This window comes from Pseudomonas sp. UBA7530 (assembly GCF_002479365.1).
Classification (GTDB): domain Bacteria; phylum Pseudomonadota; class Gammaproteobacteria; order Pseudomonadales; family Pseudomonadaceae; genus Aquipseudomonas.
This window is the reverse complement of the sequence record NZ_DLMS01000013.1, coordinates 432429-488679: the sequence shown is the minus strand read 5'-3', so window position 1 is coordinate 488679 and position 56251 is coordinate 432429. Positions and strand designations below refer to the sequence as shown.

Here is a 56251-nt window from a genome sequence, read left to right as displayed (position 1 = left end):
GCCTACCGCGTAGCCCAGCAGCATACGCCGCAGGCCGAAGCGCCAGGTGTTCTGCTCCAGGTTCTCGCCGAGCCCAAGCGATTGCCGCTGGGTCGCATTCAGCCCCCAGCGCACACCGGCGCCCTCGAGCCAGCGGCGCAACGTGGGCAACTGGTCCTCGGCGATGGCGAAACGTTGACGTAGCGCGGCGACATCCAGCAGATCGAGAATCTCGCTGACGCTGAAGCGGCTCTCCGGCAGGCGCAGCAGGTGCTCCAGTGCGATGATCATCGGCTCCTTGCCGCGCAGGCCCTGGTCGGCCAGGGTGAAGGGGATAAAACGCGGATCGTCGCTGGCAAACTGGCCGAACACGGCCTGGATATGCGGTGCATAGGCGTTGACGTCCGGCACCATGACGATCACGTCGCGCGGGCGCAGCGTGGCGTCCCCGCTGAAGCTGGCCAGCAGCTGGTCGTGCAGTACCTCCACCTCGCGCTGGGCGCTGTGGGCGATGTGAAAACGCAGCGAATGATCCCTGACAGGATCGACAGCCGGCCAGGTGCTGCGCGTTTCCGCCAGCGGGCGCAGGTCGAGAATGTCGTTCTGCAACTGGCCGAGCAGGCTGTTCTCACTGGTCGGGCTGAACAGGTCGATACGCTCGAACTGCTCGCGGTAGCGCTGCGGCTCATCGTACTGATCCAGCAGGTTAATGTAATCGCGCCCCTGCTTGCCCCAGGCGGCCAGCAGCGGCTGCCCGTGCTGGTGCATGTCCTCCTGTTCGAACAGGCCGATCTGCGCGCCTGGCCTGCCCTTGCGTTGCTGGCGACGATACTCGTGGCGCAGCAAATCCTTGTCTTCGACGATATCGCCCCAGTGGTGCTGACAGGGGTTGTGCACGTAGAGCATGACCTGACTGAAGCGCGCCATGGCCGCCAGCGCCTCCAGCACCTGGGCCGGCAACGAAGAAATTCCGAAAACGGAAATGCGTCGCGGCAGCCCGGCGGGCGGCGCGTCCAGCTCGCCCAGGCGGGCCACGAAGCGCGGATGCACGCCGGCGCGACTCTCGGCCAGATGCTGCTCGCCAACGTCTGTCAGCAAAGCGCGCCACAGCGCGGGTTGCCAGAGGGAATCGCCCTCCAGTGGCCGCTCGCCGCCACGTGAGGTGCGCAGGCGGTCATGTCCACTGGCCCAGTCCGCCAGCCAGTCGGCGCGGTAGACCTGGTACTGATCGAACAGATCCGCCAGACGCTCGGCAAGCTGGTGGCGCTTGCGCAGATCCTGATCATCAGCAAGGAAGCGGCGCAAGGGCGCAAAGGCCTCCTCGGCCAGCAAGCCCGGCAACAGCCGCATCAGACGCCAGGTCAGCGGCGCCTTGTCCAAGGGCGATTGCTGCGGGATCGCGTCCTTGCCCAGCACGTTGCGGTATGCCTGCCAGAGAAAGCGCGCCGGCAGATCGACATCCAGCGCCGCGGCGATGCCACAGCCGTCACGCTCGGCCAGCGCCAGCTTGAGCCACTGGGCGATGCCGTTGCTCTGCACAAGCAGCACTTCATTCTCCAGCGGCCGCAGCGGATAGCGCCGCATCCACTGCACCGCCAGCGCACGCAGCTCTTCGAGGTGGTTACCGTGAATGACGATGAGGCCGGGGGACAGCTCCGGGCTGGCGGGCATCGACTGACTCCTGTCGAAAATCGAAGCGCAAGTTTGCCAGCATTTGGCGACAAGGTGCGTCAGTCAGTATGTATGTCAGCAACGACCTGAAGCATTCGGCCCGAAAACGAAAAGGCCGGTCAACGACCGGCCTCGGTGGTAAAGACAGCTGCAGGCATCATTCGACCATGAGTTTGTCGCGATTCTTGTCCAGAGTCGCCTCACCGATGCCTTTGACCTCGAGTAACTCGTCAACCGAAGCGAAATTACCATGAGCCTCGCGATAGGCCACGATAGCCTGCGCCTTGGTCGCCCCGATGCCAGCCAACTCACGCTGGAGAGTTTCGGCATCAGCGGTATTCAGATTGACGGCGACCGCCTGAGCAACCTGCACGGAGGCCGTAGCGGCTGGTTCGGTCTTCGAGGTTTCTACTGCCGAAGCGGCAAGGGAGAGGGAGGTAAGAACAGCGAACAGCACAGAGGAAAGGTAGATTTTCATCATCTTAACGTTCCTTGTAAGTGAGTAAGACGAGCACGTTAGGCTCGTTCTTCAACCTAGACGCTATTTCCTCGGTGTCAAATTCTCGGTGAATTAACGGGGTGAAAGCCTCAAAAGTCAGGCACTTGTTAGCCCGCCGATCAGGCGTACATACGAAGACAAGAGGACTTTACAGCCTTAAAGAACCGCAGCGCCGCCGATGAAAAGGGAAACAGATGATGAAAAAACCAACAGGATTTCGGCCACCGACTCGCGCGGTCCGGCCCTGACAATTTTGAGGAGAATGGCAGGATGAAAAAAAGTCCCGCAAAAGTCCCTACGCTTCTACGTGTGAAGCGCCCATAAAAAAATCCAGTCACCGCTAAGTGACTGGATTTTCTAGGGATTTTTTGGTCGGGACGGAGTGATTCGAACACTCGACCCCTTGCACCCCATACAGGTAAAAAACCGTCCAAGCCGATTCCAGCACATCCAAAGCACCCGCCACAACCCCTTGATTTAACTGGCTTACAGGCAATTTCTCATCCAAAATAGCCCTATCCGATTCAAAGAAAGCCGATCTCAATTGGCAACGAATTGGCAACCAGACAATCTCAATTGGCAACCAATTGGCAACGGGGGAATTGACCAAATGGCCAAGATCACAGATCGACAGATGACTGGCAAACCAGGGGCAAGTGACAAATGGTTGAGCGAGGTAGCCATCTGGGGTCATGGCAGCCTCGTAGCCCGAATCACTCCAGCCGGAGAACGGCTGTTCTACTTTCGCTACACCAACAGCCGTAGCGAGCGCGTGACCTACCCTATCGGGACTTACAGCCGCGATAGCCACGAAGGCACCATGACGCTTGCGGAAGCAGGCCAACGAGCCAAAGAACTGGCCGGATTACATAAGTCAGGCATTAAGGACGTGAAGGAGCATCTCGAAGCAGAGGAAGCTGCTCGAATTGCTGCTCGCGACGCCGAGCTTGCAAGGGTTGCGGCTGAGAAAGCTGCTGTCGAAGAAGCAAATGCTCGACTTGCCGCTAGAAAAACAGTCCAAGACCTGTTCGATCATTGGGCAAAAGTAGACCTCATCAACCGTAAAGATCGCGGGGATGAGGTTCGTCGAATGTTCAACAAGGACGTCCTTCCCTTCTTGGGCGCACTACATCTCGACGAAGTGAAGAAAGGCCACATCACAGAAGTGACCGATGCCCTGCTTGCCCGCGGCGTTAACCGGATGGCCAAAATGATTTTTAGTCTGATGCGGCAGATGTTCAGGTTTGCTGTCGACCGCGATTTAATTGACCATGACCCAACAGCCAGCATCCGCAAAGCCAAAATTGGTGGCAAAGACATAGAGCGGGATAGGGTTCTGAGTGAGGATGAGATCCGAACATTGGCTAAGCTAGCACCAGACGCCGGCCTACTCCCTTCTACTGAAGCAGCAATCTGGATAGCTCTATCGACCTGCTGCCGAATAGGGGAGCTGATGAACGCTCGCTGGGAGAATATCGACCTAAAAGCAGGCATCTGGCTCATTCCCAGCGAAGACAGCAAGAATGGCAAAGCGCACACCGTGACCCTGTCTGCATTTGCAATCCAACAGTTCGAACGCATCAAGGCCATCAGCGGCAAAAGCAAGTGGTGCTACCCAAACACCAAAGACACTGGGCCAGTATGCTCCAAAACTGTTACAAAGCAGTTGGGAGACAGGCAACGCAAACCAGACCAAGGAACCATGAGCAACCGCAGCGCCAAAGCTCAAGCTCTCTTACTAAAGGGTGGAAAGTGGACTCCACATGACTTGAGGAGAACCGGCGCCACCATCATGACTGCACTTGGCGTTCTACCTGAGGTGGCTGAACGCTGCCTGAATCACACCGAAGAAAACAAAATCAAGCGCACCTACCAGCGCCATAGCTACAACAAGGAAATGGCAGATGCATGGCGAAAACTTGGAGATCATTTAATACACCTGCTTCGTAGTGAAAAGAGCATCCGACTCAAGAGCGCCCCGAAGAGAAGCGGCTTTATGTAAGCCCCACAGAAGTACAACCGCAACTAACGAGCCACTTAGCAATAAGCTGAACGTTCAACTGTCATCGCCAGCAATATTGAATCTCTTCTTTATCCAATCGTTAACGCTTTCTTCAAGCCAGCCTACAGCTGAAAGCCCTATCTTCACAGGTTTCGGGAAAGCTTTATCATAACGGGGAGACTTGATATTAATTCGATCATATATCGTTGATCGCGAAAGCCCTGTTCGCTCCTGCACTTGCTTCAGACGTAAAATTCTCATCATCACTCCATCCACGCCAAGCCCCAACGCACTTGGGGCCGATGGCGATAGAGTGGAGCTTTAGTTTTTTTTGACCAATCCCTATGCTTGAGCCTGACAAAGATCACAAGCAGAGATATTGCAACACTTTAGAAAATACCTTATCTTGGCAGGAGGCAGACCTTAAATTACTCTAGAGCCAGGCATGTCAAACACACAATCCGAGTCGGCTGCACAGTGCATCATAACGAAGGCGCACAGCTATATCCAACAAGCATTCGAACTGAGGGGAATTGGCCACGACAAAAGAGATGCAGAACTCGCCTCTATTAAAAATGAAATTGAATCCGAAAGATCCAATATCGACTTGACTACCGAGCCAAGCTTCAAAATAAGCCAAGACAAGAAAGCGATAGACTCACAAATCTTTGAAAGCTACAAACAATGCCTTTTGTACGCACTTCATACGGACAGAATAAACAATCTTGAAATCACCCCAATGATCGCTATTGGGCAGAGTCAAATAATTGAGAACGCCCTCACTAGAATGACAGCCGCCCTGATGAATGCCAGGGCCCACTTGACCGCTCTAGAAATTTTGATCAATGTCAAAAACAAACACTACACAGTTAGAGCGTCAAAAGCGGCAAATGTCAGACACTTAAAACCATCCCAAAATGAAGGCTTATTAATAATCAAGGCCCTCGTCAAAAGCATCCATTACAACAACCCTGTTTTATATAAATCAAAAATGGACGCAAGGACTGACTACACAACCAAAATAATCGCGAACATAAATAAAGAATACGGGATATTAGACATAACTGACACCAATGAACTTAAGTGGCAAATATACAACTTATGCCTGGAGCTGACCGACAAGATCAAGGGACCTGCGGCACGAATTTCAGACAGGCTAGCCTGGATTAGAAGCCAACAACCCAGTACAAGCACAGAGACCGAGACAAGCATGCTGCACGAAGCATCGCTTACACTTAACTTCAACGAAGGCATGAAGACCGCACTTCTTTATATGCTAATCGAAAAATTTAACGATATACCATTAGAGATATCCACCAAGATCAAATCAATCAAAACAAAGGAGCAGATTGAGAGAGGGCTAGCACTCTTATCAAGAGGCGCGAACTTAAGTGAAATATCTGCAGCCATGGACGCATAAAAGAATCGCCCGACTTACACGGGCGATTCTTTTATGCCCACCCCCTCTACGACCGCCATGTGGAATATGGTGAAAATTGTACAAGCTCATTACTGCAAGCAACAGGCGGCACAACACCACCATATCTCAAATTAATCATCTTGGTTTTCCCCCTCATATAAATAGTTACCGAGCCATTTGAAACAAGGAAATCAACCGCCTCCTTCAGGCGTAACTTATCTCGTAGGGTTGCAGGCCCACATTGACGAACAATGTTATAAGACAACCCCTCAAGACTCCCCCTTAATCGCTCAAGCAACCACGGATAAAGAACCTGAGCATCCTGCACAAATCTTGGCGCCGGCAAGAAAACCTTATTAAAACTCATGGAGTAGTAACAGCACAGCTCGACCGCCACAAGCAAACTTGATACTGCTATTTTTTTATCCTTATTTTCAAATATATGAATCAACGCAGCGACCCGCGCAATATTTTCACCCAATTTAGAAGCATGATCTTTCACATGCTCAAACCTACCGCCCGGCATAATCTCCACTTCAATTTCATTGACTATATCAATCCAGTAAGAAGCTGCTTCATGCTCAAACTCTAAGGGCTGCCTATACACCGCCCCCTTCCTTAAAGAAAGATTATTCCTCGCCAGCTGATCTAGACGCCGCTCAACGGCTGCCCACAACTTACTGTCTTGTTGTTCGCCAAGAGTTCTTATGCGAACTTCTGCCCGCTTATCAGGTGCACAAACTATGAAACGGGCCAGCATACCCGAATCTCTGGCTAGCGTTCCTTTCTTCTCAAGATAGTCAGCGACAACAGCGGGCTGAGCCATCAACATTAACATCAGTCGAACATCTTCAAGTACGATATCATCCTTGTTCGCCCGCATCACGATAGTATCCCTGCCATCCCAAAGAGTATTTAAGTGGCCTCTTGCACCACTCATTGCACTCTTGAAAAAAACCTCAGCTTCATCCGTGGCCAAAGCAGCGCTTGGGATTGATCTCTGCAAACTCGCAAATAAACCTTCTGGAGTGACATCTTTGTAGAGCAGTTGAAAGCTACGCAGAACGTTAACAGCATTCTCCTCATCAGCAAATGAAACAGATTTCTTTCTCTCCTCACGCTGCAACCTCTGGATAGGCATCATTACTTTTTCATAAACGACTGACTTACCATATCCAGACTCAACCACAATTAGCGCATTGATTGAAACCGGCCTTATCACATTGTACGGTAGCTTTACATCGAATCGTCCCTGTGCGACTGCTGAGATGCCTCCCAGCAGAGTGAGTGCAACCATTTCAGGATGAACCTTGCTGTTATACGCCAATTCCTCTGAAGCAGACCAAAGCAGCGTGTGTTCAAGCGCTTTAACATTAATAGAGCCAGGTGGCGGTAGTTTTTTACGTAACGTGTACATGAAGCCTCTCCTCAAGTGCGCGGGTCATAGGCCCCATGCCTATGACCCGCGCACCCTAACGAGTTAGCCACTCATCCTATACAGCCTTGCCTAGTCATATTCACAGCCGCAAGCAGAACCATTGACACCACTCAAAAAACACGATCTAGAAACACTATGAAAAGCTGAGATTATTATCCTTTCACTGCTATTTCAGATATTTCAGCTACGAATATCAGAAATCTCACACGTCTCTTTCCGCATCTCAGCAGAAAAACACTGAAAAGGCATTAAATTACAGATTTTCAGACCTAAATAATCTAAGGGAAGACGGGTGCGTATTGCCCTCTTCAGCCCTTCCCTTTTTAGGAGTCTGAACGATGTCGATTAACTGCCCTTCCTGTAACTCTGCTCGCGTCACAGCACGCAACCATGCCCGCAAAATCGGAGGTGCAGCCGGTGCTATAGGTGGAGCCGCGACCGGCGCGGCGAGCGCTGCAGCCGGTGCGCAGAGTGGTGCCGCCCTGGGCGCGGTTGCTGGCCCCATCGGAGCGGCCCTGGGTGGCCTGGCTGGTGCCATCCTGGGCGGCTTGGCTGGTGGCGCCGTCGGCAGCCTCGCCGGCGCACGCATGGGTGAAGAAATCGATGCCCGCGTGCTCGATAACTTCGAGTGCCATGCCTGCGGCCACGTCTTTTCCCTCGACCAATAGCCCTCCTCCAGGGCTCGCACGCGCCTTCATTCAATCCCATTCCCACCGACTCGGCATTCGAGTGTCGGGCGATAGCCAGTTACTCTGGCAAGGAGATCTTTATGGCTCACCTCATTGAGCAAATGGCCTATGTCGGAGCCACCCCGTGGCACGGCCTGGGTAATCAACTCACGCAAAAGCAGCCCCTGGAAGTCTGGCAGCGCGAAGCCGGTATGGACTGGCAGATCCTTGAAAGCCCTGTGCACTTCAAATCGGATGCCATCGGCCATCTGGGCACCATCCATTCGTTCCCCGAGCAGAAGGTATTGTTCCGTTCGGATACCAAGGCGCCGCTGTCGGTGGTCTCCAAGCGCTACCACACCGTGCAACCGCGCGAAGTGCTGGAGTTCTACAGGGATCTGACCGAGGTCTCCGGCTATGAGCTGGAAACCGCTGGCGTACTCAAAGGCGGCCGCAAGTTCTGGGCGCTGGCGCGTACCGGGCAAGGCGCTGCACTCAAGGGTAACGACCAGGTAAACGGCTACTTACTGCTGGCCACCTCCTGCGATGGCACCCTGGCTACCACCGCCACGCCAACTACCGTGCGGGTGGTATGCAACAACACGCTGACCGTCGCCCTAGACGGCACCAGTCGCGCGATCAAGGTGCCGCACAACACCCGCTTCGATCCCCAGGCGGTGAAGAAGCAACTCGGTATCGCCGTCTCGCAATGGGACGACTTCATGTACCGCATGCGCGCGCTGGCCGAGCGTAAGGTGCAATGGCACGAGGCGCTGGGCTTCTTCATGAACGTGATGTGCGAGACCAGCCCGACCGGTGCGCTGCCGGAACAACTGCCGAACGAGCGCGCTCTGCGCAAAGTGCAGGAGCTATATGAAGGTCGTGGTCGCGGCAGCCAGCTGGACTCGGCACGCGGCACTGCCTGGGGCCTGCTTAACGCCGTGACTGAGTTCGTCGACCACGAGCGCCGCGCACGCAGTAACGAGTACCGCATGGACTCGGCCTGGTTCGGCCGGGGCGCGCAGATCAAGCAGCGCGCCCTGGACGCTGCGCTGCAGCTCGCCGCCTAAGCCTCTATCAAATCAACCCTCGCGCCCGGTCAGCCCAGTGCTGGCCGGGCGTTTTTATGTCTGCAGGTGAGCAACATGAAAGCAACGTCACTGAACAGCAGCACCCGCAAGAAACGCCCTGCCCTGCGCCTGGTCAGCACCAAGGAGCTGCCGCGCGAGGACTGGCTGCAAATCCGCAAGCAAGGTATTGGCAGTTCGGATGCGGCAGCAGCGGTCGGCCTCAATCCCTACAAATCGCAGCTGGAACTGTGGCTGGAGAAAACCGGCCGCGACACCAAACTGCCGAAGACCGATCCGCATGATGAGGAAAGCCCAGCCTACTGGGGCAACGTACTCGAGCCTATCGTGGCCTGGCACTACAGCAAGCGCACAAAGAACCGCGTGCGGCGCATCAACGCCGTGCTCCAGCATCCGGATCCGGAAATGTCCTGGATGTTGGCCAACATCGACCGTGAGGTGATCGGCGCTGACGATGTGCAGATTCTCGAATGCAAGACTGCCGGCATAAACGGGGCACGCCTCTGGAAAGAGGGCGCGCCCGAGTATGTGCAACTGCAGGTCATGCACCAGCTCGCCGTCACCGGCAAGCAGGCGGCTGATGTGGCTGTACTGCTAGGCGGTCAGGCGCTGGAGATTCACCGAATCGAGCGGGACGAGCAGATGATCGCGCGGCTCATCGAGCTGGAGCGCAGGTTCTGGCAGTACGTGGAAACGGACACACCGCCACCGGCCGATGGCTCGGCATCCGCTGAAATGGCCCTGCGCTGCCTCTATCCGGAAGACAACGGCCAGGTCATCGACTTCAGCAGCCATGCCGGACTGACCGCAGCCTTCATCGAGCTGAAAGCCGTTCGCCAGTCGATTGCCGACAAGGAGAAGCGAGAAGCCGAGCTCAAGCAGATGTTGCAGCAAGCCATGGGTGACGCCAGCCGGGCTGAGTTCGCCAGCGGTTACGTCAGTTGGCGCAAGGCCAAAGACAGCATTGGCTTGGACGTCACTCAGCTACTCAAGGACAAACCTTACTTGCAGGCCAAGTACCCGCTACTGAAGCCCGGCGCTCGGCGCTTCTTGGTCGGCTGAATCCGGCTGTTTCCACCCGTTCCCTCCCCCTTGGCCAGTCCATGCAGTTCGCGCTGCATGGCTGGCCTTTTTTCGTTTCCAGGAGAACACCCATGTTGAAAGGTCTGGCTCTAACGCCCCCAGTGATTGGCCGCATCTCAATCGGCAAAGTCGTCGAGAGAAACGGCAAACGTCTGCCGGAGAAAGACGATCAATTCACCATCACCTCCCAGGTGCAAGGCAAGGATGGCTGGTTACTGCATCCACTCAACGACCAACTGCGCCAAGGCAAAGAAGACAAACTGCGCAGCATCCCGATCCGTCTGATGTTCAACGAACCCGAGCTCAACTTCCGCGCCGACTACACCCTGTTCGATCGGCAAACCGGACGCCCGGTTTGTGTGGGCAATGGGGAAACCTGCAAGCGCATTGATCAGGACGGAATCCAGACACTGCCGTGTCCCTCGCCCGATGCCTGCCCACTGGCCAAAGGGGGCGCCTGCAAGCCGTACGGCCGACTCAATGTCGTTATTGGCGACGATGATCCGCTAGGCAGCTTTGTGTTCCGCACCACTGGTTTCAACAGCATCCGCACCCTCGCAGCACGCCTGAAATACTTCCAGGCAATCTCGGGCAATCGCCTGGCCTGCTTGGCATTGGAGCTGCGCCTACGCGGCAAATCCACCCGGCAAAGCCATGGAACGCCCATTTTCTACGTGGACATCACGCTGCGTAGCGGCATGAGCGTGGAGGAGAACCTGCTGGCCGCCAAGCAATTGGATGAGGCTCGCCAAGCAGCCGGCTTCGACCAGCGCGCGCTCGATAGCGCCGCGCAGCAAGGGCTGGGCAATGGCGCCTTCGAAGATAACGAGGAGGACAGCGGCACGATTGTCGATGAGTTCTTCCCGCTCACCGAGCCAGCGCCCACCGCCAGCGAGCCTTCACCCCCACAACGCACAGCCCTGGCCGCCAAGCTGGAATCGCTCAGCAGCGAAGCGAGGCCCTAAGTCTCAGGAGGTTCTTCATGGAAACACGATGCCTGATTTGCGAGTCGATGCTCGTGGTCACCAAGGCACAGGCGCAAGCCTGCTCCCTGCTGCTGGGAACGCTAGGCGGCTTCCTGGACGGCTGTTCAAAGATGCGCGTGCAGAGCAACACGCACCGAAACCGCGATATCGGCGACACGTTTCAGATGGGACTCGAACGGCTTACACGCGCCGTAGAAAGCGCAACCTCTGGATGCGCACAGGGCTGGGAATTTGCCCAAGACCTTCAGCGTTATCACTTCGGAGAATTCGAGTGCCTTTGCCTGCGCTGTGGTGCACGTTTCGACCAGCAGCCTAGCGACACCCTTACGCCTCAGCCAGGCGATCCGCCAACTGCTCGACCAGCCCCAGGATCAACTGACGATCCGCAGGTGAGACCGTAGCCAGCATACGACTGATCCGTTGCGCCTGATCATCGGTTCGCGGGCTTGCTTCTGTCAGCAGATCCGCGGCCTCGCACTCAAAGATGGCGGCGAACTCCAGCAACCGAGAAATGTTGGGGATGACGATACCCCGCTCAATGCGGGAAATCGCCTCGCTGCCAATGCCAAGCCGCTCCGCCACATGCTCTTGCGTCATACCGGCGCGGACACGCTGCTTGGCAATCGCTCGACCTACAGCTTCGGCCAGGTGCTTCTGATCAATCTCGGACATGTCGCCTCCCATCTCGACCTGGATGGTTGGCTAACCACTTATTGACATGAAGGACTCAAAAAGTTGAACCTCAACCCTTAAAGTCCAAAGACAACCTAAACACTCAGGAATCCCCCTGCAGGATGCAGCCCGCTTCAAACCCCTCCCTTTCATTTTCAAACCATTCGAGGATCACATGAACCTGCGAACGATCATTCTCGTGCCGCTTTTGCCCCTGGCCTTGGCCGGCTGCAATGAAGCCATCGATACCGTTAAGAACGGTCGAATGAAAATCAACCAGCAATACACCGTCGACCAGGCGTTCAGCAATCGGAGCATCTGCGACAGCGTCGATTGGGACGTCATTACCGATGACAGAAACAGAGAGCTTGTTCAGTACAAGTGCCATATCACCGGCATCGAGTCGTACTACGAACAGGAAAAACAACGTATCCGGGAGAACTTGCTGAGCGGCTTCGACATGCAACGACGTGCTGCCCAAGTCCACCTTGAACCAGCGCGCATGGAGGTGGAAGCCGCCGAGAACGCGCTGAATAAACCGCGGCCTGCCAACACTGCAACCTTGGACAGCGACCGGCTCACCGACCTGATGGCCCGGGAGGATCTGCTCTCCGAAAACGCCCCCTCTCGCTCGCTTCAGAACTATTCCGGCAGCCCAGAGGTTGCAGCAGCTGCACAGCGTTACTTCTTGAGCTACACGCGAGACACAACCTCCCCTCAGTTCGCTGCGCACAAGCAAAACGAACAGGAGCTGCTTCGGGCCATGGCGGCTGAACGCGAAAAGGTTCAAGCCCAGATTGCTGAGGAGCGGGCTCGCCTGAACGAAGTCCAGAATGCTCGCGGGCAAGAATCGGTGGCTCACGCTCAGCAGCGCCTGAACCGGGCAACGGAGCTTTATGAAAACCTGCAGAACTCCGTTGCTGCCAAGCTTGAGGAGCTGGATGCCCAGCACGCCGCAAAGCTGGAGCAATTTGACAATGCCGCCACCATAGAGTCAGTTGCCGAAATCTTTGAGTGGGTCGTCAAGGATGACGAAATCGAACTCGTTTGGTCGGGGCTGGAGGGTACTTACAGCGACGGGCAGATCAAGAGGTTTGGCCACATCGATCGGCTCAGCAGCCTTCAGGACGTCTACCGCAATAACGTGAAGACCTATTCCGACCTACGCCAAAAAGCACCGCTGCTGTAGGTGCCCCATGAAGCGACTGACCGCACTTGTTCCGATATTGCTGCTGGCCTCGATGAACGTTCAGGCCAATGCCTACTGTGATTCCAGGCGATCTGCTCAAGAGGTTGAGACCTGCTATCGGCAATCCCTGACGGCGCTCAAACGAGCTGTCGACAAGGGCTTCAATAAAATCATGAACAGTCCTAACTACAGCGAAGCAACCAAGCAGCGTGTTCAGGAGGAGCATCACGTTTGGGAGCAGAGCGTCCAGACCAACTGCCAGAACTACGCTTGCGTTGAATATCAGTTCCAGGGCCGACTACTTCATCTGGGTCGAATAAAAGCAGCTCCCTCAGCGATGGATGCTGAGGCGTGCCTGGATGCCTGGATCGCTGCCTATCGCCAAGATGAAGGAGACGAAGTCACGATCATCCACGACCAAATCACCGAGTGGCAGCAATGGTGTAGCGAAGGCCGCTTGCCCTGATGCCCCACTGACAAAGCTGATCTGAAATACGGGTTCAGCTGATCCCCCTCAAACCGCCAGATCACTCGATGGTCCGGCGGTTTTTTTATGCCCCTACAAACACAGCCGAATGGAGGTCCTATGACTGCCAAATTCAAGGCCGGCGAGTCCGCTGGCACCTACATCGCCGAAGCACCGGTGACCGAAGCCGATATCGTGGAAATGGCTCAACACCTGGCCAGCAAGCGGCTGCGCAAAGGCCAGGCCTTGCACCAACCCAAGGAAGTCTTCAGCTACCTGCAACTCCTGCTGCAGGACTATGAGCATGAGGTATTTGCACTGCTACTGCTGGACAGCAAACACCGTGTCATTCGATTCGAGGAGCTGTTTCGCGGCACCCTGGATAGTGCCAGCGTCTATCCCCGCGAAGTCGTCAAAGTAGCGCTAGAACACAACGCAGCAGCCATGGTGTTGGTGCATAACCACCCTTCCGGTGATCCGGAGCCAAGCCATGCAGACCGTGTCCTGACCAGCAGACTCAAGCAAGCACTCGAGATGGTGGGCGTACGCACGCTAGACCACATCATCGTGGGAGCTGAAGGCTGCGTATCGCTTGCCGAACTCAATCAAATATAAATCCACACCTGAGCCATATAAAAAACGGGGTGCGGTCGCCTCCCGCACCTATTTATTTTTTTGTAAAAAACAACACACCCACCGCTATCTATTAGTGATATTTCTCAAGACCAAAATAGCAAACAAAAGAAAATAACAAAGCCACCAATAGCAAGACTCCCAACTAGAAAACAATCACAGCAAGTGCTCGGTAAATAGTTTTATGCTTTACATACCCATACACACTAACCACTAATACAGAATGACCAGCAGATGAAAAGACATAAGATAAACACTAACTTATCACTCCACTACAACGATACTTACCAAGGCCTACCAGTCATGGTAGGCAAAGGTCCCTTCGTAGTTAATCATCTCTTTCAACTACAACACCTCATGGTAAGTGCTCTCACCCGTCACCACAGGATTTACGCTATACGATTTGATCTACGCCTACCCAAAGATAAGTCAGCACGCCCCATCGATGCGTTGACGAATAACGTAATTCAGCGGTTCTACGCCTCTTACAAAAATAAAATACAGATTGATCGTAAACGAGCTAAGTCCGCTAACAGTAGAGCTCATGACAGCAACGTTCTATATGCCTGGGCAAGAGAAATTGCAAGCCAAGAACAGCAACACTATCACGGAATAGTTTTCCTCAACCATGATGCTTACAATAGCCTTGGAACCTTCGAACTAGGTAGAAGAAACAACTACAACCGCCTTGTGGAATCTTGGGCCAGCGCACTCAAGATACCCGTTGAAAAAGCTGCTGGTTTGGTGCACATACCTAAAAACGCAACCTATCGGATAGACATTGATGACAGGGAAAGCCAGAAGCGCTTCTTCAGGAGAGCCAGTTATATTTGCAAAGCAGCGACCAAGCAGTACGGTAATGGGCAGCATGGGTTTGGTTGCAGTCGATGTTGAGCAGGTGGGTAACTTCTTTATTTCACCCACCCACTGCAACCCTGCAGAACACCCGCCAGGAACAATTTAGGCCGTGTTGCGCGCCTCAATCCTCGATTGAATCCAAGCAGTGACCTCGTTCTCAATCCAACCAACGCTTCGCCCCGTCAAGGGCACAGACTGTGGAAACATGCCTGACCCTATCAGCTTATAGATAGTGGATCTGGCCAATCCGGTAGAACTGATTACCTCTTTCAAGCGAATGATTCTCAATTTCTCACCTCCTGCTATCAACCTTGACAATGTCATATTTTTACATAAAATTACTGACATTGTCAGAAACGGTGATCACCGGAGGCTGGACGATGAGCGACGGACCACACAGAAGCTTGCCGATGCGAAAGCCTTGGAAAGATCTGGCCATGCGCGGCGACAAGGCCGCCTACAGCGCCAGTGAAGTAGCAGAGGCCGCAACCAAAGCCCTCGCCAGCGATTTCAAGATGGAGGTTTCCTGGGAACTGACCCAAGAGCTGAAATCTATTTTTTCCGGTCGTGACAATTCCCTCATGCTCCCTGAGATTGCGCTTGCTCAGCTAAATGATGCAAACGCTCTTGCTGCTGGATCAGTGTTTGGAAGAAATGTCGTGGCATGCAGCATTGAGCTCATCCATGAAGGCAAATTCGGTTCAGATGCGTTTCATGAAGCTGTAGGCCTTGCTGCCAAAATTCGTGGACTAGCAACCGTGCGCTCTGTTGAAGAGCACTACCTGAGAGAGTCCAACCACAGGCGAGCGGACCATGTGAGCACGCGTATCTCCGACGCAATCTGCGGACTCTCAGAAAACCAACTGGGCTTGATTCTGTTGGGCCCAGCACCGGTCTCTCAGCGCTCAAGAAAAATGACCGGCTTGGACGCAGGAGTATCGCTTTGAAAAAATTCTCACCGCTGAAGGAGATGGCTGTTGATGTGGTCGAATCCGGCGTACGCCCACGAAAAGGCATGCTGCCCTGCCATCTCGGACAGAACATCAATTTCGATCTAGAAGCTCTCGCATCCTTCTCCTCGCAAAAATGGCAACCCAGGGTCTATGACGCCCTAGTCGTGGCCGCTGCCGTTGAGTTTTGTGATCGCACTCTTACCCGCAGCACAATGAACTGGGGGCGGCGTTTTGTTGTACGCATTCCAGTTCATGACCACGAAAAATGGTCAGAAAATGCAGTTACCGGAGCACTAGTGGAGGCACTGAACCTTCTTACCGGAGATGCCTGGCATTTCGAGTTTCACGCTCGAAAAGCTCCCGCAGAACCACCAGTTCAAGATCACATGCAGTTCCCATCCAACGCGGAAGCGGTCATTGCCTATAGCGATGGCATGGACTCCCGTGCGGTAGCCGAGCTGGAAAGCAAGCGCTTAGGAAAACGCTTGGTTCGCGTGAGAGTAGGCAGCAAGCAGCACGATATCTCCAGGAAGGAACGTCTCAAAATCCCGTTCACGGCACTCCCCTATTCAGTGAAGCTTGATGACCGCAAAAATACTGAAACTAGCGCCCGAAGCCGCGGATTCAAATTTGCTGTCGTATCTGCAATGGCGGCATACCTAGTTGATGCACCAGCAACCATCGTTCCTGAAAGCGGCCAAGGCGCACTCGCACCGGCCCTCCTTCCAGTTGGTCATGGATACGAGGACTACCGAAACCATCCGGTCTTCACCAAGCTGATGGAGCGATTTGTTAACGCGCTACTCGACTATCCGATCCAATTCCAATTCCCCCGTCTATGGAAAACGAAAGGCGAAACCCTGCGCGAGTTTGTCGAAACCTGCGGAGATGGAGCTGGCTGGGCAACTACCAGATCTTGTTGGCAGCAGTCGCGACAAACTGCCGTTCTAGGCTCACGGCGACAATGTGGCATTTGTGCTGCGTGCATCCTCCGTCGCCTAAGCGTACATGCCGCTGGCTTGAATGAAGCGCCGGAGACCTACGTGTGGGAATCGTTGAGTGCAACGGACTTTGAAGCTGGAGCAGCAAAAGACTTCAGCAGACAAACTCAAGCCTTGCGAGAATATGCCATCGCAGGGGTGCTCCATTTCGAGCACCTTTCTTCTATTAGGGAATCCACGCAGTACGAACTGATCAAACGCCTCAGGACGAACGAGCTAGCTCGTGCTTTGGCTGAAACGCCACAAACGGTGGCGGAGAATTTTGACCGGCTCTTGCAACAACATGCCATGGAATGGTCAGCGTTTACGAACGACCTGGGACCAGAGTCGTTCGTGAGAAAATGGATAGATCACGCATCATGACCAAACCAAATTACGAACTCAGCCCAGTAGAGCTAGGTGAACGACTGAAGGTTGCGCGGGAAACCGCGAACATCACCCAAGATGCTGCCGCTAAGGCAGTAGGCGTTGCGCGCACCACGCTTGTGGCCATTGAGAAAGGGCAACGTACTGCTCGGCTCGATGAAATCCAGGCACTTAGCCGCTGCTATGGCGTATCTGCCAACTCGCTGCTGCGACAGGAAGCCATTCATGTGGATCTTGTTCCACGCTTCCGCTCGCTTCCGGATACCAATGAGGTAGGTGTCGAGCAAGCTGCGCGGATGCTGAACGATCTCGTCAGAGCTGAGGTTGAGCTTGAAAATGTGCTCGGTATTCAGAGAGCACATAACTACCCTGCAGAGAAAACTATCCTTCCTGGTGATGTCCGCAAGCAGGCGGAGCACGATGCACAAAGCCTGCGAAACTGGCTGGGGCTCGGCGAAGGACCAATTCAGGACATCTTTGCGCTTTTGGAGCTACAGCTAGGCGTGCGAGTCTATAGCCGAAAACTCGCCCCCAAAGTCTCTGGGCTGTTTGCTTATGACGACGCCGTTGGTGCTTGCATACTAATCAATGCCAATCACCGAAAAGATCGTCGAGCCCAAACCAGTGCTCATGAGCTTGGTCACTTTATCGCGACCCGTCGCCGGCCAGAGGTCTATCAAGACGAGAAATATGAAAACTCCCGTGAGGAGCGATACGCGAATGCATTCGCGAGTGCATTTCTTACGCCAGCCCGGGCCGTCATGGAGAAATTCAAGGAGTTGACCATTGGCTCAACCCATCTCACTCGCAGACACATCATCCTGCTTTCAAGCTTTTTTGGCGTATCCCGCCAAGCGATGGTGATGCGCCTTGAAGAGCTTAGCCTGACTAAAAAAGGAACCTGGGACTGGTTCATGGATAATGGCGGCATTACCGATGAGCAAGCCCGTCAGGTCCTGGGAGATACTGTATTTGACTCGATCCCTGCTGATGTGACGCAATCGTCACGACTCTTCTTGCTGGCGATCGAAGCATGGAAGAAAGATCTAATCAGCGAAGGCCAGATGTCAGAGATGCTGAAGCTTGATCGCGAGAGAGTGCGTGAATTGCTTGATGAGGCAGAAGAGGACGAGGTAGATGACCTTTTCAAGCTGTCTCATTAACCAGAGAGCTGCGCTCGTCCTGGATGCTAGCGTAATCATAAATCTGCTGGCGACGGGGCATGCGAACACTATCTTGCAAGCATTAGCCGTCCCTCTCTATGTAACCGACTACGTCGTGCGCGAGATCGAGCAAGGCGCAGTGAATGGAAGGCCAGAACCAGCGCTGCTTGCTGAACTGATCAGCAACCAAGTCTTGATAATCAAGGAACTGACAGGAACCGCCTTAGAAGATTTCTTTGGGATGGTATCCGGACATACCTCTAGTTCGCTTGGCGACGGCGAGGCGGCTACTTTAGCCCTCGCATACAGAAATGGATTCTCTGCCGCGATTGACGAAAAGAAAGCTACCCGGATCGCAGAAGAACGCTTTGAGGCCCTACAGCTAGGCACAACCGTCGATATTCTTGCGTCCCCACAAGTACAGCGCTTGTTGGGAAGAGAAGCGCTAGCCACCGCAATACTTCGAGCGCTACAGCGAGCAAGGATGCAAGTTAGGGAACACCAATTTGACTGGATTGCCCAACTAATTGGCCTGGAAAACGTAAAAGCATGTCCGAGCCTGAGGCGACATGCCAAACGACTGGCCCCTGCACTTAATTTTTAAGCGAGATCAGCATCACCATTATTTTCATGTAGGCTTTTAATGAAATGCTGTCGCTTTTTTTCAGAGGAGACCTCACAGCACCCCAACCGCTCTGCAAGCCTCAAGAAATGGCTTCTTAAGGAAATTGCAGTCAGCGTATGGTCGGCGTTGGGTTTGACGCGCCAAGGTCGTTAGAAACTCAGCAGGATCACGCCCCTTCTCTTTCCATTCATCCAGCACCTGCTCTAACCAGTACTTACCGTCATTTTCTCCGCAGACTTTCGCCTTGTAACGCTCATCTATTCCATACAGATCCCTCCATGTATCAATTTCCTCATTGATAGCAGCAGGTCCGAATTGCAGCTGTATGTCTGCAGACTTCAAGTTCTCGATGTCGGAATGTTGCAAGACCACCTGAATATCCACGGGCTGCAGCGCAGCTGCGAATGGATAGAAGGCCTTGCGCCGCCCCGCCCGATTGCGGACAGGATCCTTGCTGAGCTTGTAGGTGCTGTTGCACTCGTGGCAGGCGGGTGCCAAATTGCGAAAATTGATCGAGTTAAACGGATACAGCGCCTTGGGCAAGAAGTGGTCGTAAGCCTCGCGCTTGCTGTGATGCTCACCCTTAATATCACCAATGCCGCAAAACGGGCATTTTCCTGCCTTATTGGTGGACACAAAGGCTTGATAGTGATCGGCGATGTCACCAATCTTGGCGCGCAACGCAGCGAGATCTAGCAACGACTGAGAGTAAAGCCCTTTGAAGAAGACGGCAAGTTGCTCGCTAAGGTCTTTGTGGATAACGGCGATATCAGCGTAGCGTACGAGTCTCGCAGTTGGATCATTGGCACATATTTTCTCCAAATCGTTATTACCCTGGTACCACTGCTGAAACTGATTAATCTGTGCAGCGGTCAGCACCGAAAACATTCCGTAGATTCGTTCCACATGACCGTAAAAAAAATCAGCGCCTTGTGCGTCGGAGTAATAGAACGCATCCATCACTTCGCGTAACTCTGCGTTGGCGTCGAACAAGTGCAGACCAAATGGGCCGCTTGCCCAAGCCTTGCACCAGACCTCATGAAAAATGAAGTCAATGAACGCCTGCATCTTTTCCATCTGGTGCGGTACATAAGTGTACGGAAACAGCATCAGCTCTGTGCCTCCCCATCTTCTGGCTGATCATCGTCAAGGATAGCCTTGATCAGCAGCACTTTTTCTACAGAGTCGCCTAGTTGCTGGTGAATCTCCGTGATCAACGACTCTTTGTCTTCGGCTCCCTCTTCTAAACGTGCGCGGAACGCCTCCAACAATGCCTGCGCATGACCGCCAATGGTTTCGCGCTTGTTGAAGGTGTTCATCGTGATCTTATTGATGGAGGCGCCCAGCGTGTTGTAGTCAGGGTGGCGGATGCTGACCACGCCGCTGGCTTTGTCCTTAGCAAACACCAGCACCTTGTCCGGCTTACTGTCGGAGATCAAAAAAGGAGTGTGGGTGGTGATCAGCATTTCCTGCGCAAACTCACCCTTGCCAGGTAGGCACTGGCGCAAGCGGCTGATGAAGCTGGCGCGCCATTCTGGATTGAAGTGCGTCTCGGGCTCGTCGAGCAGGAATAGACTGTTGGTGTCACGGAACAGTAGGCACAGGCCCAGGCTGTGCAGCAGCTGGTGCTCGCCGTCCGATAACTCCTTGAGCAGCATTGGTTCAGCTACGCCCTGTTTGGTGAAGCGCACGAGCTTGAAGCGCATGACGCGCTGGTCAGAGGCCAGCGTCGGGATCGTCTCACTGACATAGTGGCTAGTCGAGGTGTACAGGTCCGCCTTGAGCGCATCACTGACCGAATACAGATTCAGCGTCAGCAGCACTTGCAGTGCTTGGAACAGAGATAGCGCGGAACCGTCGAAATTATCTCGGAAGGCGTATTTCGTCTGCTCATTGACCCAATAGTCCAGAATCAGCGTATCGGTGGCCTCATCATGGAAATGCAGGGTGGAGCAACGCTTGAGCTTTTCAATGATAGAGGTACGTTCGTCGCCCTCTAGCCCATGCAATAACTTGAGGCGGTAGTCACCAGTCTCCGGATCGAGGTCTATGACGGAATTGTCTGCGAAGTAGCCCTCCTCCGTATAACCGGGCAGGACGTAGTCCCCTGAAGTAAATGCCTCTGCTTGTTGGCGCGTCAGCGGGATACTGCGCCGAATGAGGATGCGAAATTCCGTGAGCTCCTTAATGCCGACATCTTCCCGAAAGGGTTGAAGTGTTGCCTCATCATGAAACAGCAGGTTGCAAAGGAGGATGGCCTGGCTGAACCCGTTATCAAGGTAGGCCAGTCGTACATCAGGGCGACCGGGATAAGGAAGTTTTTTGGCCAGTGCTGTCCAGTACTCGTCAAACTGCACGAAACGCATTTTGAAAAACGGCAGACTGAGGATTTCGTTCTCTCCAGAGGAGTAGCCCAGCACGTACTCGGGTAACAGAATGTCGGCATGGCCGCTTCCGAAAGCCTCATACACATCGGTGCTGAAGTCGCCTTGGTTCTCCCACAGAAATCGAACCGATTCCCCAACATTTTTCCACACACCCACTTTCGCCCATTCCGGGCTGTCGGAGGTACAGTACTCAGCAGGCACGCGGATCAGGTAATCCAGCTCAAATGAAACGGGCGAAAAATCCAACGCCTCATCTTGCAGTGCTTCGGGCAGAAAGCTGCGGCGCACACGCAAGACTTCCAGCTGATAGAAGATCGCTGCCAAGGCTTCGAGTAGGTTGGATTTACCACTGCCATTCGGACCGGCGCAGACAAAAGGTGCAAAGCCCGCGGGCTCCGCCAATTCGTTTTGCAAGCTCCACTCGGTCCGGAAGTGATGTTCAAAACCACAAGGCAGGCTGCGAAATCCTTTCGGGTCGGTGATCTTAAGGCGCAGCAGTTTCATGCCTGAGCAGCCTTAAGCTCGACCATGTTCCCGAAGATAGGTTTACCGCTCTCTTTCTCGTGGTCAGTGATGTTTCGCCACTGCTTAAGATGCCCAGCGGTCAACGCCTCGAATACCCAAGACTTGATGTGTTCGTAGGCATCGGCACCCAGCTCAAAATCATTCTCCGGATGTAATTCTGACAATCGGTTTTGCGCAGCGACGATGAAGCGTTCTACAGAGAAAGCTGTACTGCCCAACTGCGCACAGTAGGTCTCCAGCCAAAAGTGCAGCAGGGGTTGCAGCTGTTCGTGGTTCTCCAAAGCGGGCAATAGCAACTTGGTTTCCGGCAGTTTGATCGCCGGCGCAGTAGTCGGCGTAGGCAAAGCAACGGCCATGAGGCTCTCTCCTTCGATGGAGAGCGCAGGCAACACCACCCGCGACAAATCCAGCTCTCCCTTGAAGGCCTTCTGACTCAATGCACCGTATAGGGCTTCGAGGCTGTAGAGACTTTGTTGATAGCTGGACTTCAACTGGTCTACTTGTTCATGGATATCTGCGAATCTATTTTGCAGTTCGATTGGCGGGCGCTTTATCTTGGTTTCTTTGATGATCCCCAAGTTCAAACCGCTCATAATTGCCCCTCTGTTCTTGCTGGCGAATTGCCTCAGAACAAATGGACTGGAGTGGATGGAGTAGGACAAGAACAGAGGATTGGCCACTTCTCGGTTCAAAGTAATTGCCGCAAGGTGCTTGGTGTTGATAGCAACTGGAATATCGTCAGGAATTACTGCCGAACGACCGATGGTTCCCATAATTGTGACAATGACGTCGCCCGGAAAGATTCGATAACCCTGAAGCTCCTGGTACTTTTCGTCGGATATGAAACGACGCTCCCCCCAGGCAAATCTATTCTGCACAGCATTATCTATGCCAAGTACTGCCACATCGCCGTCTGAAGTAAACTCACTATGGAGCAAATTTGAACCAAAGGGCCCAGTTCTCATCGCACCTTTATGATTGGCAGCAAGCTCGCGAATTTCAACCTGCGGCCAAGCATCATGACCGGGACAGGTCGGCCCAAACATATCCAGAAACACGCTCTTAAGCAGATCGTCTAGCTGTCGCAGGTGCTGTTTGCGCCGAGCTATCAACCCTTCCACTTTACCAAGCAGATGAGCAATGCGGATTTGGTCGTCAAAATCAACCGCTGGAAGCGGAATACTTTCTAGCGCGCTTCTATTGATGTGCGGAATCGTCGCGCCTGTAGCGGTTTTTCGCAGAAACCCGAACTTCGACTTTAGGTACAATCCAAGAAAAGGCGTGAATAGGCGAACGCCTGTCTTGAGTCGAAGACGTGCAATCGTGCTGCCGATGTAACCACTCTTGCCAAAGCCAATCGTTCCTGCATTGGCGCCATCCCATGCAATCAGCACATCATCTGGCATTGCCTCCACGCCATTTGAATCGTCAGTGTATCGAATCAAATCATCATTTCGGAGATCGTCGATACCAATTAAACGTTTCGCAGCTTTCGATGGTGACTCGGATACCTCGTGTTTTTTACCTTTAGCGATTGAAATGGCCGAGCCTAGGGTTGGCGACTTCAATTCATTCATCCCACCATCCCCTTCAGCTCCAGCAGATCGCGCACGATGCCGCTCTGCACCTTGGCCAGATCAGCTTCATCCACATCGCCCACCTCGGCCTGAAGCAGACGATCCAGAATTACGTCCGGCGCGTCGTAGCGCACCTCTTCAAACACGTTGTCCTTGTAGCGCGAGAATGAGAGGTCATAGCCTTCGTCTACGATCTCGCCGCGTGGCACCATGAAGCATTTGGCCGTGCGGTCGTTATCTGCGGTAACTCTTCTGGCGTGGTACTTGGCAATAATGTCTTGCAGGTCACCAAAGCCTTCTTGCTTGCTGCGTCTGTCGTCGAGCGAATAACCATCGGCGGCCATCTCGTAAAACCAAACCTGTTCAGTGGCAGGCTGGTTGACCTTGTCTTTCGGCCCCCAGACCTTGGTGAACAGCAAAATAGCGGTGCTGACCCCAGCATAAGGCCTGAACACACCACTGGGCAGGGTGATCACTGCCTTGAGGTCGCAACGCTCCACCAGCAACTGGCGCAGCGCCTTGAACGCGCCGCCAGAGCCGAACAACACGCCCTGCGGTACGATCACGCAGGCGGTACCGCCCTTCTTGAGCAGGCGGTAGATGTTCTCGACAAACAGCAGCTCAGTCTTGGTGGTGGCCAGTTGCAGGTTTTCGTTGATATCGCCCTTGTCGATACTTCCGGTGAAGGGCGGGTTAGCCATCACGATGTCGTATTCGGATTCCTCGGTGTAGCTCTTGCTGAGAGTGTCCTTGTAGTCAATGTGCGGCTCGTCGACGCCATGCATCATGAGGTTCATCAGCCCCAGACGCACCATAGTGGCGTCGATATCGTAGCCATAGAGGGTTTCTTGCAGAATGTTTTTTGCCTGCTCAGTTAGAGCGGAGGCAACCGAGGTGCGCACGAAGCCATCTTCATCGGGCGTAAGGCTGTTAGTGCCCGCCTTGATGGCAAGCTGGGTGACGATGTACTGATAAGCCCCAAGCAGGAAACCACCGGAGCCACAGGCCGGGTCGGCGATCTTGTGGCCCAGTTGCGGCTGCACTAGGTCTGCCATTAATTTGATAATGTGGCGCGGGGTGCGGAATTGGCCGTTCTTGCCTGCGGTAGCGATTTCCGAGAGCAGGAACTCGTAGACATCGCCCTGGATATCCTGAAACGCCTGACCGTTCTCGTGCGAATCGCGCTCCATCACCTCGAAGATCTCATCGATAGTCTTCACCGCCTCGACCAGTAGGGCTGGCTTAGGGATGATGAACACGGCATTTTTCATATGGTGCGTGAAGTTGGACTCCGCGCCATTCAGGTCTTTGAGGAAAGGGAACACCTTGCCCTGAACGTGCTGCAGCATCTCTTCGGCCTGCATACGCTTAAATTCGCTCCAGCGTAGGGTGCTCTTTTCGATGCCGTACTGGCGCCGGTCACGCGCAAGGATTTCGACTAAATCCATCGCGCTCTCACGGCCAGTGAGCTTTGTTCGATGCTCCGGTGGTACCCAGACGCCATCAAACTTCGATGTGTACTCTTCATCTGTCCATTTGGCGTCGGACTGGCGCTTGAGATCTTGTTCATCCAGTCGCTTCATGAACAGCAAGTAGGTTATCTGCTCGATGGCAGTGAGCGGATTGCTAATACCGCCGCTCCAAAATTTATTCCAGAGCTGGTCGATCTTACTTTTGAGTTCGGGGTTGTTCTGTAGCATGGGTCACTCTTCTTTTAGGCTGCCAGCCGTTCGGTCAGCTGCAAGATTTCGTTAATTTCGGCGGGGCTAAAAACGCCCCGAATACCCTGCGGGTGAATGACCGTAAAGGGGGCGCTGATCAGATCTTTCTTCTCCACTTTTTCGCGCTCGATGATGAAGCCCCTCAGCAGATTGAGGAACTCCATCTGCCGGCTGCTGAGCGTGGTGTGGGCGCGGATGAATTGGTCAAAAGCGGCTCTGACCTCGTCCGGGAAGCTCCTGAGCACTTCGATCCCCAGGATGTGGCGGATGAACTGGATGAAGTGCGCCTTGCGGTTCTTGTAGACCTGACGCAGTAGGTCTTCGGTAATGTGCGGGTGCTCTTCGTGCAGCAGCTCGGCCAGTTCGCTAGCCTCTTCGCTGCTCACTGCCTCGCCGTTCTTGATCTTCTGCAGCACCAGATTGTGCGCAGTGAGTTCGGCAATCAGGCTTTCCACCATTTCGCGGTATCGGGTTATGCTGACCGCCTCGTGCTGCGGGCCGAACTCCACCCATTCCTTCTTGTGCAGCTCATCGGCCAGATCGAGGTGGGTTTGTTCCTGGCCGGTGGAATGCTCGCGGAATTTCATCAGCGGGCCAAGTTTGGCGACTAGTTCGTCGAAGGCGTCTTCATCCGCCTTGGCCCAGTAGTGGCTGGTTTGGGCGGCGCGGATCAGGGCTTCTTCTTGCTTCACGAAGCCGACCGACAGCGGCAACTCACTGATCTGCTCGACGATGCCTTCCTTGAGGGTGTCGGCCTGTTCCTTTTCTTCGCTCAATACAGCCAGCGAGTACTCCAGCAGGTCGCGTTCGAAGCGCATGGCCTTGAAGTCGGCCTCGGACACAGTGCGGAACAGCGGCTTGATTTCTGCGCGCAGGAACTCCAGCCGGTCGTGGCTGAGGCTGATCCAGAAGTTGTCGTCGTCCAGCCGCGCCAGTGCAGCAGCGGCTTCCTTGATAACCACCGACTCTTTGGGTAGCGCCGCGATCTGCAGACGGAGCTTGGCAACTTCTCGCGCAGCGATGTCGGCATGGCTGCTCTCGTTGGCCCTTTCGATTTTGTCGAGGCGCAGGCCCACCAGCCGCACCGGCAGCGGCAACTGCGGTTTGAGCTCCTTGCCCTTGGGGTTGAGCTTGAAGTATTCGAAGTTGTCCCAACAGTCGAGGATCAGAAACACATCCTTCTCAAGGCACCAGGGCTTGGGCTTGCTGGTTTCCAGCAGGCGTGTGCCGCGCCCGACCATCTGCCAGAACTTGGTGTAGGAGTAGACCGGTTTGGCGAATACGAGGTTGACGATTTCGCGCACGTCGATGCCGGTGTCGAGCATGTCCACGCTGATGGCAATGCGCGGCATGTCGTTGTTGGTGAATTGATCGAGCAGCCCACCTTTACCGTAGACGCGCGGGTCATCCGACACCAGCACCTTTGCAAGCTCACCGTGGTGCTGCGGGTAGAGCTTGTCGAAGATCTCTTCCATGCGCCGGGCATGGGCCTTGGTGGCGCAGAAGAATATGGTCTTGCCCGGTAGCACGCCGTTGGCGTCCTTGATGGCCTCTTCCATGAACTCGCGGACGATCAGGGTATTAGTGCCCTTGTTGATCACCTGTTTTTCAAGCTGGCTGCCCTCGAAGTTGATGTCTTCAACTTCCTTGCCTTGGAGGATCAGCTTCTTCTGGTCCTCCAGCGAAATGGTGCGCTTGCTAATGCCTTCCATCTGGAACTTAGTCTGAATCTTCATGACCTGAAAGTTGCAGAGATAAGGCGGCACGTTGTTCACGGCCTCTTCATAGGTGTAGGCAAACGTGGGAATGCCGTCTTCGCAATGGAAAAGCTGGAAGGTGTTGTGATCGATGATGTCGGTAGGCGTGGCCGTCAGGCCAAGCGTGATGGCCTTGAAGTAGTCGAGCACTTCGCCGAACGTGTTGTAGATGGAGCGATGGCTTTCATCGACGACGATGAAGTCGAAAAAGTGCGGCGACAGGTGCTGTGCCTCATCCCGGATGATATTCAGCATCGTCGGGTACGTGGCAACGTACACACGGCGGTCTGTGGCAATCAGCTTTTCGCCCACATTGGGCCAACGCGGCTCATTGGGCATGTGCTCCTTAAAGGCGGCCAGTGCCTGTTCGCGTAAAGCGATGCGATCCACGAGGAATAGCACTTTTTCTGCATGCCCGGCGCGCATCAAGGCATCGACCATGGCAATGCAGGTGCGCGTCTTACCGGTGCCGGTGGCCATCACCAGCAGGAAATCACGCTTCTTCTGCTCGATACCATCAAGCACCGAGCGAATCGCTCGGATCTGGTAGTCGCGCCCGGCGATCGAGGTGTTTATGAACTCCTGCGTCAACGGCTTGCGATTACGACGGATGTAGGCAAAGCGCTCCAGGTCGTCGCGGGTGGGAAAGCCGACCACCTTGCGCGGTGGGGCGTTCTCCAAATCCCAGAAATACAGATCATGGCCGTTGGTGTAGAAGCAGAACGGCAGTTCACCGCCCAGCTGCTTCTGGATGTTGTAGCAGTACTGCTTGGCCTGCTCACGGCCAATGGCGGCATCACGACTTGTCTTTTTGGCCTCGATCACTGCCAGCGGCTTGCCGTCTTTTCCCAGCAAGACGTAGTCGCTGAACTGGCGCCCCTCGTAGAGCGTGCGAGGCTCGGCCACACCATCGGGCAACTCGGTGAGGATGTCGAATTCCTCGACAACCTGAGTGGGGTCTTTGACGCTCCAGCCAGCCAGGGCGAGTTGATCGTCAATCAACTCAGACCGGGTTTGCGCTTCGGTTTTGGTCATGAGTAGCGTCTTCCCTGTTTTCGCGCACGGCTGGAAGTCAGTTGTTATGTGAAACTGCTATGACTGGAGCTATTCAGGACGTGGCGTCGCGTCGGCTGAGGCATCTACCTCACTCTGTATCCTAATCTCGCAGGCTGACGAAGCCAATCTCAATTGGCAACCAATTGGCAACCAGAACGCGTCGAAGCATAGGTAAAGCAGAAAACATCAAGCATAAAAAAATCCAGCCACCGCTAAGTGGCTGGATTTTCTAGGGTTTTTTGGTCGGGACGGAGTGATTCGAACACTCGACCCCTTGCACCCCATGCAAGTGCGCTACCGGGCTGCGCTACGCCCCGACGATGCTTCCGAGTGACCGGAAACGGGAGGAACTATACATTAAGCTTTTGAAATAAGGCAACTTTTTCTTCGCCTTACTTCTTCAGTACGTGCAGCACATCTTCGAGCTCGGCGATCATCTGCTTGATCAGCTGACGATACTGGGTGGTGTCGTCCTTGGCCTCATCGCCGGAAAGACGCTGACGCGCCCCGCCGATGGTAAAGCCCTGGTCGTACAGCAACGCCCGAATCTGCCGGATCATCAGCACGTCCTGGCGCTGGTAGTAGCGGCGGTTGCCCCGCCGCTTGACCGGGTTGAGCTGCGGGAACTCCTGCTCCCAATATCGCAGCACGTGGGGTTTGACCGCGCAGAGCTCACTAACCTCACCAATGGTGAAGTAGCGTTTGCCGGGAATTGCCGGTAATTCGTCGTTATGACTTGGTTCCAGCATAGGCCTCGACCCTGGCTTTCAATTTTTGCCCTGGACGAAAAGTGACCACACGGCGAGCCGTGATTGGAATCTCTTCCCCTGTTTTCGGGTTACGGCCCGGTCGCTGGCGCTTGTCGCGCAAGTCGAAGTTACCGAACCCGGAAAGCTTGACCTGTTCGTTCAGCTCAAGAGCCTGGCGGATCTCTTCAAAAAACAGCTCCACCAGTTCCTTGGCTTCCCGTTTGTTCAGGCCGAGCTCTTCATACAGACGTTCCGCCATTTCAGCTTTCGTCAGAGCCCCCATACGCTACTTCCTTAACGTGGCGTTGAACCTTTGTTCGAGGCAGGTGAGGATATTTTGCGTAGTAGTACTCACCTCATCGTCATTAAGAGTGCGCGATGGATGTTGCCAGGTCAAGCCGACCGCAAGGCTTTTTCTAAGCGGATCAATGCCTTTACCGTGATAGACGTCAAATAGCTTGAGGTCCGTCAGCCATTCGCCCGCCGTTTCTCGGATAGCCGACAGCACGGCCTCGGCCGGTTGCTCGCGATCGACCAGCAACGCCAGATCGCGACGCACCTCGGGGAAGCGCGACAGCTCGCTGAATGCCGGCATGCGACCGGCGGCAACTTCCGCCAGCACCAGCTCAAACAGGAACACTGGCTGATCCAGCCCAAGGGTCTTGGCAAGCTCCGGGTGCAAAGCACCGATGAAGCCGATCAGGCGCCCTTCCCGCTCGATGCGAGCAGTCTGGCCTGGGTGCAGAGCAGGATGCTCGCCCGGCACGAAGCTGAAGGCATCAGCTGCGCCGGCATAACCCAGCAGCGCTTCTACATCGGTCTTCAGGTCGTAGAAGTCGACGCTCTCGCGACTGTTGGCCCAGCCTTCCGGCAGACGACTGCCACTGATCACGCCAGCGAGCATGGCTTCCTGCTGCAGGCCTTCCAGCTGACCGACAAAACGCAGACCGCTCTCGAACAGGCGCACGCGCGACTGCTGACGATTGAGGTTGTGCTGCAGCGCCTTGACCAGACCCGGCCACAGCGAGGAGCGCATGGCAGCCATGTCGGCCGAGATCGGGTTAGCCAGTTGCAGCGGCTCGACGCCCGGCGTGAACAGTTCGAACAGCTTGGGATCGATGAAGCTGTAGGTGATCGCTTCCTGATAGCCACGGGCAACCAGCAGGCGGCGCAACGCGGGTAACTCGGCCCGCGCCTCGGCCTTGGCCTGCGGCGCGAGACGCGCCTGCGGGTAGCGCACCGGCAGGCGGTTGTAACCGTACAAGCGGCCCAGCTCTTCGATCAGATCCACTTCCAAGCTGATGTCGAAACGGTGACTGGGCACACTGACCTGCCATTGACCGGCGCCCTGAGCGCTGACACTCAGACCCAGCGCAGTGAGCAGGCGCTCGACTTCAGCGCTGTCCATGTCCATGCCCAACATCTGGCTGATGCGTTCGGCACGCAGGGTGATCGGCGCCACGCTCGGCAGATCGGCCTCGCTGCTGACTTCGATGATCGGGCCGGCTTCGCCACCGACGATCTCCAGCAGCAGCGTAGTCGCACGCTCCATCGCCTGACGCGCCAATTGCGAATCCACACCACGCTCGAAGCGGTGCGAGGAATCGGTGTGCAGGCCATAGGAACGGGCCTTACCGGCGACAGCGATATTGTCGAAGAAGGCGCTTTCCAGGAACAGGTCGCGCGTCTTGTCGCTCACGCCGCTGTGCTCGCCGCCCATCACGCCCGCGATGGCCAGAGCACGACCATGGTCGGCGATGACCAGGGTGTCGGCGCGCAGGCTGACTTCCTGGCCGTCGAGCAGCACCAGCTTCTCACCCTCTTCAGCCATACGCACGCGGATGCCGCCATTGATCTCGGCAAGGTCGAAAGCATGCATCGGCTGACCGAGTTCGAGCATCACGTAGTTGGTGATGTCCACCGCTGCATCGATACTGCGGATATCGGAGCGACGCAGACGCTCGACCATCCACAGCGGAGTCGGGCGAGACAGGTCGACGTTGCGCACAACACGACCGAGATAACGCGGGCAAGCCTTGGGCGCCAGCACCTCGACCGGACGCACGTCGCCATGCATAGGCGCAGCGGCTTCGATGGCCACCGGCGAAACTGCGGCGCTGTACATGGCGCCGACTTCACGGGCCAGGCCGGCGAGCGACAGGCAGTCGCCGCGGTTAGGGGTCAGGCCAATCTCGATGCTGGCGTCGTCTAATTGCAGATAGGCGCGAATGTCACTGCCAACCGGCGCATCGGCCGCCAGTTCCATCAGGCCGCTGTTGTCTTCGCTGATCTGCAACTCGGAAGCCGAGCACAGCATGCCCTGAGACTCCACGCCGCGCAGCTTGGCCTTCTTGATCTTGAAGTCACCCGGCAACTCGGCGCCAATCATGGCGAACGGAATCTTGATGCCGGCACGGGCATTGGGCGCGCCGCAAACGACTTGGAAGGTCTCGGTGCCATTGCTCACCTGGCACACACGCAGCTTATCCGCGTCCGGGTGTTGCTCGGCACTTAGGATCTCACCGACCACAACGCCACTGAAGGCACCGGCAACCGGCTGCACGGCATCGACCTCAAGGCCGACCATGGACAGGCGCGCGACCAGATCGTCACGGGATACGTCGGGATTTACCCAACTGCGCAGCCACTGTTCACTGAATTTCATGTTGTCTGTTCTCCTTAAACGAATTCGATCACGAGGGTCGGCTGCTAGCGAAATTGCGCCAGGAACCGCAGGTCGTTATCGAAGAACAGGCGCAAGTCATTGACGCCATAACGCAGCATGGCCAGGCGCTCGACGCCCATACCGAAGGCGAAGCCGGAGTATTTCTCCGGGTCGATGCCACTCATGCGCAGCACATTCGGATGCACCATGCCGCAGCCCATCACTTCCAGCCAGCCGGTCTGCTTGCACACACGGCAACCCTTGCCGGAACACATCACGCACTGCATGTCGACTTCGGCCGACGGCTCGGTGAAGGGGAAGAAAGATGGACGGAAACGCACGCCCAGCGGCTTCTCGAAGAACACGCGAAGGAACTCTTCGATGGTGCCCTTGAGGTCAGCGAAGCTGATGTCCTCGTCGACCAGCAGGCCTTCGACCTGGTGGAACATCGGCGAGTGAGTAATATCGGAGTCGCAGCGATAGACGCGGCCGGGGCAGACAATGCGGATCGGCGGCTGCTGCGATTCCATGGTGCGCACCTGCACCGGCGAGGTATGGGTGCGCAGCAGCATGTTCGCGTTGAAATAGAAGGTATCGTGCATCGCCCGCGCCGGGTGGTGGCCGGGGATGTTGAGCGCTTCGAAGTTGTGGTAGTCGTCTTCGACTTCCGGCCCCTCGGCAACGCTGTAACCGATGTGGGTGAAGAACTGCTCGACACGTTCGAGCGTGCGGGTGACCGGGTGCAAGCCGCCGGAGGTCTGGCCGCGGCCCGGCAGGGTCACGTCGATCCGCTCGGATGCCAGCTTCTCGGCGAGCAAAGCCTGCTCAAGCACGGATTTGCGGGCATTCAGGGCGTCTTGCACTTGGTTCTTGGCGGTGTTGATCAGGGCACCGGCTTTCGGCCGCTCTTCAGCCGACAGCTTGCCCAGAGTCTGCATCAGGGCGGTCAGTTCGCCTTTCTTGCCAAGGTATTGAACCCGGAGCTGTTCCAGGGCATTGACATCTTCGCTTTGTTGCACGGCCTCGAGCGCTTGGGAGACCAATGCATCCAGATTTTCCATTTACAGACTCCAGATACGAAATAGGGGAAGAGCTGTTAAGGCTCTTCCCCTATCTTTGACGTTGCCACCGGGCGAACCCGGTGATTGTCGGGGGACTTAAGCCAGAACGGCCTTAGCTTTCTCGACAATCGCAGCAAACGCCGCTTTTTCGTTCACTGCCAGATCAGCCAGAACCTTGCGGTCGATTTCGATCGACGCTTTCTTCAGGCCAGCGATCAGACGGCTGTAGGACAGACCGTTGACGCGAGCACCAGCGTTGATACGAGCGATCCACAGTGCACGGAACTGACGCTTGCGCTGACGACGGTCACGGTAGGCGTATTGGCCTGCCTTGATCACCGCCTGCTTGGCGACGCGGAACACGCGCGAACGCGCACCGTAGTAGCCCTTGGCGAGCTTCAGGATTTTTTTGTGACGAGCACGAGCGATAACGCCACGCTTAACACGAGCCATGAGTAATTACCTCTAAGTATCTTGACCGATTAACGAACGCGCAGCATGCGCTCGACTTTAGCTTTGTCCGACGGGCCGATCAGCGAGCTGCCACGCAGCTGGCGCTTACGCTTGGTGGACATTTTGGTCAGGATGTGGCTCTTGAAAGCGTGCTTGTGCTTGAAGCCTGTAGCAGTCTTCAGGAAGCGCTTTGCAGCACCGCTCTTGGTTTTCATTTTTGGCATGTTTAGTACTCCGCATTCATTAACAACTGATAACCATCAGGCCTGCCAGTGCCCGGGAGGTTATTTACGCTTCTTGGGAGCGATGACCATCATCAGCTGGCGTCCTTCCAGCTTAGGATGCTGTTCGACGGTGCCGAGCTCGATCAGGTCTTGTTCGACCCGCTTGAGCAGCTCCATCCCCAGCTCCTGGTGGGCCATCTCACGACCGCGGAATCGAAGCGATACCTTGGCCTTGTCCCCATCTTCAAGGAAACGTACCAGGTTGCGTAGTTTTACCTGGTAATCCCCTTCTTCCGTCCCTGGACGAAACTTGATCTCTTTGATCTGCTGCTGATGCTGGTTCTTCTTGGCAATAGCAGCCTGCTTTTTCTTTTCGAACAGGTGCTTGCCGTAGTCCATGATGCGGCAAACCGGTGGCACCGCATCAGCGGAGATTTCCACCAGATCCAGCTTGGCATCCTCGGCAGCGCTCAGCGCTTCTTCGATGGAAACCACACCAATCTGCTGGCCGTCCGCGCCAATCAGACGAACTTCACGCGCAGTGATGTTCTCGTTGATCGGCGCCTTGGGGGCGGCCCGCTTGTCCTGTCTCATATCACGCTTAATAGTTCTTACTCCAAATCTTGGCGACCACGCCGGGAAACCGCTTGCTGCAACTGCGCGGCGAACTGCTCGATAGGCATTGACCCCAGGTCGACGCCTTCGCGGGTGCGCACAGCAACGGATCGTGTCTCGACTTCCCGATCTCCGATAACCAAGAGATAGGGAACCTTGAGCAAGGTATGCTCACGGATTTTAAAGCCGATCTTTTCGTTTCTCAAGTCAACCTTGGCACGAAAACCGCTTTGATTGAGAGTTTTCTCTGCTTCACGGGCAAAATCGGCCTGTTTATCAGTGATATTCATGATCACGGCCTGGGTCGGCGCGAGCCAGGCCGGGAAAGAGCCGGCGTAGTGCTCGATCAACATACCGATGAAGCGCTCGAACGAACCGAGGATCGCACGATGCAACATGACCGGGCGCTTACGGTTGTTGTCTTCAGCGATATAGCTGGCATCCAGGCGCTCCGGGAGGTTCGGATCGTACTGCAGCGTGCCGCACTGCCAGTTACGACCCAGACAGTCACGCAGCGTGAACTCGATCTTCGGACCGTAGAAAGCGCCCTCACCCGGCTGGTATTCCCACTCCAGGCCAGATTCGTTGAGCGCATCGGCCAGCGCACCTTCGGCGCGATCCCACAACTCTTCGGAACCCACGCGCTTGGCCGGGCGAGTCGACAGCTTCATGGCGATATCGGTGAAGCCGAAGTCCTTGTAGACATCCAGCGTCAGCTTGATGAAGTCGGCCGCTTCCTTCTTCACCTGTTCTTCGGTACAGAAGATGTGCGCATCATCCTGCACGAAGCCGCGCACGCGCATGATGCCGTGCAGCGCACCGGACGGCTCGTTACGGTGACAGGCACCGAACTCGGCCAGACGCAGCGGCAGGTCGCGGTAGGACTTAAGCCCCTGATTGAACACCTGCACGTGGCACGGGCAGTTCATCGGCTTGACCGCGTAGTCGCGATTTTCCGAGGCCGTGGTGAACATGTTCTCGGCGTAGTTGGACCAGTGACCGGAACGCTCCCAGAGAATACGATCGACCACCTGCGGCGTCTTGATCTCCTGGTAACCATTCTCGCGCTGCACCTGGCGCATGTACTGCTCAAGCACCTGGTAGACGGTCCAGCCATTGGCATGCCAGAACACCATGCCCGGCGCTTCTTCCTGCAGATGGAACAGATCCAGCTGCTTGCCGATACGACGGTGATCGCGCTTCTCGGCCTCTTCGATGCGCTGGATATAGGCAGCCAGCTGCTTCTTGTCCGCCCAAGCGGTGCCATAGACGCGCTGCAGCTGCTCGTTCTTCGAGTCGCCGCGCCAGTAGGCACCGGAAATCCGGGTCAGCTTGAAGGCCTTGAGGAAGCGCGTGTTCGGCACATGCGGGCCACGGCACATGTCGACGTATTCTTCATGGAAGTAAAGGCCCATGGCCTTTTCGTCCGGCATGTCGTCGATCAGACGCAGCTTGTATTCCTCGCCGCGCGACTTGAACAGCTCGATGACCTCGGCACGCGGCGTCATTTTCTTGATGACGTCGTAGTCCTTGTCGATCAGCTCAGCCATGCGCCTCTCGATGGCCGCCATATCTTCCGGAGTAAAGGGACGGTCGATTGCGATGTCATAATAGAAGCCTTCATCGATGACCGGACCGATCACCATCTTGGCATTCGGGTATAGCTGCTTGACCGCATGCCCAACCAGGTGAGCACAGGAGTGGCGGATGATCTCCAGCCCCTCTTCGTCCTTCGGCGTGATGATCTGCAGGGTGGCATCGGTATCGATCACGTCGCAGGCATCGACCTGCCTGCCGTTTACCTTGCCAGCCAGGGTGGCCTTGGCCAGGCCCGCACCAATGGATTGAGCGACCTCCAGCACGGATACCGGATGATCGAACGAACGTTGACTGCCGTCGGGAAGAGTAATGATGGGCATGGCGCCTCCTCTCCTAGTGGTGACCCCTACCAAAGGTCACGTGGGTTGGGATGAGCCAGGAAGCGATTCAGCGGTATACCCACCTAACGATGGCAGGAGCCCGAAGGCCAACCAGACCGAACCAGAGTCACTGGAAGTAAAGAGCGGGGATACTTTCAGAAAGCCTGAGCCCTGACAAGCTGCCGCTTGAAACAAACTCGCAAAGCCTGCTCGAAAAATTCGAGCAATAAAAAAGGGGTCGCTTAGCGACCCCTTTTTATCGATTTGGTAGGCACAATTGGACTCGAACCAACGACCCCCACCATGTCAAGGTGGTGCTCTAACCAACTGAGCTATGTGCCTTCGATGGGTGCGCATTCTACGCAGATCTTTTTGGCCGTCAACAGTTTTTTTCGCTAACTCACTGAAATAGGCCAATTTTTTTATCAAAGCAGGAACGTTGAATATTTTGCACGGGCACTAGCCGGGCATTTTCAACTCAGGTAGCATCGATTCATTCGTAAAAAATAAAGAACAGAGGTTCAAGATGGCGCACACGGCCTATCCACAATCCTATTACGCCGCCTCAGCCAACGCCGTTCCGCAACGCCCTGCCCTGCAAGGCGAGGTGGAAACCGATGTGTGCATCATCGGTGCGGGCTATACAGGCCTGTCCACTGCACTGTTCCTGCTGGAGAACGGCTTCAAGGTCAGCATCGTCGAGGCGGCCAAGGTCGGCTTTGGCGCGTCGGGGCGCAACGGCGGGCAGATCGTCAATAGCTACAGCCGCGACATCGACGTGATCGAGCGCACGGTCGGCCCCAAGCAGGCGCAACTGCTCGGACAGATGGCCTTCGAAGGCGGTCGCATCATCCGTGAACGCATCGCCAAGTACGACATCCAGTGCGACCTGAAGGATGGCGGCGTGTTCGCCGCGCTGACAGCCAAGCAGATGGGCCACCTGGAGTCCCAGAAGAAACTGTGGGAACGCTACGGCCACACCCAGCTGGAATTGATGGACGCCAAACGTATCCGCGAGGTGGTGGCTACCGAAAACTACGTTGGCGGCATGCTGGATATGAGCGGTGGCCATATCCATCCGCTGAACCTGGCTCTGGGTGAAGCCGCTGCAGTGGAATCGCTGGGCGGCGTGATCTATGAGCAATCCCCAGCTACCCGCATCGAGCGTGGCGCCAATCCGGTGGTACATACGCCGCAAGGCCGCATCAAGGCCAAGTTCGTGGTGGTCGCTGGCAATGCCTATCTCGGTAATCTGGTGCCGGAGCTGGCGTCAAAGTCGATGCCGTGCGGCACCCAGGTGATAACCACCGAGCCGCTGTCCGACGAAGTCGCTGCCAGCCTGTTGCCGCAGGATTACTGCGTCGAGGACTGCAACTACCTGCTCGACTACTACCGTCTCACTGGCGACAAGCGTCTGATCTACGGTGGCGGCGTGGTCTACGGTGCGCGAGATCCGGCCAATATCGAAGCAATCATTCGCCCGAAGATGCTCAAGACCTTCCCGCAACTGAAGAACGTGAAGATCGATTTCGCCTGGACCGGCAACTTCCTGCTGACCCTGTCGCGCCTGCCTCAGGTCGGCCGTATCGGCGACAACATCTACTACTCGCAGGGTTGCAGCGGCCACGGCGTGACCTACACGCACCTGGCCGGCAAGGTGCTGGCCGAGGCGCTGCGCGGCCAGGCCGAGCGCTTCGACGCCTTCGCCGGGCTGCCGCACTACCCCTTCCCGGGTGGCCGTATGTTCCAGGTGCCGCTCAGCGCCATCGGCGCCTGGTACTACACGCTGCGTGACAAGCTGGGCGTCTGAACTTCACGCATGCGTAGGAGCGAATTTATTCGCGATGGAGTTTGGCTTCTTGCCTGCCCCTGATCGCGAATAAATTCGCTTTTACAGGATGTGCATTGGCCCGCCGTTGGTTTCAGGGGCAGGCCGGCAAGGCTTGGCACTGTCCGCCAGGAGCACTGGTTTTGGGTGATGCGGCGAATCGCGAATCCTCCGGCGCCAGACGTTGCGCACAGGCCTGAGCCTGCTGCGCCTCGCGCGCGCAACCCTGCTCACCCAGCACCTGGGACAGGTTGAACCAACCCGCGGCAAAATCCGGCTCACGCTTGAGACTCTCACGCAGCGCATGCTCGGCACCCTTGCGGTCGCCATCGGCGTAGCGACTGTTGCTCAGGGCGAACCAGGGCAACGCCTGCTCCGGCCAGGCCTCGGCGGCGCGGCGATAGGCACGCCGTGCCGGCTGGGCATTGCCGGTTTGCTCGAGGTCGTTGGCAGCCTTCATCCAGGCGTGCATATCGGCCTGCGCCGGCAGGCGCTCCGGTGGCAGAGTCACTACCGCCCAACGACCACCGCGCGCCCAGGTTCTGTCGAAGCTGGCGAAGCTGTCTTGGAGACGGCGCGTGGTGGCCGACCGCAGGATCAGCGTGCGCTCACGACGGTCATAGCCGACCACCACCGCGAAATGCCATTGCGGGTAGAAGTCGAACGCCAGGTTCTGTAGCACCAGCACCGGGTTACCCGCCGCCACTTCGGCAAGCACCGCGTCCAGACGCGGTTGCAACGGATACACCAGCATTTCGTGACTGCGCGCGGCGGCAACCATCTCGACCTGCAGACTGCCTTCACGGCTGGGGATGTAGACCTTGTCCTTGAGCGCACCCGGCGTCGTCAGCACACCGCGCTGGTTGAGCATGGTGGCCAGAGCTGCCGGCCCGCACTGGTAGGCGTCCTGGGGAAAGAAGGGAACATCGGTGAGTTCTACCCGCTCAGGCAGGCGCTCGGCCTCCGGTGATAACACCGGAGACCGCGCGCAGGCTGTGAGTAGAACGATCGAAGCGATGCAGCAGAGGCGAATCAGCGATTTATGCATTTGACGAAATTGAAGATGTTGGTGGCGCACAGCATATCAGTGATGATGAAGATCACCAGAAACAACACGATGATGCCGACCACACCCGCACCGGCAGGCGCCTGATCCAGCTGCTGGTTGAACTGCGCCAGCTCGGCCGGGGTCAGGCTAGCGATACGCGACTCGACCTGATCACGGTCGACGCCCATCGACACCAGTTTCTCCTTCACCTGCTCGTCATCGAGCATGGCCATCAACTGCTCCTGATCCACCTTGTGCTGCTGCTCGGCGATCACCTCGTGAGTGCCGACCATCGCCGCGTTGGCAGCGGGAATCTGCACCACCAGCAACAGGTGAAACAGCGCAGTGATAGCTGCCAGACGGCGCATAACGGGGTTCATGGAAATTGTCATTGTGGTTATCTCCTGAGGGACGAGGTAGCCAATAGACACCATCGAAATCATTCAGGTTCACTCGGCCAGATGCACTCGTTCAGGTTTCCGTCAGCAGCTGGCTGAGTACCGCACGCAACTTGCCCGGCTTGACCGGCTTGTTCAGCAAAGGCGCACCCAGTGCCTGCAACTCCCGACGGCAGTCATCACTGCGATCGGCACTGATGATCAGCGCCGGAATCGGCCTGGAAAACTCATCACGTAGCTGCCGAATCACCTGGCAACCGAGCACACCGTGATCGAGGTGATAATCCGCCAGGATCACCTCTGGCGCCCTGCCCTGCAGACGCTCCAGGGCCTCGTTCAGATCGACCGCCGTGACCACCTCGCATCCCCACTGCCGAAGCAGCGCCTGCATGCTGTGCAGGATGTCCACTTCGTTGTCGATCACCAGCAGGCGCCGCCCGGGCAGGGGGTTGCCGAGGACCGGCTGCGCCACGGATGGCGCCTGGCGCCGCGGAGCCTCCCGCGCCAGCGGCACGCGGATGCTGAACACCGAGCCGCGCCCCGGCTGCGAGTGTACCTGCACAGGATAACCAAGCATGCGCGCGATGCGCTCGACGATCGCCAGGCCTAGACCGACGCCCTTGCGCTCGGCCGCACGGCCGACCTCCAGCTGGCTGAACTCGAGGAAGATCTTGTCCAGCTGATCAGCCGCTATGCCGCGCCCGCTGTCCCACACCTGCAACTCGACGAACGAGCCGCGCCGACGCGCCCCGAGCAGCACACCGCCACGTTCGGTATACCGGCAGGCATTGCTGAGGAAGTTACGCAAAATGCGCGTCAGCAAGCGGAAATCGGTGTGCACCGCATAACTGGCAATTCGCGCGCGCAGACGCAAGCCACTGGCCGAGGCCACGCTTTCGAACTCGGACGCCAGCGGCGCGAGCAGTTCTTCAAGGCGATAAACGTCGAGATCCGGCTTGATAGCCGCCTGATCCAGCTTGGAAATATCCAGCAGATCAGCGAGCAGATCCTCGGCGCCTTCCAGGGCCAGGTGGCTGCGCTCTACCAGGTTCTGTTCGGCAATTGGCAGCTCACGCTCGCGTAGCGTGGAAATCAGCAGGCGCGCAGCATTGAGCGGCTGCAACAGGTCGTGACTGGCCGCAGCCAAGTACTTGTCCTTGCTGCGATTGGCCGCTTCGGCGGCGTCGCGCGCCTCGCGCAGGGCCAGCTCGATACGTTCGCGCTCCTCAATCTGCCGCTGCAGGTTGCGGTTGGATTCGAGCAGTTCGAAGGTACGCGCAGCGACACGTTGCTCCAGTTCGTCGTTGAGTGACTGCAGGCGCTGCTGCGCCTGCTTGCGCTCGGTGATATCGGCAACGAACCCTTCGAAAACCCCATCGCCCTCGGGTTTGAGCAACAGGTTCATCAGCACGTCGATGGTACTGCCATCGCGACGACGCAAACGCGTTTCGTAGCCCAGCAGGGCCTGGCCCTGGCTCAAACGCTCGCGAATCAGGGCCAGCTCATCGAAACCGCCAACGAACAGGTGCCGGGCCAAATCGCCCGGCGCCCAGAGCACCTGCTGCGGATCGTCATAGCCCAGCATGTGCGCCATCGCCGGATTGGCCGCGAGCACGCCGTCCTGCAGGCTGGCCTGGATAATGCCGTGCACCGCGTGCTCGAACAGCCATTTATAGCGATTGCGCTCGGTTTCCAGTTCTTCCAGGCGCGCCAGCAGCTCGGGATAGTGACTCTTGCGCGCCGACTGGCTACCGAGACCGAGCAGCCCGGCCAGCGCTTCGTCAGAGCGCCTCGCCATACACCACCTCGACGTCGCGCTGGGTCGATTCGCGCGGGTTGGTGAGGATGCACGGGTCGTCCATCGCATGGCTGGACAGGAACGGAATGTCCGAGGTGCTGACGCCGTGCAGGCCAAGCGTCTCGCGGAAGCCCATGGCGTGCTTGAAGGCAATCAGGTGCTCGACCAGGCGCTGGCGAATCTGTGCGTGGTTGAGCCCACGGCAGTCTATGCCGAGGGTTTCGGCGATGACCTTGAAACGCTCCGGCGCCGCGCTGTAGTTGAACGCCACCACGTGCTCGATCAATACCGCGTTGCACAGACCGTGTGGCAAATCGAGAAAGCCCCCCAGGCTGTGACTCATGGCATGCACTGCGCCGAGGATCGCATTGGAGAAGGCCAGGCCGGCCTGCATGCTGCCGAGCATGATCTTCTCGCGCAGAGCGATATCGCCCGGATTGGCGATCATCTGCACCAGGTTGCCGTTGATCAGGCGCATGGCTTCCAGCGCATGTGGGTCGGTCAGCGGGCCGTGGCCGGTGGAAACGAATGCCTCGATGGCGTGCACCATGGCGTCGATGCCGGTACAGGCGCTGAGGAATGGGTCCATGCTCAGCGTGGTTTCCGGATCGATCAGCGACACGTCCGGCACCACCGCCTTGCTGACGATGGAGAACTTCATTCGCTCCTGCTGGTTGGAGATGATCACGAACTGCGACACGTCGGCCGAGGTGCCGGCGGTGGTCGGGATCAGGATCAGCGGCGGACTGGGCACGCGAATGGTGTCCACACCTTCGAATTCGAGAATGCTGCGACCATGGGCAACGACGATGCCGATACCCTTGGCGCAGTCCATCGGGCTGCCGCCACCGACCGCGACGATGACGTTGCAGCCCTCGCTGCGATACAGCTCGGCGCCCTCCATCACCTCTTCCACGCGCGGGTTGGGCGACACCCTGGTGTACAGGCAGTAGGTGATGCCCTGAGCCTGCAGGCTGGCCTCGACATCGCCGGCCCAGCCAGCAGCGACCACACCGGGATCGGAGACGATCAGCACCTTGCGCGCGCCGAAGGTCTTGGCGTAATTGCCGACGTTATGCCGGGAGCCGGCGCCGAAGATGATCTCGGGGGAAACGAACTTACGCAGCTGATTCAATTCGTGGCTCATACAACGGCCTGAAATTTCTTGTTATGGAATGGCGATCAGCCTACTGCATTGCTCGGTTTATGCAATGCGACCTGCGTTCAGCTCAACTGCCAATAGAAGGCGTGTTCGGCGCGCAGCGCCTCGGCCAGATTGGCGGCCTGACGGAAACCATGGCGTTCTTCGGCGAACAGGTGATACTCGACCGGTAAACCGCGCTGACGCAGCGCCTCGACCATGGCCTCGGTCTGGCTCGGCACCACCACCGCATCCAGCGCGCCCTGGAAGAAAATCATCGGAACGTCGATCCTGTTGGCCTGCAACAGCGGCGTGCGGCTGCGATAACGCTCGGCATCGCGCTCCGGATCGCCGATCAGCCAGTCGAGATAATCCGCCTCGAACTTGTGCGTCAGCCGGCGCAGCGCCAGCGGGTCGCTGACGCCGTAGAGACTGGCGCCGCCACGCAGTTGCGGCAGCTCGGCCAGTGCACGCAGCGCGCTAAAGCCGCCAGCACTACCACCGCGCACGAACACACGTTGCGCATCGATACGGCCATCACCGGCCAGTGCGTTGATGGCGGCGCGAATGTCCTCGACTTCCAGCTCCCCCCACCCGCCCGCCAGACGCAGGCGATAGGCACGACCATAACCGCTGCTGCCACGGTAGTTGAGGTCGAGCACGGCGAAGCCGCGCAGCGTCCAGAAGGCGATACGCGGGTCGAACACCGGGTAGCTGGCCGAGGTCGGCCCACCGTGCAGGAAAATCACCAGCGGCGGGCGTTCCCCGGTTGATGCAGGCGAGTAGAAAAAGCCGTGACTGCGTTCGCCCTCACCTACCCCACAGCTGAATGGTTGGGGGCGTGATAGCTGCTCTTCAGCCAATGGCTGCTCGCCACCGGCCAGTAACCGCACTGCGCCATCGCTCCGGCGAATGGCAAGCACAGCGGGCAGGCGATCCGGGGCGCCAGCGATGCAGTAGAAGTGCTCGGCATCGGCGGCCAGGGAGCGAAAACGGGTGAAATCTTCGGCCAACCGCCGCTCTGCGTAGCGCGCATCAGATACAAAGGACTCGGTGCGTGCGGTCTGGCCGGCCCCGTCACACGAGAGCAAAACGCCTGTGCCTTGCTCGAAACGGGTCAGCACAAACTCGCCGTTCTCCAGCGGCAGATAGGTTCGGCCGCCCAACTGCCAGGGCGCCGGTGCGTGATCGAAGGGCGCAACCTGCCACTTCGTGTCGGCATCGATGCATACGGGCTGCCACCAGCCGGCCTGATCGCTCAGCACCCATAGCCGCCCCTGTGCATCGAAACGCGGTTGCTGCAGGGACCGATCCTCCGCCTCGCCCATCAACACGCAGGTACGCTCACCGGACTCGCGGCGACACAGGCGGGTAGCGACCCAGGGTTGATGAGGACGATCCCATTCGACCCAGGCAAGGCGCTGACCGCTCGTGTCGGCCACAGGCGTCGCGTAGAAATCGGCGCCCTCAACCAACACCTCATGCTTGCCATTAAGGCCGATACGCACCAGGCGATGCACCACTGCGCTGCCGTCTTGGCTTTCCTCCACCGCCAGCAATGCCTGCCAGGCGGGGACGAAGGACAAATCGCCGTAGCGGCAATTGACGCGGTCCGTGAGCGCCTGCGGCTCAATATTCGTAGAAGCGGCTGGGCGGCATTCCGCTTCAGCCGCGATTTCCCTTGAATCAGCAAGATTCGCGGCTGAAGCCGCTCCTACGGCCCCAGCCAGCGGCAGGTAGTAGATCTGCTGATCACGCTCATTGACGAAAGCTGCGCCCTGCTCCGTGGCGCAGCAGGCGCCGCCGCCGTACTCGTAGACCCGGCTGCGCACGGAAAACCCTGGCGGGGTCAGCTCGCGCACCACGCCGTCGCGACAGAAGAACAGCCCGCACCGCGCCAGCCCGGGATCGAATGCCACCCACAGCACGCCGCCATGGGCAGCGTGCAGCTCGGCAAAATCGGCACTGGCGGCCGCAGCCTGTTCAGCGCTCCAGATCGAGTCGGGATCGGTCACGCCTTGCATATGATCCGCGAGGCCTTGTCGTTGCGGTACTGCAGCTCGCCCAGCCCCAACGGCGCCTCGTCGGCCTGGCGGCGCGCGGCGAGAATCACCTCATGGTGCGCCGACTTGCTGCACACCGGGTCGGCGTTGCTGGCATCGCCGGTGAGCATAAAGGCCTGGCAGCGACAGCCGCCGAAATCCTTGTGCTTCTCGTCACACGAACGACACGGCTCGGGCATCCAGTCGTCGCCGCGGAAGCGGTTGAAGCCGAAGGAATGCCGCCAGATATGCTCGACGCTGTGCTCGCGCACGTTCGGGAACTGCACCGGCAGCTGCCGCGCGCTGTGACAGGGCAGCGCGGTGCCATCCGGGGTGATGTCGAGAAACAGGTTGCCCCAGCCGTTCATGCAGGCCTTGGGGCGCTCCTCGTAGTAATCCGGGGTGACGAAGATCAGCTTGCACGGGTTATTTTCGGCCACCAGTTTGTCGCGCCACTGATTGGTGATGCGCTCGGCGCGCTCCAGCTGCGCACGGGTTGGCAGCAATCCCGCGCGGTTGAGCTCGGCCCAACCGTAGAACTGGCAGGTGGCGAGTTCGACGAAGTCAGCCTCCAGCTCCAGGCACAGCTCGATGATGCGCTCGATATTGTCGATGTTGTGCCGGTGGGTGACGAAGTTGAGCACCATCGGGTAGCCGTGGGCCTTGACCGCGCGGGCCATCGCCAGTTTCTGCGCGAAGGCCTTCTTCGAGCCGGCCAGCAGGTTGTTCACCTCCTCGTCGGCGGCCTGAAAGCTGATCTGGATATGGTCCAGCCCGGCATCGGCGAACTCGGCGATGCGTGCTTCGGTCAGGCCGATGCCGGAGGTGATCAGGTTGGTGTAATAGCCCAGGCCGCGCGCCGCTGCGATCAGCTCGGCCAGATCCTGACGCACCAGCGGCTCGCCACCGGAGAAGCCCAGCTGCGCCGCGCCGAGCTCACGGGCCTGGCGAAACACCTCGATCCACTCGGCGGTGCTGAGTTCATCGCCCTGCTTGGCGAAATCCAGCGGATTGGAGCAGTACGGGCACTGCAGCGGGCAACGATAAGTCAGCTCGGCAAGGAGCCAAAGCGGCGGCCCTGGTTCATGACCTGCTTTAGCGAAGCTCGATCCAGAACTGTGCATGGGCCACCTCGATAAAGGCCAGGATGTCTTCGTCGATGCCGGGCACATCGGGGAAGCGCTGGTGCAGGTTGTCGATGATCTCGGCCACCGAACGCTTGCCATCGACCTGCTGGAGAATCTCACCGGCACTGTCGTTGAGCTTGATCATGCCCTCCGGATAGAGCAGCACATGACAGCCCTGCGCCGGTTCGAACTGCAGGCGAAAGCCCCGGCGAATCATCGGCACGTGATCCGAAGTCAGGGTGGTCATGCCGGGCGCTCCATTCAATCCGCTCACAGGTCGATTCCCCTATGCCAGACACGCTCGGCCGTCACCGTGTGATACGGCGGGCGCTCCAGCTCGTAGGCCATGCTCATGGCGTCGAGCATGCTCCACAGCACATCCAGTTTGAATTGCAGGATGTTCAGCATGCGTTCCTGCGCCTCACGGGTGCGGTAGTGCTCCAGGGTGATGCGCAGGCCATGCTCGACATCGCGCCGCGCCTGGCTCAGGCGATTGCGGAAGTAGTCGTAACCGGCAGCATCGATCCAGGGATAGTGCTGCGGCCAGGCGTCCAGGCGCGACTGATGGATGGTCGGCGCGAACAGCTCGGTCAGCGAGCTGCTGGCCGCCTCCTGCCAACTGGCGCGGCGAGCGAAGTTGACGTAAGCATCAACAGCAAAGCGCACGCCGGGCAGCACCAGCTCCTGCGACAGCACCTGATCGCGGTCGAGGCCGACGGACTCGGCCAGGCGCAGCCAGGCCTCGATACCGCCCTCCTCTCCGGGTGCACCGTCGTGATCGAGGATGCGCTGGATCCACTCGCGCCGCGTTTCGCGATCCGGACAGTTGGCGAGGATCGCCGCATCCTTGAGCGGAATATTGACCTGATAGTAGAAGCGGTTGGCCACCCAGCCCTGAATCTGCTCACGGGTGGCGCGCCCTTCGTACATGGCGCGGTGGAACGGATGATGGATGTGGTACAGCGCGCCCTTGGCGCGCAGCGCCTGCTCGAACTCGGCAGGTGTCATGGCAGCTTGGCTCATCAGAACTCCCCGGTGCGCACAGCCTACAAAACGATGCTCATGCCATCGAACGCGACCTCGATGCCGTGGGCGTCCAGTTCGGCGCGTTCGGGCGAATCCAGGTCGAGAATCGGGTTGGTGTTGTTGATATGGATAAGAATCTTGCGTGCGGTCGGCAGGCCGTCGAGCAACTCGATCATCCCGCCGGGACCGCTCTGGCACAGATGTCCCATCTCGCTGCCGAGCTTGTCGCCCACCTCACACACGCGCATCTCGTCGTCGCGCCACAGCGTGCCGTCCACCAGCAGGCAGTCGGCGCGGCGCATCCAGCCCAGCAGTTGCTCGTCCACCTGGCCCAGGCCGGGAGCGTAGAACAGGCTGCGGCCGCTACGCGTATCCTCGATGAACAGGCCGATATTGTCCCCCGGGTGCGGATTGCCCCGATGCGGCGAATAAGGCGGCGCGCTACTGCGCAGGGCGATGGCGGTGATGCTCAGCGCCGGGCAGGCGGGAATGGCGAAGGGCTTGGCGTCCAGCTCGATCAGCCGGTGCTGCAGGCCGCCGTTCCAGTGGCTGAGCATATTGAACAGCGGAAATCCGGTGGTCAGGTCCTGATGGACCATCTCGGTACACCAGACCTGATGCGGGCAGCCTTCACGCAGGGTCAACAGGCCTGTGCAATGGTCGATCTGGCTGTCGAGCAGAACGATGCTGGCAATCGCCGTGTCGCGCAGTTTGCGCGCAGGCTGCAGCGCGGGAAAGGCTTCGATCTGCGCACGAATGTCCGGCGAGGCGTTGCACAGGATCCACTGCTCGCCGTCATCGGAGATGGCGATGGATGATTGCGTACGCGGCTGCGCCCGCAGGGTACCGGCCCGCACGCCATGGCAATTGCGGCAGTTGCAGTTCCACTGGGGAAAGCCGCCGCCGGCGGCGGAGCCGAGAATCTGGATATGCATGGAGGTCACCAGCGGGGGATGCCCCGGACGAACCGGGGCCAGGAGCGATCAGCGGTTGGCGAAGTACATGGTCACTTCGAAGCCAATGCGCAGGTCGGTGTAGGCGGGTTTAGTCCACATGGTGCGGTCCTCTTGTTATGGCGCCGGGGCATTCCGGCACCCTCATTAAGCCCCCGCCAGGCAAGAGGCCAAATGGTACTTTGGGATGAATCGGCACTGGCATTGGTAGGTGACGCTATCAGTAGGCACGACTCGCACCCGAAGGTTCCTGTCATCGCCGCGCTTGAAACATGCGTCAATAAAAACGCAAGGCTGAATACAGGTGGGCGGAAATCAGCGCATTTGTTCTCGATCTCGGTGGGCGCGGTGCCAGTCTCAATCGCCGATAAATCCGCTCCTACCGGCCAGGCGCGCGCCTTTTCTGTAGGAGCGGATTTATCCGCGATCACGCTCAAGCAAAGGCAGAGTCAAACCCCATCGCCAATAAAAAACGCGGCCGAAGCCGCGTCGCGATAAGGATCTGCTGCCGTTCAGGCCCATGGCTGCCTGCAGATCCACCCGGGTAGGGTTCTTCGCCTGGCAAGAGGTGGCGCGCCGGAGCGAGCGCGCCACCGTTGGGATGCATCAGAACTCAGAAGAAACCGAGCGGATTGATGTCATAGCTCACCAGCAGGTTCTTGGTCTGCTGGTAGTGGTCGAGCATCATCTTGTGGGTTTCACGGCCGACACCGGACTTCTTGTAACCACCGAAGGCGGCATGCGCCGGGTACAGGTGGTAGCAGTTGGTCCATACGCGGCCGGCCTTGATTGCGCGGCCCATGCGGTAGGCGACGTTCATGTCGCGGCTCCACACGCCGGCGCCGAGGCCGAACTCGGTATCGTTGGCGATGGCCAGGGCCTCGGCCTCGTCCTTGAAGGTGGTCACACCGATCACCGGGCCGAAGATTTCCTCCTGGAACACGCGCATCTTGTTGGTGCCCTTGAGCAGGGTCGGCTGGATGTAGTAACCGCTGGCCAGATCCCCGTCCAGGCGCTCGGCCGCGCCGCCGGTGAGCACCTGCGCGCCTTCCTGCTGGGCGATCTCCAGGTAGCTGAGGATCTTGTCGAACTGCTGCTGCGAGGCCTGGGCGCCGACCATGGTCTCGGTGTCCAGCGGGTTGCCGCGCTTGATCTGCTTGATCTTCTTCATCACTTCGACCATGAAGGCGTCGTAGATCGACTCCTGTACCAGCGCACGTGACGGGCAGGTACACACTTCGCCTTGGTTGAAGAAGCCCAGTACCAGGCCTTCGGCGGCCTTCTCGATGAAGGCCGGCTCGGCGTTCATGATGTCGGCGAAGAAGATGTTCGGCGATTTGCCGCCCAGTTCGACGGTAGACGGAATAATGTTCTCGGCCGCGCATTTCATGATGTGCGAACCGACCGGGGTGGAGCCGGTGAAGGCGATCTTGGCGATGCGCTTGCTGGTGGCCAGCGCTTCACCTGCCTCGCGACCGAAGCCCTGAACGATGTTGAGTACGCCTGGCGGCAGCAGGTCGCCGATGATTTCCACCAGCAGGGTGATCGACAGCGGGGTCTGCTCGGCAGGCTTGAGCACGATGGCGTTGCCGGCGGCCAGGGCCGGAGCGAGTTTCCAGGCGGCCATCAGCAGCGGGAAGTTCCACGGGATGATCTGCCCGACCACGCCCAGCGGTTCGTGGAAGTGATAGGCCACGGTGCCGTCGTTGATCTCGGCGGTGCTGCCTTCCTGGGCACGAATGCAACCGGCGAAGTAGCGGAAGTGGTCGGCAGCCAGCGGCACATCGGCATTCAGCGTTTCACGCACGGCCTTGCCGTTGTCCCAGGTTTCGGCCACGGCCAGCAGCTCGAGGTTGGCTTCGATACGGTCGGCGATCTTCAGCAGGATGTGCGAACGCTCCTGCACGCTGGTGCGGCCCCAGGCATCGGCGGCGGCATGTGCGGCGTCCAGCGCCTTGTCGACATCGGCGGCGTTGGAGCGAGGAAATTCACCGATCACCGAGCCATCGACCGGGCTGGTGTTGCTGAAGTACTGGCCGCTGAGCGGGGCGACAAACTCACCGCCGATGTAGTTGCCGTAGCGTGGTTTGAGGGTGACGACGGCGCCTGCGGTACCCGGTTTCGCGTAAATCATGATGCTGACCTCTCTTGTTGTCGGAGCCCGCTGCCAATCGGGGAAGCGAGTCATGGTTCGATCTTAGGAAGCCTCTGAAAACCTCGGTATGCGCCCATGGCACAGATCGCCTAGTCATTTGGTAGTAGAGCGGCAAGCGGTCTGGGCCGGGCCTTTGGCAGCGAGGTACGGGCCATGAAAGCTAAAGGCTAGACCCGTTCGCCTGGTCTTGCGTTCCAGACCACGAAAAACTCGTCCGTGGCATTTCGAAGCAGCCAGTAGCCCGCTGACAGCCCCAGAAACGACGATGGCCGGACAGTGTCCGGCCATCGTCTGGCGCTTCGACCAATCAGTGCTTGGCCACCAGTTCCTTCGGCAGCTTGAAGGTCCACAGCATACCGCCCTGATTCAGGTGCTTGACGCGCTTGGCCACCTCGCCGCCCCACAGCGGCACCGCACCACCCCAGCCGGACAGCACCGAGACGTACTGTTCGCCGTCCATCTCCCAGGTCACGGGCGAGCCGATCACGCCCGAGCCGGTCTGGAATTCCCAGACCTTCTCGCCGGTCTTGGCATTGAACGCCTGCAGGTAGCCTTCCGGGTTGCCGGTGAACACCAGGTTGCCCTTGGTGGTCAGCACTCCGCCCCAGAGCGGCGCGTAGTTCTTGTGGCGCCAGACTTCCTTGCCGGTCTTCGGATCGATGGCGCGCAATACGCCGATGTAGTCCTCGTTCAGCGGCTTGATGGTGAAACCGGCGCCCAGGTAGGCCGCGCCTTTCTTGTAGGCGATGTCCTCGTTCCATATGTCCATGCCCCACTCGTTGGACGGCACATAGAACAGGCCGGTGTCCTGGCTGTAGGCCATGGGCATCCAGTTCTTCGCGCCGAGGAAGGCCGGCGCGGCGAACACGCTCTTGCCCTTCTCTGCCGCACTCGGCGAACCTGGGCGGTTGCTGTCATCAAAGATCGGCCGGCCATTCTTGTCCAGGCCCTTGGCCCAGGTGATCTTGTCGACGAAGGGGAAGCCGCGGATGAACTTGCCGTTGGTACGGTCGAGCACGTAGAAGAAGCCGTTACGGTCGGCAGTGGCCGCCGCCTTGATGGTCTTGCCGTCTTCCTGGTAGTCGAAGGAGACCAGCTCGTTGACGCCGTCGAAGTCCCAACCGTCGTGCGGCGTGGTCTGGAAGTGCCACTTGATGCTGCCGTCATCCGGGTTCAGGGCCAGGCGCGAGGAGGAATAGAGGTTGTCGCCAGGACGCAGGTGCGAGTTCCACGGCGCCGGGTTGCCGGTGCCGAAGAACAGCAGATTGGTGTCGGCGTCGTAGTAGCCGCCTAGCCAGGGCGCGGCGCCGCCGGTCTTCCACAGGTCGCCCGGCCAGGTCTTGCCGGCCTCGCCGCCGCTGATACCATTCTCGACGGCCTTGCCGTCCTTGTAGACGTAGCCCATGTGGCCTTCGACGGTCGGACGGCTCCACAGCAGCTCGCCGTTCTTCGGATCGTAGGCTTCGATCTTGCCGACCACGCCGAACTCGCCACCGGAAACGCCGGTGATCAGTTTGCCATTGACCACCAGCGGCGCGGCGGTGATGGAGTAACCCGCCTTGTGATCGGCGACGTTCTTGCGCCATACCACCTTGCCGGTATCCTTGTTCAGCGCCACCAGCTTGGCGTCGAGGGTGCCGAAGATCACCAGGTCGTCGTACAGGGCGACACCCCGGTTGATCACGTCGCAGCAGGGGCGGATATCGTCCGGCAGGCGCGCTTCGTACTGCCAAAGCTCACGCCCGGTGCGCGCATCGACGGCGAATACCCGCGAATAGGAGGCAGTGACGTACATCACGCCGTCCTTGATCAGCGGCTGCGCCTGCTGACCGCGCTGCTTCTCCCCGCCGAAGGACATGGTCCAGACCGGGCGCAGCTCCTTGACGTTCTGCTCGTTGAGGATGTTCAGCGGGCTGTAGCGCTGGCCCTGCAAGCCGAGGCCGTTGGTGACGATCTCGTCGGTGGTGGTGGCGTCCTTGAGAATCTCGGCGTCGGTGACCGCCAGCGCGGCGGCGGACGGCAACAGCATGGCGGCACAGAGTGCGGTGAGGAGGAAAGGCTGGCGAAGACCGGCGTGTTTCATTGCGGCTACCTCTGCGGGTTCATTGTTATTGCCGGGAATTTTTCCCGGTCTGCCGCAAATTCTTGGCTCGCACAGGCCACCCAACAATTGCACACCCAGCCGATTTTCCTCGTTCCTTGGTAGCAATACCTGCCCCACAGCCTGCGATCATTACGATTGCGGCGGCCACGCCTTTGCCGGACACTTGGCCGCCCGCACATTCTGACCGGAGACACCCGTGCCCCAACCTCGCCAGGAAATTCTCAACCATCCCGATGCACTGGACTGCACTGTCTATCGTCCCGACGAGCAGGACCGGGATGCCGAAGAGCAGGATCTGGGCGACGGCAAGGTACTGATCACCGGCGCCTTCGAGCCGCCGCAGGACTGGGATGCGCACCAGCGTGAGGATTACTACGGCGAAGAAGACCCAACCCACTTCGTCACCGCCCATATCGAATGCCTGGCCAAGCCGGCAACTCGGGATTTCTTCATGCCCGAGAGCGGTGACTACGTGGCCGTGCAGTCCAGCCTGGGCGAAGTGGTGATGTATTACGTCTATGACCACGAAGAGACCGAGCACGGCCGTCATTACGTGCTGATTCGTGACGACGAAGAGCTCTAGGTCCAGACGTATTGTGGGAGGCGCTTCAGCGGCGACGCCCTTATACGTAAGTCGCGGCTAAAGCCCCTCCCACAAGAGCAGCCTGTAGCCCGGATTAAATCCGGGGATAGCGCGCATATTTCTCCCGGATTTCATCCGGGCTACGAAGCCGGCATAAGAGTGGGAGGCGCTTCAGCGACGATATCTTCCTGCACAGGTACCGGCTGAGCCCCTCCCACAGCGCAATTCCCTCCCACAGCACCGCACGCCGCTAATCCTGACGATCCACCCGCGCCATGGCGTTGCGCTCGTAGCGCGGGTACAGGTGGCTGACGCTGCGGATCAGCTCATAGCGCGACAGATTCACCTGGGCGAAGCGCTCGGGAATGGGCGCGCGGATCAGCTCGTTCATATCCGCGCCCTGCTCCGCTCCCTGACGCAGCAAGCCATCGAGCCAGCCCAGGTAATAACGCATCTGCACGAACGGCGCCGCATCGCTGGTCACCGGGCCATGGCCGGGCACGATCTGCTTCCACGGCAAGGCCTCAAGTCGATCCAGATCGGCCTGCCACACATCCAGCCCGGGGCTGTTCGGCGTGGTCAGCGCGCGCTGGTAGAACAGGATATCGCCGGCGAACAAGACGCCCGTACGCTCGTCGAGAATAGCCAGGTCGGCGCCGGTGTGGCCGCGCAGCGCCAGCAGTTGCAGGCGCCGGCCGCCGATTTCCAGCGTGCCTTCCTGCAGCTGTTCGGTGGGCAATACCACCTCGGTGCCGCGCATCCAGTCGCCGACCAGGCGGTACATGTTCTCTGCCATGGCGTCGCCCTGTTCGGCCAGCAATCGGGTGGTCTCGGGTAACGCAGCGATGGGGAGGCCGGCGAAGGCCTGGTTGCCCAGCACATGATCGGGGTGATGGTGAGTCAGCAGTACGCGCACCACCTGTTTGCCGGTGGCCTTCTCGATGCTCTGGCGCAGCGCCTCGCCGTAGCTCCGCGACGGCCCGGTGTCGATCACCACCACACCGGCCGCGGTTTCGATGAAGCCGAGGTTGACGATATTGCCGCCATTTTCCGCCGCGAAATTGTCGGTGCTGCCTTCCAGCAGCCAGACGCCGTCAGAGATCTGCCGGGGTTGCAGCTGGTAATCGAGTGCTTGGGCAAACCCGGTCCCGAGAGCCAGCAGAAACAATATCCAGCGCATACCTTTCTCCTCGAAAATGTGCCTGAGCCGCGAGCTTCGCCCCGGGGCGGGGCTCCTACAGAATGGGCGAGCATTTGTTGCTTCTTGTTGTAGGAGCCGCGCCCCGCGGCGAATGGAACCGTCGTCAGAACGCGGCCTGGAATTCGTTGCCGTTGTTGTCGCGCAGCCAGACTTCGGCCTGCTGATCGCCACGCAGGTCGAAGGTCAGCGTCGGGTTCTCGCTGACCGCCGGGAACAACTCGATGCGCCCCAACACCTGGCCATCGGCATCGCGCAGCTCGGCCTGCTCGATGTAGAACTCGGGGATGCTACCGACCAGGCCGTTGTCCATCGGGTGCGATACCTGCAGGCGCAGGCGGCTGTCCTCACCGCGTACGAAGCGCTTGCCCAGCACCTGGCCCAGGCGCTCCTCCCAGCCAGCCTCGGCGCGCACCACGCTGGGCGCAGTACAGCCGCCACCCGCTGCTTCGACGCGGGCCGAGCCGATATGCCAGACGCCATCGTCGGTGAGCACCGCCGCGCGAATCGGCGTGGCCTGCTCGACACGGATGCGAATGGCCAGACTCGGCTCCAGATGCTCGCCGGGAGCGAAGTCGAGAATACGCGGGATCGGGTTGAGCTCGGCCCAGGCCAGAATGCGCTTGACCTTGCCGCGGTAGGCGCTGGCGTCGATCTGGATCGGCACCTGGCGCGCATCCTCGGCGAATGGCGGCACCTCGAGGCGAACCTTGTCGTCGAAGAAGAAGGCCTCACCGTTGAGCAGGCGCTGGTGATAGTAGTCCCACATCACCGAGGTGACCGGATCGGGCGCAGCGGCCCGCGCTTCCCAGGCCCAGGCAAACAGGGCCAGCAACATCAGGCTACGCCAATCCATCGCCCACCTCCGGCTCGACTCTTATTGGTATTGTTCTGGCTTCTCGTAGCGCAGCCCGTAGCGCGCGTACAGGCGCTCGAGTGAGCCGTCGAGGATCATGTTTTCCAGCTGTTCTTCCAGGGCATAGGCCAGTTGCCGGTTGGTTTCGTGCACCGCCATGCCGATTTCCCAGATCTGCCGGCCCATGTCCGGGTAGGCGTTCTCGGCCAGCGCCAGTTGCGGGTCATCGGCCTCGTGCACCAGCCAGTCCACCTCGCCACGCAGCGCCATCACCGCATCCACTTCACCACCCTGCATGGCCGCAAAGGCCAGCTTCGGCGTCGGGTAATGACGGGTTTCCTGGCTGAGCATGCCGCCCTGTACCGAACTCAGGTAGAACGAGGGCACGCTCTCGACTTCCACCCCCACCGGGTGCTGGCGCAGCGCAACGATGCTCGGCACTTCGGGCAGACGCCGACGATCGAAAGCCAGTTGCCAGCGCTCACGCTGATAGGGGCCGAACATCACCACGCGTTCGTTGACCAGCTCCCCCAGCTCATTGCGCATCTGCGCGTAGTCGCGGTCGTAGGGCACACGCAACATCACATCGGCCAGTTGACCTTGCGCGGTCACCCGGCCACGCCAGATGTAGTCGCGCAGGTCGTCGTCGAGCTTCTCGCCTGGCGGCGCCCACATCACTTCCAGCTTCAGCCCGAGTCCCTCTGCCAACGCCTTGGCCAGCTCGTAGTCGACGCCACGCGGCTGACCGTCCTGCTCGTAGCTGTAGGGCGGGAAGTTCTGGTACAGCGCCACACGCAGGGTGCCCGACTCGGTGATGCGGTCGAAGTCGCGCACCTGTGCCTGGGCAATGCCCAGGCCTAGCAGCAGGCCACACAGGAGGACCAGCCGGCGCATGACGCGAGCGCTTATGAAGAAATCGTCGCGAGCGATGGCAGGTCGCGCTGAGCCTGCGCGCAGCAAGCGGAATGTATTGGCATACATGAGCATTGCGAGCACCGCCGAAACGCGAGATGCCGAGCGCAGCAGATTTATCATCAAGCGCTTACTCCTCGACGTGCACGCTCTCCAGATAGGTACGCACCGCCCACAGGGCTTCCTGGCTCAGGTAGTCGGCCATCTTCGGCATGTACACACGCCCGTCGCGCACCGCACCGTTGATCACCCGCTCCTTGAACCATTCGTCACCGCTGGCACCCAGCTCCAGTAGGCGCAGGTCCGGAGCGATACCGCCGGACTTGGCTTCCAGGCCATGGCAGGCGGCGCAGTTCTGGTTGTAGGCCGAGGAGCCGATCTCGATGGCGCGCGGGTTGTCACGATAGGGGTTCTCTTCCAGCCATTCCTCACCCAGCGGCTCCAGGCCGTCGGTGTTCACTGCCTGCGGTACCACATCGCCGTGCGCCCAGAGGTTGGTCGACGCGGCGAGCAGCAGCAACGCCAGGGTGGATTGGATCTTCTTGTTCATGGCTAGGACCTCATCTAATGCACGCAAGACAGCCCGTTCAGAGCTTGTGCCGACCATCTTAGAAAGGCCGCGCAACGCGCCGAATGCTGCTTTGGTGGTCGCGTTCTAGTCCCTTGGTAGTAGGGCTTGGGTCGGGGTGTTGGCGATGCCTTGGCAGCAAGTCCAAGTCATGCCCCGACCGGGAAATCCTCCCGGTGAAGGCGGGAGTTTTTCCGTAGGCGCAAAGGTGGCCGGGTACCACCATCGACTTGCCACTGCGGCGATCACTTTCTTCAACGGGAAGCACAACCATGACAACAAGAAACCTACCCAGCACCCCGCGCCCGCTGGCGCTCGCCCTGATGCTGGCCGGCGGCCTGGCGCTGAGCCAGAGCGCGTTCGCCAAGCCGGTCACCTGGGAAGACATTGCCAACGACCACGCCACCACCAGCAACGTGCTGCAGTACGGCATGGGCACCAACGCCCAGCGCTGGAGCCCGCTGGCCCAGGTGAACGCCGACAACGTGTTCAAGCTGACCCCGGCCTGGAGCTATTCCTTCGGTGACGAGAAGCAGCGCGGCCAGGAATCCCAGGCCATCATCCACGACGGCGTGGTCTACGTGACCGGCTCCTACTCGCGCGTCTTCGCCCTAGACGCCAAGACCGGCAAGCGCCTGTGGACCTACAGCCACCGCCTGCCCGACGACATCCGCCCGTGCTGCGACGTGGTCAACCGCGGCGCCGCCATCTATGGCGACAAGATCTACTTCGGCACCCTCGACGCCCGCGTCGTGGCGCTGAACAAGGACACCGGCAAGGTGGTCTGGAACAAGAAATTCGGCGATCACTCCGCTGGCTACACCATGACCGGCGCGCCGACCATCGTGAAGGACGGCAAGAGCAGCAAGGTGCTGCTGATCCATGGCAGCTCCGGTGACGAGTTCGGCGTGGTCGGCCGCCTGTTCGCCCGCGACCCGGACACCGGCGAAGAAGTCTGGATGCGCCCCTTCGTCGAAGGCCACATGGGCCGCCTGAACGGCAAGGACAGCAACCCGACCGGCGACATCAAGGCGCCGAGCTGGCC

At 58.3% G+C, this 56251-nt stretch carries 53 protein-coding genes and 3 tRNA genes (2 of these 56 only partly in view); 18 read left to right on the top strand and 38 right to left on the bottom strand.

Features of this window, described 5'->3' with window-relative positions; all coding sequences use genetic code 11:
* From recC to B2U07_RS22895, 3 genes are all read right to left on the bottom strand, one after another.
* Positions 1-1650, bottom strand: partial view of an exodeoxyribonuclease V subunit gamma gene (gene recC, locus B2U07_RS22905; RefSeq protein WP_296278048.1) — the beginning only. It extends 1764 nt beyond the left edge of the window; 1650 of the gene's 3414 nt are visible here — the first part of the coding sequence; the start codon lies at positions 1648-1650; the stop codon falls past the left edge of the window.
* A gap of 157 nt (positions 1651-1807) precedes the next feature.
* Positions 1808-2131 (bottom strand): helix-hairpin-helix domain-containing protein, encoded by a 324-nt coding sequence (locus B2U07_RS22900; RefSeq protein WP_275547677.1) that lies wholly within the window; start codon positions 2129-2131, stop codon positions 1808-1810.
* A gap of 387 nt (positions 2132-2518) precedes the next feature.
* Positions 2519-2603: transfer RNA gene (locus B2U07_RS22895), tRNA-OTHER, on the bottom strand.
* A 156-nt stretch (positions 2604-2759) separates the two neighbouring features.
* On the opposite strand from B2U07_RS22895, the gene B2U07_RS22890 reads away from it, so the two are divergent.
* Positions 2760-4151 (top strand): site-specific integrase, encoded by a 1392-nt coding sequence (locus B2U07_RS22890; protein ID WP_296278046.1) that lies wholly within the window; start codon positions 2760-2762, stop codon positions 4149-4151.
* A gap of 54 nt (positions 4152-4205) precedes the next feature.
* Here the strand turns inward: B2U07_RS22890 and B2U07_RS22885 are convergent, their stop codons facing one another.
* Positions 4206-4415 carry an AlpA family transcriptional regulator gene (locus tag B2U07_RS22885; protein WP_349681767.1) on the bottom strand — a complete coding sequence of 70 codons (210 nt, stop codon included), beginning with the start codon at positions 4413-4415 and terminating at the stop codon, positions 4206-4208.
* A gap of 181 nt (positions 4416-4596) precedes the next feature.
* On the opposite strand from B2U07_RS22885, the gene B2U07_RS22880 reads away from it, so the two are divergent.
* Positions 4597-5571, top strand: a complete 975-nt coding sequence (locus B2U07_RS22880) for a hypothetical protein (RefSeq protein WP_296278045.1) — start codon at positions 4597-4599, stop codon at positions 5569-5571.
* A gap of 46 nt (positions 5572-5617) precedes the next feature.
* On the opposite strand, the gene B2U07_RS22875 is transcribed toward B2U07_RS22880, so the two are convergent.
* A complete protein-coding gene (locus tag B2U07_RS22875) occupies positions 5618-6988 on the bottom strand; it encodes a YfjI family protein (RefSeq protein ID WP_296278043.1) in 1371 nt (456 codons plus the stop codon).
* A gap of 359 nt (positions 6989-7347) precedes the next feature.
* Here B2U07_RS22875 and B2U07_RS22870 point away from each other — a divergent pair, with 359 nt between their 5' ends.
* From B2U07_RS22870 to B2U07_RS22855, 4 genes are all read left to right on the top strand, one after another.
* Complete coding sequence (locus B2U07_RS22870) at positions 7348-7677, top strand: hypothetical protein (protein ID WP_296278041.1); 330 nt, start codon at positions 7348-7350, stop codon at positions 7675-7677.
* A 101-nt stretch (positions 7678-7778) separates the two neighbouring features.
* Positions 7779-8747 (top strand): DUF932 domain-containing protein, encoded by a 969-nt coding sequence (locus tag B2U07_RS22865; protein WP_296278040.1) that lies wholly within the window; start codon positions 7779-7781, stop codon positions 8745-8747.
* Between the two features lie 75 nt (positions 8748-8822).
* Positions 8823-9827 (top strand): YqaJ viral recombinase family protein, encoded by a 1005-nt coding sequence (locus B2U07_RS22860; protein WP_090430523.1) that lies wholly within the window; start codon positions 8823-8825, stop codon positions 9825-9827.
* A gap of 92 nt (positions 9828-9919) precedes the next feature.
* Positions 9920-10813, top strand: a complete 894-nt coding sequence (locus tag B2U07_RS22855; RefSeq protein WP_084929172.1) for a hydrolase or metal-binding protein — start codon at positions 9920-9922, stop codon at positions 10811-10813.
* A 345-nt stretch (positions 10814-11158) separates the two neighbouring features.
* On the opposite strand, the gene B2U07_RS22850 is transcribed toward B2U07_RS22855, so the two are convergent.
* Entirely contained in the window at positions 11159-11506 is a 348-nt protein-coding gene (locus B2U07_RS22850; protein ID WP_025297461.1) for a helix-turn-helix domain-containing protein, read from the bottom strand.
* Positions 11507-11681: 175 nt separating this feature from the next.
* Here B2U07_RS22850 and B2U07_RS22845 point away from each other — a divergent pair, with 175 nt between their 5' ends.
* From B2U07_RS22845 to B2U07_RS22830, 4 genes are all read left to right on the top strand, one after another.
* Positions 11682-12695: a hypothetical protein gene (locus B2U07_RS22845; protein ID WP_296278012.1), complete on the top strand. Its 1014-nt coding sequence runs from the start codon at positions 11682-11684 to the stop codon at positions 12693-12695.
* Positions 12696-12702: 7 nt separating this feature from the next.
* Positions 12703-13161, top strand: a complete 459-nt coding sequence (locus B2U07_RS22840) for a hypothetical protein (protein WP_296278011.1) — start codon at positions 12703-12705, stop codon at positions 13159-13161.
* Between the two features lie 120 nt (positions 13162-13281).
* Positions 13282-13776, top strand: coding sequence for a RadC family protein (gene radC, locus B2U07_RS22835; RefSeq protein ID WP_296278010.1), 495 nt, complete (start codon positions 13282-13284; stop codon positions 13774-13776).
* A gap of 252 nt (positions 13777-14028) precedes the next feature.
* Complete coding sequence (locus B2U07_RS22830; protein ID WP_296278009.1) at positions 14029-14688, top strand: inovirus Gp2 family protein; 660 nt, start codon at positions 14029-14031, stop codon at positions 14686-14688.
* Between the two features lie 66 nt (positions 14689-14754).
* On the opposite strand, the gene B2U07_RS22825 is transcribed toward B2U07_RS22830, so the two are convergent.
* Positions 14755-14940: a helix-turn-helix transcriptional regulator gene (locus B2U07_RS22825; RefSeq protein ID WP_079453006.1), complete on the bottom strand. Its 186-nt coding sequence runs from the start codon at positions 14938-14940 to the stop codon at positions 14755-14757.
* 92 nt (positions 14941-15032) lie between these two features.
* Between B2U07_RS22825 and B2U07_RS22820 the strand changes: the two genes are divergently transcribed.
* Genes B2U07_RS22820 through B2U07_RS22805 form a run of 4 tightly spaced genes read left to right on the top strand, consistent with a single transcriptional unit; the run spans position 15033 to position 18739 of the window.
* Positions 15033-15599: a hypothetical protein gene (locus B2U07_RS22820; RefSeq protein WP_296278008.1), complete on the top strand. Its 567-nt coding sequence runs from the start codon at positions 15033-15035 to the stop codon at positions 15597-15599.
* The gene (locus B2U07_RS22815) at positions 15596-16969 is read left to right on the top strand and encodes a 7-cyano-7-deazaguanine synthase (RefSeq protein ID WP_296278007.1); all 1374 of its coding nucleotides are present in this window, start codon (positions 15596-15598) and stop codon (positions 16967-16969) included. Before B2U07_RS22820 ends, B2U07_RS22815 begins: the two co-directional genes overlap by 4 nt.
* The gene (locus B2U07_RS22810; RefSeq protein WP_296278006.1) at positions 16966-18135 is read left to right on the top strand and encodes an XRE family transcriptional regulator; all 1170 of its coding nucleotides are present in this window, start codon (positions 16966-16968) and stop codon (positions 18133-18135) included. The genes B2U07_RS22815 and B2U07_RS22810 overlap by 4 nt, the downstream gene beginning before the upstream one ends.
* A complete protein-coding gene (locus tag B2U07_RS22805; RefSeq protein WP_296278005.1) occupies positions 18110-18739 on the top strand; it encodes a hypothetical protein in 630 nt (209 codons plus the stop codon). Before B2U07_RS22810 ends, B2U07_RS22805 begins: the two co-directional genes overlap by 26 nt.
* Positions 18740-18811: 72 nt before the next feature.
* On the opposite strand, the gene B2U07_RS22800 is transcribed toward B2U07_RS22805, so the two are convergent.
* The 15 genes from B2U07_RS22800 to B2U07_RS22730 form a co-directional block, all read right to left on the bottom strand.
* The gene (locus tag B2U07_RS22800) at positions 18812-19870 is read right to left on the bottom strand and encodes an HNH endonuclease (protein ID WP_296278004.1); all 1059 of its coding nucleotides are present in this window, start codon (positions 19868-19870) and stop codon (positions 18812-18814) included.
* Positions 19870-21651 carry a restriction system-associated AAA family ATPase gene (locus tag B2U07_RS22795; RefSeq protein WP_296278003.1) on the bottom strand — a complete coding sequence of 594 codons (1782 nt, stop codon included), beginning with the start codon at positions 21649-21651 and terminating at the stop codon, positions 19870-19872. Before B2U07_RS22795 ends, B2U07_RS22800 begins: the two co-directional genes overlap by 1 nt.
* Positions 21648-23249 carry a restriction endonuclease subunit S gene (locus B2U07_RS22790; protein ID WP_296278001.1) on the bottom strand — a complete coding sequence of 534 codons (1602 nt, stop codon included), beginning with the start codon at positions 23247-23249 and terminating at the stop codon, positions 21648-21650. Before B2U07_RS22790 ends, B2U07_RS22795 begins: the two co-directional genes overlap by 4 nt.
* Positions 23246-24949 (bottom strand): HsdM family class I SAM-dependent methyltransferase, encoded by a 1704-nt coding sequence (locus B2U07_RS22785; RefSeq protein ID WP_296277998.1) that lies wholly within the window; start codon positions 24947-24949, stop codon positions 23246-23248. The genes B2U07_RS22790 and B2U07_RS22785 overlap by 4 nt, the downstream gene beginning before the upstream one ends.
* A 14-nt stretch (positions 24950-24963) precedes the next feature.
* The gene (locus B2U07_RS22780; protein WP_296277996.1) at positions 24964-27762 is read right to left on the bottom strand and encodes a DEAD/DEAH box helicase family protein; all 2799 of its coding nucleotides are present in this window, start codon (positions 27760-27762) and stop codon (positions 24964-24966) included.
* A 261-nt stretch (positions 27763-28023) separates the two neighbouring features.
* Positions 28024-28100, bottom strand: a tRNA-Pro gene (locus tag B2U07_RS22775).
* A 75-nt stretch (positions 28101-28175) separates the two neighbouring features.
* The gene (locus tag B2U07_RS22770; protein ID WP_013716019.1) at positions 28176-28532 is read right to left on the bottom strand and encodes a MerR family transcriptional regulator; all 357 of its coding nucleotides are present in this window, start codon (positions 28530-28532) and stop codon (positions 28176-28178) included.
* Positions 28513-28815: an integration host factor subunit alpha gene (gene ihfA, locus B2U07_RS22765; protein ID WP_003243414.1), complete on the bottom strand. Its 303-nt coding sequence runs from the start codon at positions 28813-28815 to the stop codon at positions 28513-28515. Before ihfA ends, B2U07_RS22770 begins: the two co-directional genes overlap by 20 nt.
* 3 nt (positions 28816-28818) lie before the next feature.
* Positions 28819-31197, bottom strand: a complete 2379-nt coding sequence (gene pheT, locus B2U07_RS22760; protein WP_275547676.1) for a phenylalanine--tRNA ligase subunit beta — start codon at positions 31195-31197, stop codon at positions 28819-28821.
* A gap of 44 nt (positions 31198-31241) precedes the next feature.
* Positions 31242-32258 carry a phenylalanine--tRNA ligase subunit alpha gene (gene pheS, locus B2U07_RS22755; protein WP_197858937.1) on the bottom strand — a complete coding sequence of 339 codons (1017 nt, stop codon included), beginning with the start codon at positions 32256-32258 and terminating at the stop codon, positions 31242-31244.
* A 96-nt stretch (positions 32259-32354) separates the two neighbouring features.
* Positions 32355-32711, bottom strand: a complete 357-nt coding sequence (gene rplT, locus B2U07_RS22750; protein WP_003243409.1) for a 50S ribosomal protein L20 — start codon at positions 32709-32711, stop codon at positions 32355-32357.
* A 29-nt stretch (positions 32712-32740) separates the two neighbouring features.
* Positions 32741-32935 carry a 50S ribosomal protein L35 gene (gene rpmI / locus B2U07_RS22745; protein WP_003461222.1) on the bottom strand — a complete coding sequence of 65 codons (195 nt, stop codon included), beginning with the start codon at positions 32933-32935 and terminating at the stop codon, positions 32741-32743.
* 60 nt (positions 32936-32995) lie between these two features.
* Positions 32996-33529 (bottom strand): translation initiation factor IF-3, encoded by a 534-nt coding sequence (gene infC, locus B2U07_RS22740; RefSeq protein WP_197858938.1) that lies wholly within the window; start codon positions 33527-33529, stop codon positions 32996-32998.
* A gap of 17 nt (positions 33530-33546) precedes the next feature.
* On the bottom strand, positions 33547-35469 hold the full coding sequence (thrS, locus tag B2U07_RS22735) for a threonine--tRNA ligase (protein ID WP_275547675.1): 1923 nt from the start codon (positions 35467-35469) through the stop codon (positions 33547-33549).
* Positions 35470-35734: 265 nt separating this feature from the next.
* A tRNA-Val gene (locus tag B2U07_RS22730) sits at positions 35735-35811 on the bottom strand.
* 184 nt (positions 35812-35995) lie between these two features.
* Between B2U07_RS22730 and B2U07_RS22725 the strand changes: the two genes are divergently transcribed.
* The gene (locus B2U07_RS22725) at positions 35996-37279 is read left to right on the top strand and encodes an NAD(P)/FAD-dependent oxidoreductase (RefSeq protein WP_275547674.1); all 1284 of its coding nucleotides are present in this window, start codon (positions 35996-35998) and stop codon (positions 37277-37279) included.
* A 112-nt stretch (positions 37280-37391) separates the two neighbouring features.
* On the opposite strand, the gene B2U07_RS22720 is transcribed toward B2U07_RS22725, so the two are convergent.
* The 10 genes from B2U07_RS22720 to pqqA form a co-directional block, all read right to left on the bottom strand.
* Positions 37392-38273 carry a PA2778 family cysteine peptidase gene (locus tag B2U07_RS22720; protein ID WP_275547673.1) on the bottom strand — a complete coding sequence of 294 codons (882 nt, stop codon included), beginning with the start codon at positions 38271-38273 and terminating at the stop codon, positions 37392-37394.
* A 56-nt stretch (positions 38274-38329) separates the two neighbouring features.
* Complete coding sequence (locus B2U07_RS22715; RefSeq protein WP_021490532.1) at positions 38330-38737, bottom strand: PA2779 family protein; 408 nt, start codon at positions 38735-38737, stop codon at positions 38330-38332.
* Positions 38738-38816: 79 nt separating this feature from the next.
* Positions 38817-40541, bottom strand: coding sequence for a hybrid sensor histidine kinase/response regulator (locus tag B2U07_RS22710; RefSeq protein WP_275547672.1), 1725 nt, complete (start codon positions 40539-40541; stop codon positions 38817-38819).
* Complete coding sequence (ercA, locus tag B2U07_RS22705; protein WP_275547671.1) at positions 40525-41688, bottom strand: alcohol dehydrogenase-like regulatory protein ErcA; 1164 nt, start codon at positions 41686-41688, stop codon at positions 40525-40527. The genes B2U07_RS22710 and ercA overlap by 17 nt, the downstream gene beginning before the upstream one ends.
* 77 nt (positions 41689-41765) lie before the next feature.
* Positions 41766-43706 carry an alpha/beta hydrolase family protein gene (locus B2U07_RS22700; protein ID WP_275547670.1) on the bottom strand — a complete coding sequence of 647 codons (1941 nt, stop codon included), beginning with the start codon at positions 43704-43706 and terminating at the stop codon, positions 41766-41768.
* Positions 43694-44848: a pyrroloquinoline quinone biosynthesis protein PqqE gene (pqqE, locus tag B2U07_RS22695; protein ID WP_275547669.1), complete on the bottom strand. Its 1155-nt coding sequence runs from the start codon at positions 44846-44848 to the stop codon at positions 43694-43696. Before pqqE ends, B2U07_RS22700 begins: the two co-directional genes overlap by 13 nt.
* Positions 44820-45098, bottom strand: coding sequence for a pyrroloquinoline quinone biosynthesis peptide chaperone PqqD (gene pqqD, locus B2U07_RS22690; protein WP_197858946.1), 279 nt, complete (start codon positions 45096-45098; stop codon positions 44820-44822). Before pqqD ends, pqqE begins: the two co-directional genes overlap by 29 nt.
* Positions 45099-45121: 23 nt before the next feature.
* Positions 45122-45874, bottom strand: coding sequence for a pyrroloquinoline-quinone synthase PqqC (gene pqqC / locus B2U07_RS22685; protein WP_275547668.1), 753 nt, complete (start codon positions 45872-45874; stop codon positions 45122-45124).
* A 23-nt stretch (positions 45875-45897) separates the two neighbouring features.
* The gene (gene pqqB, locus B2U07_RS22680; RefSeq protein WP_275547667.1) at positions 45898-46812 is read right to left on the bottom strand and encodes a pyrroloquinoline quinone biosynthesis protein PqqB; all 915 of its coding nucleotides are present in this window, start codon (positions 46810-46812) and stop codon (positions 45898-45900) included.
* A gap of 48 nt (positions 46813-46860) precedes the next feature.
* On the bottom strand, positions 46861-46932 hold the full coding sequence (gene pqqA / locus B2U07_RS22675; RefSeq protein ID WP_003243383.1) for a pyrroloquinoline quinone precursor peptide PqqA: 72 nt from the start codon (positions 46930-46932) through the stop codon (positions 46861-46863).
* Between the two features lie 72 nt (positions 46933-47004).
* On the opposite strand from pqqA, the gene B2U07_RS22670 reads away from it, so the two are divergent.
* A complete protein-coding gene (locus B2U07_RS22670; protein WP_275547666.1) occupies positions 47005-47328 on the top strand; it encodes a hypothetical protein in 324 nt (107 codons plus the stop codon).
* Positions 47329-47443: 115 nt separating this feature from the next.
* Here the strand turns inward: B2U07_RS22670 and B2U07_RS22665 are convergent, their stop codons facing one another.
* Both B2U07_RS22665 and B2U07_RS22660 read right to left on the bottom strand, forming a co-directional pair.
* Positions 47444-48964 carry an aldehyde dehydrogenase family protein gene (locus B2U07_RS22665; protein ID WP_275547665.1) on the bottom strand — a complete coding sequence of 507 codons (1521 nt, stop codon included), beginning with the start codon at positions 48962-48964 and terminating at the stop codon, positions 47444-47446.
* Positions 48965-49292: 328 nt separating this feature from the next.
* On the bottom strand, positions 49293-51068 hold the full coding sequence (locus B2U07_RS22660) for a methanol/ethanol family PQQ-dependent dehydrogenase (protein ID WP_275547664.1): 1776 nt from the start codon (positions 51066-51068) through the stop codon (positions 49293-49295).
* Positions 51069-51285: 217 nt separating this feature from the next.
* Between B2U07_RS22660 and B2U07_RS22655 the strand changes: the two genes are divergently transcribed.
* On the top strand, positions 51286-51672 hold the full coding sequence (locus tag B2U07_RS22655) for a hypothetical protein (protein WP_275547663.1): 387 nt from the start codon (positions 51286-51288) through the stop codon (positions 51670-51672).
* Between the two features lie 250 nt (positions 51673-51922).
* On the opposite strand, the gene B2U07_RS22650 is transcribed toward B2U07_RS22655, so the two are convergent.
* The 4 genes from B2U07_RS22650 to pedF all read right to left on the bottom strand — a co-directional run bounded on the left by B2U07_RS22650 (position 51923) and on the right by pedF (position 55188).
* Positions 51923-52852, bottom strand: a complete 930-nt coding sequence (locus B2U07_RS22650; protein WP_275547662.1) for a quinoprotein relay system zinc metallohydrolase 1 — start codon at positions 52850-52852, stop codon at positions 51923-51925.
* 124 nt (positions 52853-52976) lie between these two features.
* Positions 52977-53726 carry a quinoprotein dehydrogenase-associated SoxYZ-like carrier gene (locus B2U07_RS22645; protein WP_275547661.1) on the bottom strand — a complete coding sequence of 250 codons (750 nt, stop codon included), beginning with the start codon at positions 53724-53726 and terminating at the stop codon, positions 52977-52979.
* A gap of 21 nt (positions 53727-53747) precedes the next feature.
* The gene (locus B2U07_RS22640; RefSeq protein WP_275547660.1) at positions 53748-54620 is read right to left on the bottom strand and encodes a substrate-binding periplasmic protein; all 873 of its coding nucleotides are present in this window, start codon (positions 54618-54620) and stop codon (positions 53748-53750) included.
* A gap of 148 nt (positions 54621-54768) precedes the next feature.
* On the bottom strand, positions 54769-55188 hold the full coding sequence (gene pedF / locus B2U07_RS22635) for a cytochrome c-550 PedF (protein ID WP_017363267.1): 420 nt from the start codon (positions 55186-55188) through the stop codon (positions 54769-54771).
* 290 nt (positions 55189-55478) lie between these two features.
* Here pedF and exaA point away from each other — a divergent pair, with 290 nt between their 5' ends.
* Positions 55479-56251: the beginning of a quinoprotein ethanol dehydrogenase gene (gene exaA, locus B2U07_RS22630; protein WP_419096374.1), read on the top strand. It continues 1090 nt past the right edge of the window; 773 of the gene's 1863 nt are visible here — the first part of the coding sequence; the start codon lies at positions 55479-55481; its stop codon lies off the right edge, out of view.

What these genes read in the sequence shown, in the direction of transcription:
- pqqD (WP_197858946.1), bottom strand. Translation starts at nt 45,098, where the DNA reads ATGACCACCCTGACTTCGGATCACGTGCCGATGATTCGCCGGGGCTTT.
- ihfA (WP_003243414.1), bottom strand. Translation starts at nt 28,815, where the DNA reads ATGGGGGCTCTGACGAAAGCTGAAATGGCGGAACGTCTGTATGAAGAG.
- B2U07_RS22650 (WP_275547662.1), bottom strand. Translation starts at nt 52,852, where the DNA reads ATGCGCTGGATATTGTTTCTGCTGGCTCTCGGGACCGGGTTTGCCCAA.
- infC (WP_197858938.1), bottom strand. Translation starts at nt 33,529, where the DNA reads ATGAGACAGGACAAGCGGGCCGCCCCCAAGGCGCCGATCAACGAGAAC.
- B2U07_RS22870 (WP_296278041.1), top strand. Translation starts at nt 7,348, where the DNA reads ATGTCGATTAACTGCCCTTCCTGTAACTCTGCTCGCGTCACAGCACGC.
- B2U07_RS22860 (WP_090430523.1), top strand. Translation starts at nt 8,823, where the DNA reads ATGAAAGCAACGTCACTGAACAGCAGCACCCGCAAGAAACGCCCTGCC.
- B2U07_RS22770 (WP_013716019.1), bottom strand. Translation starts at nt 28,532, where the DNA reads ATGCTGGAACCAAGTCATAACGACGAATTACCGGCAATTCCCGGCAAA.
- pedF (WP_017363267.1), bottom strand. Translation starts at nt 55,188, where the DNA reads ATGAACAAGAAGATCCAATCCACCCTGGCGTTGCTGCTGCTCGCCGCG.
- B2U07_RS22665 (WP_275547665.1), bottom strand. Translation starts at nt 48,964, where the DNA reads ATGATTTACGCGAAACCGGGTACCGCAGGCGCCGTCGTCACCCTCAAA.
- B2U07_RS22790 (WP_296278001.1), bottom strand. Translation starts at nt 23,249, where the DNA reads ATGAATGAATTGAAGTCGCCAACCCTAGGCTCGGCCATTTCAATCGCT.
- B2U07_RS22900 (WP_275547677.1), bottom strand. Translation starts at nt 2,131, where the DNA reads ATGATGAAAATCTACCTTTCCTCTGTGCTGTTCGCTGTTCTTACCTCC.
- B2U07_RS22700 (WP_275547670.1), bottom strand. Translation starts at nt 43,706, where the DNA reads ATGCAAGGCGTGACCGATCCCGACTCGATCTGGAGCGCTGAACAGGCT.
- rpmI (WP_003461222.1), bottom strand. Translation starts at nt 32,935, where the DNA reads ATGCCAAAAATGAAAACCAAGAGCGGTGCTGCAAAGCGCTTCCTGAAG.
- B2U07_RS22855 (WP_084929172.1), top strand. Translation starts at nt 9,920, where the DNA reads ATGTTGAAAGGTCTGGCTCTAACGCCCCCAGTGATTGGCCGCATCTCA.
- pqqC (WP_275547668.1), bottom strand. Translation starts at nt 45,874, where the DNA reads ATGAGCCAAGCTGCCATGACACCTGCCGAGTTCGAGCAGGCGCTGCGC.
- B2U07_RS22805 (WP_296278005.1), top strand. Translation starts at nt 18,110, where the DNA reads ATGACCTTTTCAAGCTGTCTCATTAACCAGAGAGCTGCGCTCGTCCTG.
- ercA (WP_275547671.1), bottom strand. Translation starts at nt 41,688, where the DNA reads ATGAGCCACGAATTGAATCAGCTGCGTAAGTTCGTTTCCCCCGAGATC.
- B2U07_RS22890 (WP_296278046.1), top strand. Translation starts at nt 2,760, where the DNA reads ATGGCCAAGATCACAGATCGACAGATGACTGGCAAACCAGGGGCAAGT.
- thrS (WP_275547675.1), bottom strand. Translation starts at nt 35,469, where the DNA reads ATGCCCATCATTACTCTTCCCGACGGCAGTCAACGTTCGTTCGATCAT.
- B2U07_RS22875 (WP_296278043.1), bottom strand. Translation starts at nt 6,988, where the DNA reads ATGTACACGTTACGTAAAAAACTACCGCCACCTGGCTCTATTAATGTT.
- B2U07_RS22810 (WP_296278006.1), top strand. Translation starts at nt 16,966, where the DNA reads ATGACCAAACCAAATTACGAACTCAGCCCAGTAGAGCTAGGTGAACGA.
- B2U07_RS22820 (WP_296278008.1), top strand. Translation starts at nt 15,033, where the DNA reads ATGAGCGACGGACCACACAGAAGCTTGCCGATGCGAAAGCCTTGGAAA.
- B2U07_RS22660 (WP_275547664.1), bottom strand. Translation starts at nt 51,068, where the DNA reads ATGAAACACGCCGGTCTTCGCCAGCCTTTCCTCCTCACCGCACTCTGT.
- B2U07_RS22710 (WP_275547672.1), bottom strand. Translation starts at nt 40,541, where the DNA reads ATGGCGAGGCGCTCTGACGAAGCGCTGGCCGGGCTGCTCGGTCTCGGT.
- B2U07_RS22865 (WP_296278040.1), top strand. Translation starts at nt 7,779, where the DNA reads ATGGCTCACCTCATTGAGCAAATGGCCTATGTCGGAGCCACCCCGTGG.
- B2U07_RS22785 (WP_296277998.1), bottom strand. Translation starts at nt 24,949, where the DNA reads ATGCTACAGAACAACCCCGAACTCAAAAGTAAGATCGACCAGCTCTGG.
- B2U07_RS22840 (WP_296278011.1), top strand. Translation starts at nt 12,703, where the DNA reads ATGAAGCGACTGACCGCACTTGTTCCGATATTGCTGCTGGCCTCGATG.
- pheS (WP_197858937.1), bottom strand. Translation starts at nt 32,258, where the DNA reads ATGGAAAATCTGGATGCATTGGTCTCCCAAGCGCTCGAGGCCGTGCAA.
- B2U07_RS22795 (WP_296278003.1), bottom strand. Translation starts at nt 21,651, where the DNA reads ATGAAACTGCTGCGCCTTAAGATCACCGACCCGAAAGGATTTCGCAGC.
- B2U07_RS22780 (WP_296277996.1), bottom strand. Translation starts at nt 27,762, where the DNA reads ATGACCAAAACCGAAGCGCAAACCCGGTCTGAGTTGATTGACGATCAA.
- B2U07_RS22640 (WP_275547660.1), bottom strand. Translation starts at nt 54,620, where the DNA reads ATGCGCCGGCTGGTCCTCCTGTGTGGCCTGCTGCTAGGCCTGGGCATT.
- radC (WP_296278010.1), top strand. Translation starts at nt 13,282, where the DNA reads ATGACTGCCAAATTCAAGGCCGGCGAGTCCGCTGGCACCTACATCGCC.
- B2U07_RS22885 (WP_349681767.1), bottom strand. Translation starts at nt 4,415, where the DNA reads ATGATGAGAATTTTACGTCTGAAGCAAGTGCAGGAGCGAACAGGGCTT.
- B2U07_RS22715 (WP_021490532.1), bottom strand. Translation starts at nt 38,737, where the DNA reads ATGACAATTTCCATGAACCCCGTTATGCGCCGTCTGGCAGCTATCACT.
- B2U07_RS22850 (WP_025297461.1), bottom strand. Translation starts at nt 11,506, where the DNA reads ATGTCCGAGATTGATCAGAAGCACCTGGCCGAAGCTGTAGGTCGAGCG.
- pqqB (WP_275547667.1), bottom strand. Translation starts at nt 46,812, where the DNA reads ATGCATATCCAGATTCTCGGCTCCGCCGCCGGCGGCGGCTTTCCCCAG.
- pheT (WP_275547676.1), bottom strand. Translation starts at nt 31,197, where the DNA reads ATGAAATTCAGTGAACAGTGGCTGCGCAGTTGGGTAAATCCCGACGTA.
- pqqE (WP_275547669.1), bottom strand. Translation starts at nt 44,848, where the DNA reads ATGCACAGTTCTGGATCGAGCTTCGCTAAAGCAGGTCATGAACCAGGG.
- B2U07_RS22830 (WP_296278009.1), top strand. Translation starts at nt 14,029, where the DNA reads ATGAAAAGACATAAGATAAACACTAACTTATCACTCCACTACAACGAT.
- B2U07_RS22645 (WP_275547661.1), bottom strand. Translation starts at nt 53,726, where the DNA reads ATGGATTGGCGTAGCCTGATGTTGCTGGCCCTGTTTGCCTGGGCCTGG.
- B2U07_RS22670 (WP_275547666.1), top strand. Translation starts at nt 47,005, where the DNA reads ATGGTACTTTGGGATGAATCGGCACTGGCATTGGTAGGTGACGCTATC.
- B2U07_RS22880 (WP_296278045.1), top strand. Translation starts at nt 4,597, where the DNA reads ATGTCAAACACACAATCCGAGTCGGCTGCACAGTGCATCATAACGAAG.
- rplT (WP_003243409.1), bottom strand. Translation starts at nt 32,711, where the DNA reads ATGGCTCGTGTTAAGCGTGGCGTTATCGCTCGTGCTCGTCACAAAAAA.
- B2U07_RS22800 (WP_296278004.1), bottom strand. Translation starts at nt 19,870, where the DNA reads ATGCTGTTTCCGTACACTTATGTACCGCACCAGATGGAAAAGATGCAG.
- B2U07_RS22725 (WP_275547674.1), top strand. Translation starts at nt 35,996, where the DNA reads ATGGCGCACACGGCCTATCCACAATCCTATTACGCCGCCTCAGCCAAC.
- B2U07_RS22845 (WP_296278012.1), top strand. Translation starts at nt 11,682, where the DNA reads ATGAACCTGCGAACGATCATTCTCGTGCCGCTTTTGCCCCTGGCCTTG.